At 72.5% G+C, this 56004-nt stretch carries 53 protein-coding genes and 1 tRNA gene (1 of these 54 only partly in view); 25 read left to right on the forward strand and 29 right to left on the reverse strand.

The window, feature by feature from the left end:
* Window positions 1–104: 104 nt before the first annotated feature.
* Window positions 105–3845, reverse strand: coding sequence for a S8 family serine peptidase (locus ABZ564_RS26090; protein ID WP_360861055.1), 3741 nt, complete (start codon window positions 3843–3845; stop codon window positions 105–107).
* A gap of 121 nt (window positions 3846–3966) precedes the next feature.
* Window positions 3967–4782, reverse strand: coding sequence for a serine hydrolase domain-containing protein (locus ABZ564_RS26095; protein ID WP_360861057.1), 816 nt, complete (start codon window positions 4780–4782; stop codon window positions 3967–3969).
* Window positions 4783–4873: 91 nt separating this feature from the next.
* On the opposite strand from ABZ564_RS26095, the gene ABZ564_RS26100 reads away from it, so the two are divergent.
* From ABZ564_RS26100 to ABZ564_RS26110, 3 genes are read left to right on the forward strand one after another with little or no spacing between them, the layout of a single operon-like run.
* Window positions 4874–5335 carry a MerR family transcriptional regulator gene (locus ABZ564_RS26100; RefSeq protein WP_360861059.1) on the forward strand — a complete coding sequence of 154 codons (462 nt, stop codon included), beginning with the start codon at window positions 4874–4876 and terminating at the stop codon, window positions 5333–5335.
* Entirely contained in the window at window positions 5335–6351 is a 1017-nt protein-coding gene (locus tag ABZ564_RS26105) for an aldo/keto reductase (protein WP_360861061.1), read from the forward strand. The genes ABZ564_RS26100 and ABZ564_RS26105 overlap by 1 nt, the downstream gene beginning before the upstream one ends.
* 45 nt (window positions 6352–6396) lie before the next feature.
* Entirely contained in the window at window positions 6397–6843 is a 447-nt protein-coding gene (locus tag ABZ564_RS26110) for a VOC family protein (protein WP_360861063.1), read from the forward strand.
* A 176-nt stretch (window positions 6844–7019) separates the two neighbouring features.
* On the opposite strand, the gene ABZ564_RS26115 is transcribed toward ABZ564_RS26110, so the two are convergent.
* The 5 genes from ABZ564_RS26115 to ABZ564_RS26135 form a co-directional block, all read right to left on the reverse strand.
* Window positions 7020–7703: a response regulator transcription factor gene (locus tag ABZ564_RS26115; protein ID WP_360861065.1), complete on the reverse strand. Its 684-nt coding sequence runs from the start codon at window positions 7701–7703 to the stop codon at window positions 7020–7022.
* A 13-nt stretch (window positions 7704–7716) separates the two neighbouring features.
* Entirely contained in the window at window positions 7717–8946 is a 1230-nt protein-coding gene (locus ABZ564_RS26120; protein WP_360861067.1) for a sensor histidine kinase, read from the reverse strand.
* 9 nt (window positions 8947–8955) lie between these two features.
* Window positions 8956–9909 carry a DUF4429 domain-containing protein gene (locus ABZ564_RS26125; protein ID WP_360861069.1) on the reverse strand — a complete coding sequence of 318 codons (954 nt, stop codon included), beginning with the start codon at window positions 9907–9909 and terminating at the stop codon, window positions 8956–8958.
* Window positions 9910–9996: 87 nt separating this feature from the next.
* Entirely contained in the window at window positions 9997–11208 is a 1212-nt protein-coding gene (locus ABZ564_RS26130; protein ID WP_360861071.1) for an alpha/beta hydrolase, read from the reverse strand.
* Between the two features lie 214 nt (window positions 11209–11422).
* Complete coding sequence (locus tag ABZ564_RS26135) at window positions 11423–12094, reverse strand: TetR family transcriptional regulator (RefSeq protein ID WP_360861073.1); 672 nt, start codon at window positions 12092–12094, stop codon at window positions 11423–11425.
* A 117-nt stretch (window positions 12095–12211) separates the two neighbouring features.
* On the opposite strand from ABZ564_RS26135, the gene ABZ564_RS26140 reads away from it, so the two are divergent.
* Together ABZ564_RS26140 and ABZ564_RS26145 are read left to right on the forward strand one after the other, a co-directional pair.
* The gene (locus ABZ564_RS26140; RefSeq protein WP_360861075.1) at window positions 12212–13822 is read left to right on the forward strand and encodes an MFS transporter; all 1611 of its coding nucleotides are present in this window, start codon (window positions 12212–12214) and stop codon (window positions 13820–13822) included.
* A 201-nt stretch (window positions 13823–14023) separates the two neighbouring features.
* On the forward strand, window positions 14024–14446 hold the full coding sequence (locus ABZ564_RS26145) for a peptidase inhibitor family I36 protein (RefSeq protein WP_360861077.1): 423 nt from the start codon (window positions 14024–14026) through the stop codon (window positions 14444–14446).
* A gap of 98 nt (window positions 14447–14544) precedes the next feature.
* Here the strand turns inward: ABZ564_RS26145 and aceE are convergent, their stop codons facing one another.
* Entirely contained in the window at window positions 14545–17277 is a 2733-nt protein-coding gene (gene aceE, locus ABZ564_RS26150) for a pyruvate dehydrogenase (acetyl-transferring), homodimeric type (protein ID WP_360861079.1), read from the reverse strand.
* A gap of 539 nt (window positions 17278–17816) precedes the next feature.
* Between aceE and ABZ564_RS26155 the strand changes: the two genes are divergently transcribed.
* From ABZ564_RS26155 to ABZ564_RS26180, 6 genes are all read left to right on the forward strand, one after another.
* Window positions 17817–18254 carry a DUF3052 domain-containing protein gene (locus tag ABZ564_RS26155; RefSeq protein WP_360861081.1) on the forward strand — a complete coding sequence of 146 codons (438 nt, stop codon included), beginning with the start codon at window positions 17817–17819 and terminating at the stop codon, window positions 18252–18254.
* 198 nt (window positions 18255–18452) lie between these two features.
* The gene (locus tag ABZ564_RS26160; protein WP_360861083.1) at window positions 18453–18911 is read left to right on the forward strand and encodes a peroxiredoxin; all 459 of its coding nucleotides are present in this window, start codon (window positions 18453–18455) and stop codon (window positions 18909–18911) included.
* A gap of 149 nt (window positions 18912–19060) precedes the next feature.
* Complete coding sequence (locus tag ABZ564_RS26165) at window positions 19061–19636, forward strand: TerD family protein (RefSeq protein ID WP_360861085.1); 576 nt, start codon at window positions 19061–19063, stop codon at window positions 19634–19636.
* A gap of 158 nt (window positions 19637–19794) precedes the next feature.
* A complete protein-coding gene (locus tag ABZ564_RS26170) occupies window positions 19795–20370 on the forward strand; it encodes a TerD family protein (protein WP_360861086.1) in 576 nt (191 codons plus the stop codon).
* 70 nt (window positions 20371–20440) lie between these two features.
* Window positions 20441–21568 carry a DUF475 domain-containing protein gene (locus ABZ564_RS26175; protein WP_360861088.1) on the forward strand — a complete coding sequence of 376 codons (1128 nt, stop codon included), beginning with the start codon at window positions 20441–20443 and terminating at the stop codon, window positions 21566–21568.
* Between the two features lie 153 nt (window positions 21569–21721).
* Window positions 21722–22456, forward strand: a complete 735-nt coding sequence (locus tag ABZ564_RS26180; protein ID WP_360861090.1) for a Tellurium resistance — start codon at window positions 21722–21724, stop codon at window positions 22454–22456.
* Here ABZ564_RS26180 and ABZ564_RS26185 read toward each other — a convergent pair.
* Entirely contained in the window at window positions 22453–23304 is an 852-nt protein-coding gene (locus ABZ564_RS26185; protein WP_360861092.1) for a TerD family protein, read from the reverse strand. The genes ABZ564_RS26180 and ABZ564_RS26185 overlap by 4 nt on opposite strands.
* Before the next feature lie 221 nt (window positions 23305–23525).
* Between ABZ564_RS26185 and ABZ564_RS26190 the strand changes: the two genes are divergently transcribed.
* The 4 genes from ABZ564_RS26190 to ABZ564_RS26205 all read left to right on the forward strand — a co-directional run bounded on the left by ABZ564_RS26190 (window position 23526) and on the right by ABZ564_RS26205 (window position 28835).
* Window positions 23526–24689 (forward strand): HpcH/HpaI aldolase/citrate lyase family protein, encoded by a 1164-nt coding sequence (locus ABZ564_RS26190; RefSeq protein ID WP_360861094.1) that lies wholly within the window; start codon window positions 23526–23528, stop codon window positions 24687–24689.
* A gap of 105 nt (window positions 24690–24794) precedes the next feature.
* Window positions 24795–27242 carry a phosphoribosyltransferase gene (locus tag ABZ564_RS26195; RefSeq protein ID WP_360861096.1) on the forward strand — a complete coding sequence of 816 codons (2448 nt, stop codon included), beginning with the start codon at window positions 24795–24797 and terminating at the stop codon, window positions 27240–27242.
* Window positions 27239–28063: an HAD family hydrolase gene (locus ABZ564_RS26200; protein WP_360861098.1), complete on the forward strand. Its 825-nt coding sequence runs from the start codon at window positions 27239–27241 to the stop codon at window positions 28061–28063. The genes ABZ564_RS26195 and ABZ564_RS26200 overlap by 4 nt, the downstream gene beginning before the upstream one ends.
* A 112-nt stretch (window positions 28064–28175) precedes the next feature.
* Window positions 28176–28835 (forward strand): class I SAM-dependent methyltransferase, encoded by a 660-nt coding sequence (locus tag ABZ564_RS26205; protein ID WP_360861100.1) that lies wholly within the window; start codon window positions 28176–28178, stop codon window positions 28833–28835.
* An 87-nt stretch (window positions 28836–28922) separates the two neighbouring features.
* Here ABZ564_RS26205 and ABZ564_RS26210 read toward each other — a convergent pair whose 3' ends face one another.
* The 3 genes from ABZ564_RS26210 to ABZ564_RS26220 form a co-directional block, all read right to left on the reverse strand.
* Window positions 28923–29144, reverse strand: coding sequence for a zinc ribbon domain-containing protein (locus tag ABZ564_RS26210; protein WP_360861102.1), 222 nt, complete (start codon window positions 29142–29144; stop codon window positions 28923–28925).
* A gap of 50 nt (window positions 29145–29194) precedes the next feature.
* Complete coding sequence (locus tag ABZ564_RS26215; protein WP_360861104.1) at window positions 29195–30592, reverse strand: hypothetical protein; 1398 nt, start codon at window positions 30590–30592, stop codon at window positions 29195–29197.
* Between the two features lie 126 nt (window positions 30593–30718).
* A complete protein-coding gene (locus ABZ564_RS26220) occupies window positions 30719–31486 on the reverse strand; it encodes a DUF4097 family beta strand repeat-containing protein (protein ID WP_360861106.1) in 768 nt (255 codons plus the stop codon).
* 186 nt (window positions 31487–31672) lie between these two features.
* On the opposite strand from ABZ564_RS26220, the gene ABZ564_RS26225 reads away from it, so the two are divergent.
* A tRNA-Val gene (locus ABZ564_RS26225) sits at window positions 31673–31744 on the forward strand.
* 297 nt (window positions 31745–32041) lie between these two features.
* Here the strand turns inward: ABZ564_RS26225 and ABZ564_RS26230 are convergent.
* A complete protein-coding gene (locus ABZ564_RS26230) occupies window positions 32042–32386 on the reverse strand; it encodes a MerR family transcriptional regulator (RefSeq protein ID WP_360861108.1) in 345 nt (114 codons plus the stop codon).
* 75 nt (window positions 32387–32461) lie between these two features.
* On the opposite strand from ABZ564_RS26230, the gene ABZ564_RS26235 reads away from it, so the two are divergent.
* The 4 genes from ABZ564_RS26235 to ABZ564_RS26250 all read left to right on the forward strand — a co-directional run bounded on the left by ABZ564_RS26235 (window position 32462) and on the right by ABZ564_RS26250 (window position 35270).
* Window positions 32462–32821 (forward strand): putative quinol monooxygenase, encoded by a 360-nt coding sequence (locus ABZ564_RS26235; protein ID WP_360861110.1) that lies wholly within the window; start codon window positions 32462–32464, stop codon window positions 32819–32821.
* Window positions 32818–33003 (forward strand): hypothetical protein, encoded by a 186-nt coding sequence (locus ABZ564_RS26240; RefSeq protein WP_360861112.1) that lies wholly within the window; start codon window positions 32818–32820, stop codon window positions 33001–33003. Before ABZ564_RS26235 ends, ABZ564_RS26240 begins: the two co-directional genes overlap by 4 nt.
* Window positions 33004–33096: 93 nt before the next feature.
* Window positions 33097–34338, forward strand: coding sequence for an MFS transporter (locus ABZ564_RS26245; protein ID WP_360861153.1), 1242 nt, complete (start codon window positions 33097–33099; stop codon window positions 34336–34338).
* 158 nt (window positions 34339–34496) lie between these two features.
* On the forward strand, window positions 34497–35270 hold the full coding sequence (locus tag ABZ564_RS26250) for a class I SAM-dependent methyltransferase (RefSeq protein ID WP_360861114.1): 774 nt from the start codon (window positions 34497–34499) through the stop codon (window positions 35268–35270).
* Window positions 35271–35357: 87 nt separating this feature from the next.
* On the opposite strand, the gene ABZ564_RS26255 is transcribed toward ABZ564_RS26250, so the two are convergent.
* The 3 genes from ABZ564_RS26255 to ABZ564_RS26265 all read right to left on the reverse strand — a co-directional run bounded on the left by ABZ564_RS26255 (window position 35358) and on the right by ABZ564_RS26265 (window position 37391).
* Window positions 35358–35696 (reverse strand): PadR family transcriptional regulator, encoded by a 339-nt coding sequence (locus ABZ564_RS26255; RefSeq protein ID WP_360861116.1) that lies wholly within the window; start codon window positions 35694–35696, stop codon window positions 35358–35360.
* Window positions 35697–35721: 25 nt separating this feature from the next.
* Complete coding sequence (locus ABZ564_RS26260; protein ID WP_360861118.1) at window positions 35722–37023, reverse strand: MFS transporter; 1302 nt, start codon at window positions 37021–37023, stop codon at window positions 35722–35724.
* Between the two features lie 191 nt (window positions 37024–37214).
* Window positions 37215–37391, reverse strand: a complete 177-nt coding sequence (locus ABZ564_RS26265; RefSeq protein ID WP_360861120.1) for a hypothetical protein — start codon at window positions 37389–37391, stop codon at window positions 37215–37217.
* 42 nt (window positions 37392–37433) lie between these two features.
* On the opposite strand from ABZ564_RS26265, the gene ABZ564_RS26270 reads away from it, so the two are divergent.
* On the forward strand, window positions 37434–37886 hold the full coding sequence (locus ABZ564_RS26270; protein WP_360861122.1) for a hypothetical protein: 453 nt from the start codon (window positions 37434–37436) through the stop codon (window positions 37884–37886).
* Window positions 37887–37943: 57 nt separating this feature from the next.
* Window positions 37944–38168: a DUF2277 domain-containing protein gene (locus ABZ564_RS26275; RefSeq protein ID WP_360861124.1), complete on the forward strand. Its 225-nt coding sequence runs from the start codon at window positions 37944–37946 to the stop codon at window positions 38166–38168.
* An 8-nt stretch (window positions 38169–38176) separates the two neighbouring features.
* Here the strand turns inward: ABZ564_RS26275 and ABZ564_RS26280 are convergent, their stop codons facing one another.
* The 5 genes from ABZ564_RS26280 to ABZ564_RS26300 all read right to left on the reverse strand — a co-directional run bounded on the left by ABZ564_RS26280 (window position 38177) and on the right by ABZ564_RS26300 (window position 43122).
* Window positions 38177–38839 carry a VTT domain-containing protein gene (locus ABZ564_RS26280; protein WP_360861126.1) on the reverse strand — a complete coding sequence of 221 codons (663 nt, stop codon included), beginning with the start codon at window positions 38837–38839 and terminating at the stop codon, window positions 38177–38179.
* A gap of 237 nt (window positions 38840–39076) precedes the next feature.
* Window positions 39077–39535, reverse strand: a complete 459-nt coding sequence (locus tag ABZ564_RS26285) for a DoxX family protein (protein ID WP_360861128.1) — start codon at window positions 39533–39535, stop codon at window positions 39077–39079.
* A gap of 471 nt (window positions 39536–40006) precedes the next feature.
* Window positions 40007–40651 carry an HNH endonuclease family protein gene (locus ABZ564_RS26290; RefSeq protein WP_360861130.1) on the reverse strand — a complete coding sequence of 215 codons (645 nt, stop codon included), beginning with the start codon at window positions 40649–40651 and terminating at the stop codon, window positions 40007–40009.
* 399 nt (window positions 40652–41050) lie between these two features.
* A complete protein-coding gene (locus ABZ564_RS26295) occupies window positions 41051–41713 on the reverse strand; it encodes an HAD-IA family hydrolase (RefSeq protein WP_360861131.1) in 663 nt (220 codons plus the stop codon).
* A gap of 332 nt (window positions 41714–42045) precedes the next feature.
* Entirely contained in the window at window positions 42046–43122 is a 1077-nt protein-coding gene (locus ABZ564_RS26300; RefSeq protein WP_360861133.1) for a peptidoglycan-binding domain-containing protein, read from the reverse strand.
* Between the two features lie 138 nt (window positions 43123–43260).
* On the opposite strand from ABZ564_RS26300, the gene ABZ564_RS26305 reads away from it, so the two are divergent.
* Window positions 43261–45324: an MDR family MFS transporter gene (locus ABZ564_RS26305; RefSeq protein ID WP_360861135.1), complete on the forward strand. Its 2064-nt coding sequence runs from the start codon at window positions 43261–43263 to the stop codon at window positions 45322–45324.
* 8 nt (window positions 45325–45332) lie between these two features.
* Here ABZ564_RS26305 and ABZ564_RS26310 read toward each other — a convergent pair whose 3' ends face one another.
* Complete coding sequence (locus ABZ564_RS26310) at window positions 45333–45818, reverse strand: GNAT family N-acetyltransferase (protein WP_360861137.1); 486 nt, start codon at window positions 45816–45818, stop codon at window positions 45333–45335.
* Between the two features lie 28 nt (window positions 45819–45846).
* Here ABZ564_RS26310 and ABZ564_RS26315 point away from each other — a divergent pair, with 28 nt between their 5' ends.
* On the forward strand, window positions 45847–46974 hold the full coding sequence (locus tag ABZ564_RS26315) for a serpin family protein (RefSeq protein WP_360861139.1): 1128 nt from the start codon (window positions 45847–45849) through the stop codon (window positions 46972–46974).
* A 23-nt stretch (window positions 46975–46997) separates the two neighbouring features.
* Here ABZ564_RS26315 and ABZ564_RS26320 read toward each other — a convergent pair whose 3' ends face one another.
* Window positions 46998–48086 carry a DUF2330 domain-containing protein gene (locus ABZ564_RS26320; protein WP_360861155.1) on the reverse strand — a complete coding sequence of 363 codons (1089 nt, stop codon included), beginning with the start codon at window positions 48084–48086 and terminating at the stop codon, window positions 46998–47000.
* 366 nt (window positions 48087–48452) lie between these two features.
* Between ABZ564_RS26320 and ABZ564_RS26325 the strand changes: the two genes are divergently transcribed.
* Complete coding sequence (locus tag ABZ564_RS26325; RefSeq protein WP_360861157.1) at window positions 48453–50423, forward strand: bifunctional glycosyltransferase 87/phosphatase PAP2 family protein; 1971 nt, start codon at window positions 48453–48455, stop codon at window positions 50421–50423.
* Window positions 50424–50629: 206 nt separating this feature from the next.
* Here the strand turns inward: ABZ564_RS26325 and ABZ564_RS26330 are convergent, their stop codons facing one another.
* The 6 genes from ABZ564_RS26330 to ABZ564_RS26355 form a co-directional block, all read right to left on the reverse strand.
* The gene (locus tag ABZ564_RS26330) at window positions 50630–51067 is read right to left on the reverse strand and encodes a transglycosylase SLT domain-containing protein (RefSeq protein WP_360861141.1); all 438 of its coding nucleotides are present in this window, start codon (window positions 51065–51067) and stop codon (window positions 50630–50632) included.
* A 302-nt stretch (window positions 51068–51369) separates the two neighbouring features.
* Complete coding sequence (locus tag ABZ564_RS26335; RefSeq protein WP_360861143.1) at window positions 51370–52197, reverse strand: ECF transporter S component; 828 nt, start codon at window positions 52195–52197, stop codon at window positions 51370–51372.
* Complete coding sequence (locus ABZ564_RS26340) at window positions 52194–53930, reverse strand: ATP-binding cassette domain-containing protein (RefSeq protein WP_360861145.1); 1737 nt, start codon at window positions 53928–53930, stop codon at window positions 52194–52196. Before ABZ564_RS26340 ends, ABZ564_RS26335 begins: the two co-directional genes overlap by 4 nt.
* Window positions 53927–55087 carry an energy-coupling factor transporter transmembrane protein EcfT gene (locus tag ABZ564_RS26345; protein ID WP_360861147.1) on the reverse strand — a complete coding sequence of 387 codons (1161 nt, stop codon included), beginning with the start codon at window positions 55085–55087 and terminating at the stop codon, window positions 53927–53929. Before ABZ564_RS26345 ends, ABZ564_RS26340 begins: the two co-directional genes overlap by 4 nt.
* A complete protein-coding gene (locus ABZ564_RS26350; protein ID WP_360861149.1) occupies window positions 55084–55806 on the reverse strand; it encodes an SCO2322 family protein in 723 nt (240 codons plus the stop codon). Before ABZ564_RS26350 ends, ABZ564_RS26345 begins: the two co-directional genes overlap by 4 nt.
* A gap of 128 nt (window positions 55807–55934) precedes the next feature.
* A protein-coding gene (locus ABZ564_RS26355; RefSeq protein WP_360861151.1) for a prenyltransferase/squalene oxidase repeat-containing protein crosses the window boundary here: on the reverse strand, window positions 55935–56004 show its final stretch. It continues 1190 nt past the right edge of the window; the window shows 70 of its 1260 coding nt (coding positions 1191–1260); its start codon lies beyond the right edge, outside the window; its stop codon occupies window positions 55935–55937.

Genomic DNA, 56004 nt, shown 5'->3' on the forward strand with positions numbered 1-56004 from the left:
GCCTGGGGAGTACGGCCGCAAGGCTAAAACTCAAAGGAATTGACGGGGGCCCGCACAAGCAGCGGAGCATGTGGCTTAATTCGACGCAACGCGAAACGACGCGGCTACTTCAGGCCGAACGCCCGGATGACGTCCTGGGTGACCGTCAGGCCGTCCGGGCCCTCGGCGGTGGCCCGCAACGACACCCAGCCGCCCCGGTGGCGCGGGGTGGAGAGGGTCGTGCTCCACTTCCCGTCGCCCGACCGCTTCAGCGTGGCCGGCTGCCACGACTTGCCGTCGTCGTACGACACCTGGAGCGTGGCCCCGGTCGCGGTGACGCCGCTGGTGTAGCTGGACGAGCTGAGCCCCAGCGGCACCCGGCTGCCCGCGCGGACCTGTCCGCGCAGGTCGGTGTCGACGTCGTAGCCGAGGTCGAGGAGCGGGATCTCCTGCTTCGGCGTACCCCGCGGCGGCGCCCCCGAGCGGAACGTCCAGGTGGTGTCCGTGGCCGTGGACCCGGCCCAGGTGCCGTTGTCACGGTCCGCCTTCAGCGTGAGCGTGTACTCCTGCTCGGCGGTCGGCAGCGCGCTGGAGTAGCCCGCGTAGGCGCCGGTGCCCAACGACTTCTCGCCGCTGCGCAGTTCGGAGGCCGCGCTGCCGCCGGGCGACCGCGCGATGTGGCCGTCGGAGCCGCCGGACCAGGCGGGCACGCTCCAGGAGATCCCGTTGCTGGTGCGGCTGGGCCGCCACAGGCCCTCGCCGAACCGGGGCGCGTTCACGGGCTTGAACCAGTCGGACGGGTAGCGCTTGCCGGCCGTGTACGTCTGCCCCGGCGCGACCTCCAGGACGGAGTCGGCGCCGAGGGAACTCAGGGTGAACCGGTGATCCTCGTCCCACTTTCCGAGCCCGGCGGGCGCCGGAGTGACGTAGTCGGTACGGATGGCCGGGTAGCCCTCCTTCTGCGTACCGCCGACGCCCTCCCCCCAGGTGGGCGTGAAGAGACGGTGGCCGGTCCCCTCCCGCGTGCCCGCCTCCTTGCGGAGCGCGTAGAACGAGGTGTCCAGGCGCGCCAGCCGGTCGTGGCCGGGGGAGTAGACCAGGTCGTGGTCCGGGATGGAACCCTTCTGGTACTGGAGGAGGTCGTACTGGTAGTCCGGGTAGCGGTGTTCGGTGAGGTTCAGGATGCCGAAGCCGGTCCTCGCCTCCTTGATCAGGCGCGCTCCGTCCGCGCTGCCCGTACTGGCCAGCGACAGACCGTGGTTGTCACCGAACGTCTCGTACAGCCGGCCCGGCTGGTCGCCGACGGTGATCAGCATGGCGGCGCCGGCGTCCGCGGCGGCCTGCGCGCGCCCGGCGGGGCTCGACGTGCCGCGGTCGACGACGACCGCCTTGCCCTTCGCGTTCAGACGGGCGTAGTCGGCCGGGGTGCCGGCGCCCGCGTAGACGGTCCGGAGGATCCGGTGACCGTCGTGGTACGCGGTGCCGTTCTGCCCGGTGAGTTCGACGGTGCGGCCGGTGCCGGTGGCCGCGTCGAGGAACTTCTGCCTCAGCTGCCAGTGCACCAGGAGGTCCTGGACGCCGTCCTCGGTCTGCGGGGTGGGCGATACGTACAGCTCCGTGTACGCCTTGTCCAGGACGAACGCCGAGCCGAGGGCGCCACCGCCGGCGAGGCTGCGCCGGTACTGGACGACCGTCTGGGCGGTCTCCGTCTCACGCGGTGTGGTGACGCGCACCCGGCTGGCCTCGGTGGCGTCGAGGCGGGCCGTCGCTTTCTCGTGACCGGGGCCCACGGCGATGTCCGGTGCGACGAGCATGGCCATGCCGAGGTCGCCCGGGTCGTCCCCGTTCACGTCCAGGAAGCCGAACGCGGTGTAGCTGCGCGGGGGCAGGCGCAGCGTGGTGCTCCCGTACACCGCGACGAAGCCGGGCGCCGCGTTACCGGGATAGGTCAGGGCGACCGTGCCGGTGGCGGGCTTCCCGTCCCGGTCGGTCAGTTCGATCGTGTAGTCGTACGCCTCCGGCTCCTTGAACAGGGCGTAGGCGGTGTGGGCCGCGGTCTTTCCGGTCGCCCGGTCCGTCGCGGTGACCTGGCCGGACAGCGCGGTCGCCGCCGTGGACGGGGGCAGGCCCGTCGGGTCGAGCCGCACCGTCACCTGCGCGCTGCCGCCCGCCGGGACGGTCACCGAGGCGTCGGAGAGCGACACCGTCGAGCCGGTGGTGTCGGTGCTCAGGTCCAGGGTGACGTCGGCGCTGCCGGTGTTGCGGTACGTGAGGGTGCGGTCGACCGGCCCCGCGTCCGCGTTGGGCCACTTGAAGGCCGCGGCCGGCACGGAGCCGGGGGCCTCGATGGTGGACTCCAGCGCCGCCGTCACGTCCATGCGCCCGGCACCCTGCTGATACGGCGTCAGCCTGCTGAGCTTCTTCGACGACGTCATCAGCGCGTTCTTGATCCGGTCCGCGTCCCAGTCCGGATGCGCCTGGTGCAGGATCGCGGCCCCGCCCGCCACGTGCGGGGTGGCCATCGACGTACCGCTCATCGACTGGTACATCGGGGCGCCGTCCGCCGGGTGGGCGGCCGCCGCGCGGATGGAGACGCCCGGCGCGGAGATGTCCGGCTTGAGGGCGTAGGAGTGCGCGACGGGTCCCTGGCTGGAGAAGGCCGCCCGGGAATCGCGCTGGTCGACCGCCCCCACCGTCAGCGCGGAGGCCGCGGCGCCGGGCGAACCGATCGAGCCCGGCGTGTAGTTGTTGCCGGCGGCGACCACGAACAGCGGGCCGCCGTCGGCCGAGAGCCGGTCGACGGCCAGCGAGAGCGGGTCGGTGCCGTCGGACGAGGCGCTGCTGCCCAGGCTCATCGACACCACGTCGACGCCCTGCTCCCGGGCCCACTCCATCCCCGCGAGGATGCCCGACTGGGAACCGTCGCCCGTGTCGGACAGCACCTTGCCGATGTAGAGCTTCGCGCCCGGCGCGACCCCCTTCTCCTTGCCGTCGGACGCCGCACCCGACCCCGCGATCGTGGAGGCCACATGCGTGCCGTGCCCGTGCCGGTCGTCGGCGGTCTCGCCCGGTACGAAACTCTTCTCGGCGACGACCGCGTCCTTCAGGTCCGGGTGGGTGGCGTCGACCCCCGTGTCGAGGACGGCCACCTTGCTGCCGGTCCCGTCGAGCCCCTTCGCCCACGCCTCGGGCGCGCGCACCTGCGCGACCGAGTCGCTGAGCGCCACCTCCACCTTGCCGTCGAGCCACAGCTTGCCGATGCCGCTGTCCGCGGCGAACCCGCGCGTCTTCGCCCCGGCCGCCGGAGCGATGTCCTTCCAGAACGCGCGGGCGTGCCCGGCGTCGGCCTTCATCGCCGTGGCGTCGGCCCTGTCGAACTTCCGCACCCGCGAGGCCCCTGCCGGGGCGGCGGGCGCCTCGGCACTACGCCCGTTCGGCGCGCCGGCGATCACGGGTATGCCGCCGGAGCGGGCGTCGTCGTAGCCCATGGCCACCAGACCGGTGACGTTGAACAGTTCGGCGTCCAGCTTCCCCGAGGCGATGAGCCCCATCGCCTCGGTGGGGATCACATAGGTGTGGTGGCCGTAGCTCTGTACGCTCACCCCGCCGTGGGCGCCCGGAGCACGGTCGACGGTGACGTCGTCCTGATCGCCGGGCCGGTCCGTGTAATGGACCACGTCACCGGTGATGAGCGTGATGTCGTGGGCCGCCTGTCCGGCCGGAGCGGGGGCCGCCGCCGCGCCCGTCACCGTGCCGGACGTGCTGTCCGCGGCGGCCGGCGGCGTGACCAGCAGCGCACCGCCGAGCGCCAGCGCGGTGGCGGTCGCCGCGGGGAGATACCGAAGTCTGGGTCTTGATCGTGTCATGGAGGGGGTCTGCGCCCCCGCGAGCCCCGCCAACCGCGGTCCCGGTGGCGGGACTGCGTCATGACGTGAGCTCGTCAGCGGTGCGGAGGGAGGGGGCCGGGCACCGGCCCCCTCCCTCCGGTCAGCCCGCCAGTTCCGCCAGCACCGCGTCCGTGAACGGCGGCCACGCCTCGATGGCCCACGGGCCGAAGGCCCGGTCGGCGAGGGCGACGCAGGCCGCGCCCGCCGCCGGGTCGATCCACAGGAAGGTGCCCGACTGACCGAAGTGGCCGAACGTCGCGGGGGAGGACGAGGCGCCGGTCCAGTGCGGGGACTTGGCGTCGCGGATCTCGAAGCCGAGGCCCCAGTCGTTGGGGTTCTGGTGGCCGTAACCGGGCAGGACGCCCTTCAGGCCGGGGTGGACGACGCTCTGCGCGGCGAGGACCGTGCGCGGGTCGAGGAGGCGGGGGGCCTGCACCTCGGCGGCGAAGCGCACGAGGTCGTCGACCGTCGAGACGCCGTCCTTGGCGGGGGAGCCGTCCAGGGTGGTGGCGGTCATCCCGAGGGGTTCCAGGACCGCCTGCCGGACGTATTCCGGGAACGGGATGTCGGTGGCCTTGGCGATGTGGTCGCCCAGGACCTCGAAGCCGGCGTTGGAGTAGAGGCGCCGGCTGCCGGCCGGGGCCGTCACCCGGTGCTCGTCGAAGGCGAGGCCGCTGGTGTGGGCGAGGAGGTGGCGCACGGTCGAACCCTCCGGCCCCGCCGGTTCGTCCAGTTCGACCGCCCCTTCCTCGTACGCCACCAGCGCCGCGTAGGCGGCGAGCGGTTTGGTGACGGAAGCGAGGGGGAAGCGGTGCGCGGTCGGGCCGTGCGTACCGGCGACCGTGCCGTCCGCTCGTACGACGGCCGCCGCCGCGGTGGGGACGGGCCAGTTCTCGATCATCGCCAGGCTCTGCATGCGTACGAGAGTAGGTTCCGGGTGCCGTCCGCCGAAACCCGCACCCCGCCCTGCTTGCTTCGAGTGCACTCCAACGTCATAGCGTGGAGGCATGACGGTGACGGAGACCAGTTCGACCCGGACCGATATCTGCGCGGCCGCCCCCTCGGCGCATCCGCGCCCCGAGGGGCAGGACCGGTACACGATCAGCGAGGTGGCCGCGTTCACCGGCCTGAGCGCCCACACGCTGCGCTGGTACGAGCGGATCGGCCTCATGCCGCACGTGGACCGCTCGCACACCGGTCAGCGCCGCTTCAGCAACCGGGACCTGGACTGGCTCGCCTTCGTCACCAAGCTGCGGCTGACCGGGATGCCGGTCGCCCACATGGTCCGGTACGCGGAACTCGTACGTGAGGGCGACCACACCTTCGAGGAACGGCAGGAACTGCTGGAGGCGACCCGCCGCGACGTGAGGGCGCGGATAGCGGAGCTCCAGGACACCCTGGCCGTGCTGGACTACAAGATCGACTTCTATGCGGGCGCCCGAGAGGCGCCGGAAGGGCCCAGTGCCTGATGACTGACAACAAGATCGCCACGGTGGAGCTCGGCAGGGGCGGACCGCAGGTCGGGGTCCAGGGCCTCGGGTGCATGGGCATCAGCGAGTTCTACGGAGACACCGACGAGGTTTCGGCCCGCGAGACGCTGGAAACGGCGCTCACGGCGGGCGTCACCCTCTTCGACACCGCCGACATCTACGGCAGCGGCGCCAACGAGACGTTCCTCGCGCCGTTCGTCGGGGCGCACCGCGACGAGATCATCCTCGCCACCAAGTTCGGCATCGAGCGGCGCGACGAGGACCCGGACTACCGGGGCGTGAACAACCGCCCCGAGTACATCCGCAAGGCCGTCGAGGCGAGCCTGCGCCGGCTGGGAACCGACGTGATCGACCTCTACTACATGCACCGCCACGACCCCGCCGTCCCGTTCGCCGATTCCGTCGGAGCCATGGCCGAGCTGGTGAAGGAGGGCAAGGTCAAGCAGCTCGGGCTCAGCGAGGTCACCGGCGCCGAACTGCGCCAGGCGCACGCCGTGCACCCGATCGCCGCCCTCCAGTCCGAGTGGTCCCTCTTCAGCCGGGACGTCGAGCACAGCGCGGTGGCCGCCGCGGCCGAGCTGGGCGTGGCGCTCGTGCCGTACTCCCCGCTGGGCCGCGGCTTCCTCACCGGGTCCTTCGCGGACGCCGGCAAGGACCTGGCCCCGGGCGACTTCCGCGCCTCGCAGCCCCGCATGACCGGCGAGAACGCGAAGACCAACGCGGCTCTCCTGGAGCCCGTCCACAAGATCGCTGCCGCGCACGGGGCGAGCGCCGGGCAGGTCGCGCTCGCCTGGGTGCAGCAGCGCGCCCGGGTCCACGGCCTCACCGTCGTCCCGATCCCGGGCACCCGCAAGAGCCACCGCCTCCTGGAGAACACGGGCGCGACCCGCCTCACGCTCACCGACGAGGAGCTGGCCCTGCTCGAACCGATCGCCGGCCGGGTCGCGGGCGACCGCTACCAGGACATGAGCCTGACCTCCCTCGCGCGCGAGTAGCGGCGGGTAGCGTCCGCACGAGGAAGCGACAGAGGAGGAACCGGCATGGCGATCCAGCGGATGGACAACGTCGGCATCGTCGTCGAGGACCTGGACGCCGCCGTCGCGTTCTTCGCGGAACTCGGGATGGAGCTGGAGGGCAGGGGTGAGGTCCAGGGCCCCTTCGCCGACCAGTGCACCGGCCTCGACGGCGTCCACTGCGAGATCGCCATGCTCCGGACCCCGGACGGGCACAGCCGCCTGGAGCTGGCGAAGTACCGCAGCCCCGCCCTGATCGACGCCCCGCGCGACCGGCCGCACAACGTGCTGGGCACGCACCGCGTCATGTTCGCCGTCGACGACATCGAGGACACCGTCGCCCGGCTGCGCCCCCTCGGCGGCGAACTCGTCGGCTCCATCGCCCGGTTCGAGGACAGCTACCTCCTCTGCTATCTGCGCGGCCCGGACGGCGTCATCGTCGGTTTGGCGGAGCGGCTGGGCGGGAACGGCTAGGACGCGTACGGGCCCTCGGCGTCACCGCCGGGCGCCGAAATCCGGCGCCGCGGGGGGCGGCGCCGTGGCCGAGCCCGGCGAACTCGAGGCGCGGGACCCCGCCGATCCGGGCACACCCAGGAGCCGGCTGCCGGGTGATGCCCGGCTGGCGGGTGGGCCGGGGGATCAGGCTCCGGTCACGCGCTGCCGGGCACGACGAGCCCCGCCTCGTACGCGAAGATCACCGCCTGCGCCCGGTCCCGCAGGGAGAGCTTCGCCAGGACGCGCCCGATGTGTGTCTTCACCGTCTGCTCGGCGAGCACCAGGCGCCCGGCGATCTCCTGGTTCGACAGGCCGCGCGCGATCAGCTCCAGGACCTCCGTCTCGCGCGGGGTCAGCCCGTTCAGCCGCAGCGCGGCCCCGCCCCGGGCCGCCACGGCCGGCTGCTGCCTGGTGAAGTCGGCGATCAGACGGCGCGTCACGGACGGCGCGAGCAGCGCGTCGCCCGCCGCCACCACCCGTACCGCCGCGATCAGGTCCGCCGGGGGCGCGTCCTTCAGCAGGAAGCCGGACGCCCCGGCCCGCAGCGCCTCGTACACGTAGTCGTCCACGTCGAACGTGGTCAGCATCAGCACCCTGGGCACATGGACCACGCCCGGCGAGGGGGCGAGGAGTTCGCGGGCCGCCGCCAGGCCGTCCATCTCCGGCATCCGGACGTCCATCAGGACCACGTCCGGATGGACGCGGCGGCTGACGTCGACGCCCTGGCGCCCGTCCGGCGCCTCACCGACCACGTCGATGTCCGCCTGCGCCGCCAGCAGGGCCGCGAAACCCGCCCGCACCATGGCCTGGTCGTCGACGATGATCACACGGATGGTCACGGTTCCTCCGGACTCAGGGGGCGTCGGCGGGCCCGGGCGGGGACAGCGGCAGCCGCGCGGCGACCCGGAATCCCCCGTCCGGCAGCGGCCCGGTGTCCAGCGAGCCGCCGGTCAACCGTACGCGCTCACGCATCCCGACCAGACCGTGCCCCGTTCCCGCCGTCTCCAGCGGCGAAACCGGCTGCCCCGGTGGGTCGTTGACGACCAGCACCGTCACATGCGCCCCGTCCGATGCGACCGAGACCCGGGTCCGGGCGCCGGGCGCGTGCCGGACCGCATTGGCCAGTGCCTCCTGCACGATCCGGTACGCCGACAGGTCCACGGCCGGAGGCACGCCGTCCAGACCGGCGGCCAGAGACAGTTCGGCCGGCAGCCCCGCCCGTACCGTCGTCTCCACCAGCTGCTGCAAGCGGCCGATCCCCGGCTGGGGGGACCGCTCACCCTCCGTGCCGTCACCGCGCAGCACCACGAGCAGCCGCCGCATCTCGGCCAGCGACTCCCGCGCGCTCGCGGCGATCGTCCCGAACTCCTCACGGGCCTCGTCCGACAACTCCGGGAGCCGGTAGGGCGCGGAGTCCGCCTGGACGGTGATCACGGACATGTGGTGGGCGACCACGTCGTGCAGCTCGCGGGCGATCCTGGCCCGCTCCTCCAGCAGCGTCCGCCGGGTGCGTTCCGCCGCGCTGACGGTCTCCTGCTCGGCGAGCCGGCGCTGCGCGACGCGCCGCTCCCGTACCGCAGCGCCGATCACCAGCACCACGGCCCCGGCCAGGGGAAGGAGCAGCACGCCGCCGTTGCCGCGGTCGGGGCGGACCAGATGGAGGACGAGGCTCGCCGCACCGGTCGCCAGCCAGACGGTGACGAGGGTGCGGCGGGGCTCGCGCAGGGCCAGCGCGAGGAGCAGGAAGAGGCAGGCGATGAGTGCTGACGGCTGCCACGGCCATGCGGCGTCCTGGCGGGCCGGCTCCCCCAGGAGCACCAGCGCGCCCGCGATGTCGGCGGGGAAGGCGATCCCCCAGGCCCACAGCGGCCGGCGCGCCAGCATCAGCAGGGGCCCGGCCTGCGCGACGGCGAGGGCGGTGGCGACCGCGCCGCCAAGACCGTACCGACCGAGGAGATCGGCCAGGGTGACGGGGAGGAGGAGGGCGGTCGAGGTGAGGGCGGCGGCGTACGGCAGGAACCTCGTCCACCGCCGTGAACCGGGGGTGTGCGCGGAGACGGGAGCGGGTATCGGCTCGGTCATCGCGGGCGGCTACAGCTCGGCGAGGAGCTGCGTCTTCTTGGCGCTGAACTCCTCGTCGGTCACCAGACCCGCCCGGTGCAGCTCCCCGAGGTGGTGGATGCGTTCCGCGATGTCCGCCGGATCGCGCCGGGCGGCGGCCGTGAGGGGAGGGGCGGCCGGGGCCGCGGACTGCTTCCTGCGTACGGATTCCAGGACGGCGGCCGCGAAGGGCAGCGACTCGTGGACCGGGCCGTAGCCGAGCCCGAAGATCACCGCCGCGGGGTCCTGGTCGGCCCGGGCGGGCCGGGGTGTCACCGGCTGGACGCCCGTGGCCGTCCCGGTCCGCGGCCCCGCGCCGGCCGCGGGGGCGGCGAGCACGTCCGATGCCGGGACCACGGTTTCCGACCCCTTGGGCAGCAGCCGCAGATAGCCCTCCAGGCCCTCCGGCGAACGCCATTCGACCCCGCACAGGTCCGTGACCGGGAACGTCTGGTCGCCCGCCTTCCACTTCTCCGATGAGGCGCCCGTCCAGAACCAGCGGAAGGAGATCCGTTCGCCGTCGAAGCCGGCCCGGCCGTCGTACGCCTTGAACTGCATCGGCGCCCGGGGGGCGGCCACCAGGAAACGGTCGGCGGGCTCGCCCGCGTCCGCCCCGAGACAGGCCCGCAGCTCGTCCGCGTAGTACTCGGCGAGGGTCTCGCGGGCGGCGGGGAGCACCAGGCGGTACGGGTCGCAGGCATCCTTCAGCTGCCCGGCGGCGGCCTCCAGGAGCGGGTCGGCACCGGGGCGCGGGACCGCGCGCAGCACCACCGTGCCCCGCTTGCCCGGGGTCAGCGTCACCGATGACAGCGCCGCGTGCGGGACGCGGCGCTCGCGGAGGCTCTGGAGGAGTCTCGGCGTGCGGATACCCCGTCCGTAGCGGATGAGCACGGAGTCGGCGTCGAACTCCCAGGTGGCATGAATACCGGCCAGCACATCACCCATGTGCCTCATCGTATGCGGCACTTGCCCGCCCCGTCCCCTCTCGGAGCCCACCGCGTCCCAGGACCGGGCGCGGTGCCTCTACGCGCGTCAGGCTGACGCGTTGGCATACACCCCGCCGTTGCAGGTGCTGTCGGTCCGGGCGCAGGTCACCGAGGCGTAAGCGCCCACGCCGATCGCGGCGAAGTTGTCGAGGCTCTCGGTGCCCGGCTCGAAATAGCCGCTGTGGCCGACCGCGCCCTCCGCCGAGACGATCCGGGCGCCGAAGTCGTGGTCCACCGGATCGGCGCCGTGGCCCAGGCCCCCGAACTCCAGGTTCGGCACGTCCTCGATCCAGTCGCCGCTGTCCCGCATCGCCCACACATGCGCCCTGGTGCGCAGCTGACCGGCGTTGTCGGCCCGCATGCCGGGGCTGCCGGCCACCGCGATGTCCTCCACCCGGCCGGGCAGCCTGCTCGCGGCGACCCCGCACAGCACGGAGCCGTAGCTGTGGCAGAACAGCGAGACGGGCGCGGGGCCCGGGAGCGCCCGGACGAGCGCGTCGAGCCGGACCGCCCCGCGCTCGGCGAGGTTGCCCAGGGCGGCGTCCATCCCGATCCCGGCGGGTGTGGTGTAGTCGGCCCAGGCGATCACGGCGGTGCGCACCGAGGGGCGCGCGGCGCGCTCGGCGGCGTACAGCGACTTGGCCATGCCGACGGGCGCGGCGTTGGTCTTGGCGCCGGTGCGTTCCAGCGTCAGGAGATTCGTGTCGACGCCGGGCACCACGAGCGAGATGCGCCGGGCCCGGTCGAGATCGCCGAACACCTCGGCGGCCAGCCCGCGCCCCGACGGGTCGAACGCCAGGAAGTGCCGGTCCTTCGCGAGCATCGAGCGGAAGCGGTCCAGGCGGTGCTGCGCCTCGGCGCGGCCGGTGGCGGAGAGCCTGGTGTCGTGGACGCGCTTGCGTTCGACCGCGCTCGCCTGCCCGATCGCCCGTCGGTTCGCCCGGTAACGGGCGGTGACCGGGGCGCCGTTGAGGTTGCCCACGACGAGCGGGTGCCTGTCGGCGAGCTGCGCGCGCTGCGCCGCGGTCAGCGTGGCGAAGAAACGCGCCACCTTGTACGGCGGGGAGTCGGCGTCCGGCAGCGGCTGTCCCGCTATCGATCCCTTCGCCCAGGAGGCGAGCGCGAGCGCGCGGGAGTCGGTGGAACGCTGGTGGCGCACGGCGGTCCAGCCGGTGGTCGCGAGCATCACGAAGACGACCGCCAGGGCGAGCAGGGCGCGCCAGGCGGTGAGCGTGGGGGAGGAATCGAAGGAAGTCACTCCGGACCACCCTAGGAGACACGGGTGGCCGGTTTACGGCCAGGGTGACGCACATCACCCGACTGTGCGGAAGGACACGGCGGTTGTCTCACGCTGGGTGCGGCCGTGCGACACGCTCCGCGCGCCCCCGCCCGCCGCGCTCACGCGCTGCTCACGGCGGGTGTCCCTTCGTCGATCGCGGTCGTGCCGCTTGCGGCGTGTGTCTCGACGCCGATCACGGCTGTACCGCTTGCGGCGTGTGCCAGGTTTCGGAGAGGGCCGGGGTGAGCGCGTCGAGGTACGTCTCGGTCAGGGACCGGAGCGATTCCATGCCGGTGTCCCTTCCCTGGCCCCACAGTTGGCCGGCCGCCCGCATCACCCCGGAGAACGCGGCGACGGCGACCCGGGGTCGCGGGTCACGGGCCATGTCCAGGCCCTCGCGCCCGGCGATCAGTGCGGCGATCTGGTTCTCCAGATCGATGCTGCGGCGCAGGTGGGCGGCGAGCAGTGACGGTGTCGATTCGATCATCCGGTAGGCCCGCATGTGGAGTTCGACCGGGATGATCGCCTCGACGGTCTCTCCGATACTGTTCCAGGCGCACAGCACGGCGCGGCGCATCGCCTCGAACGGGGCCTCGCCCGCGGGTCGTTGGCGCAGTTCGGAGAGGAAGTGCGACTCCACCATGTCCTGCACGGCGAAGACGACCGCCTCCTTGCCCGCGAAGTAGCGGAAGAAGGTGCGCTGGGAGACCTCGACCGCGTCGGTGATCTCGTCGACGGTGGTCTCCTCGTACCCGTGGGTGGTGAAGAGCTCGAGGGCGGCGACGAGCAGCGCGTCGCGGGTGCGCCGCTTCTTGCGCTCGCGCAGCCCGGTCGGGAGAGCCGCGGACGGCTGCCCTTCGGTCACTGAACTGGTCCTCTTTTCCCTGCTTTGTCCAGCTCAGCTTACCTGTGAGCTACGTGACAGTTACCGACTAGTGAAATGGTTTGTCAACTGTCAGTGGCTGACACTAATCTCACGCGTATGACTAGTCAGACCACCGTCGAAAAGGCTCCGCGGAACCCTCGGGACCCGGTCGGTCCCGCACCTGCCAAGGGGCTGCGCGGCCACCCCTGGCTGACGCTGTTCTCCGTGGCCATCGGCGTGATGATGGTCGCGCTCGACGGCACGATCGTCGCGATCGCCAACCCCGCCATCCAGCAGGACCTCGGCGCCTCGCTCGCCGACGTCCAGTGGATCACCAACGGCTACATGCTCGCCCTCGCGGTCTCCCTGATCACCGCGGGCAAGCTCGGTGACCGCTTCGGTCACCGCCAGACCTTCCTCATCGGTGTCGTCGGCTTCGCGGCCGCGTCCGGGGCCATCGGCCTCTCCGACAGCGTCGCCCTCGTGATCACCTTCCGGGTGCTCCAGGGCCTCTTCGGCGCGCTGCTCATGCCGGCCGCGCTCGGGCTGCTGCGCGCCACCTTCCCGGCCGAGAAGCTGAACATGGCGATCGGTATCTGGGGCATGGTGATCGGCGCCTCGACCGCGGGCGGCCCGATCCTCGGCGGTGTGCTCGTCGAGCACGTCAGCTGGCAGTCCGTCTTCTTCATCAACGTGCCGGTCGGCATCCTCGCCCTGGTGCTCGGCGTGCTGATCCTCAAGGACCACCGCGCCGAGAACGCCCCGCGCTCCTTCGACGTCGCCGGCATCGTGCTGCTGTCCGGGGCGATGTTCTGCCTGATCTGGGCGCTCATCAAGGGCTCCGAGTGGGGCTGGGGCGACATCCAGACGATCGGCTTCCTGGTCGGCGCGGTCGTCCTGTTCCTGGCCTTCGCGCTGGTCGAGCAGCGCGTGAAGGAACCGCTGGTCCCGCTGGCGATGTTCCGCTCCGTTCCGCTCTCCGCGGGCACGGTCCTGATGGTGCTGATGGCCTTCGCGTTCATGGGCGGCCTCTTCTTCGTCACCTTCTACCTGCAGAACGTGCACGGCATGAAGGCCGTCGACGCGGGCCTGCACCTGCTGCCGCTGACCGCGATGATGATCGTCGCCTCGCCGCTGGCGGGCGCCCTCATCACCAAGTTCGGCCCGCGTGTCCCGCTGGTGGGCGGCATGGTCTGCACCGCCGTCGCGTGCTTCGGCATGTCCCAGCTGGCCGTCGGCACGAGCACGCTCACCATGTCGGTCTGGTTCGCCCTGCTCGGCCTCGGCCTCGCCCCCGTCATGGTCGGCGCCACCGAGGTCATCGTCGGCAACGCCCCGATGGAGCTCTCCGGTGTCGCCGGTGGCCTCCAGCAGGCCGCCATGCAGGTCGGCGGCAGCCTCGGTACGGCGGTGCTCGGCGCGATCATGGCCTCGCGCGTCGACTCCGAGCTGCCCGGCAACTGGAAGGACGCCCAGCTGCCGCCGCTCACGCCCGAGCAGCTCGACCAGGCGTCCTCCGCCATCAAGGTCGGCATGCCGCCCGTCCCCAAGGACGCCCCGCCGGAGATCGCGGGCAAGATCGTGGGCGTCGCGCACGACACGTTCGTCTCCGGCATGAGCACCGCGTTCATGGTCGCCGGCATCGTCGCGGTGATCGCCGCCCTGGTCGCCACGCTGACCAAGCGCGGCGAGAACGCCGAGGCGGGCATGGGCGGCGGCCACATCTGACGGCCCCGTCACGCCGTTCGCGTCAACACGGCGCGTCCCACAGCCCCGCCGGAGCGATCCGGCGGGGCTGTCACCTGTCAGGGTGAACCCGGCCCCGAACACTTCCGGTTACGCTGCGTAACGGATCAGGGTGGTGGTGGAAGATCCACATCGGTGGACGCTCCACGTCAGCAGTTCCATCACCACGGGGGTTGATCTCGCATGCGCACGACCGTTGTCGCGGCCGCCCTGGCCGCCACCCTTCTGGCCGTCACGGCCCTGTTCTCGTCCCCGCCCGCCCGCGCCACCGCCGCGCCCGACCGGGTCGCCGCGTCCGTCGCCCGGACCGCCGCGCCCGACCGGCTCGGGGACTGCGGGAGCGGGCAGCTCTGCCTCTGGGCGAAGCCCGAGTTCACCGGGGCCCGGCAGACCCATGAGCTGTCCACCATCGACATCGAGAGCTGCGTGCCGCTGAAGACCGGCACCACTGCCCAGGCCCTCGCCAACCGCACCGGCCGGCCCGTCACCACCTACCAGTCCGCCGAATGCCAGGAGACCGGCGAGTTCGAGACATACCCGGGCGGCGGTACCTGGCTGCCACGCTCCCCGTACCAGGTACGCGCCTTCAAGGTCTGGGAGAACTGACCGGCCGGGACCCCAGGCCGGGACCGCCGGCCGGCGCCGGACACGCCGCGGGGCGGCGGCACCCTCCCGGGCCCCGCCGCCCCGCACCGGTCGCAGCGTTACGCGTCGCCGCCCGCGGCCCCCGGATCGGCCGAGGCCACGTCCAGCAGCTCGTAGCGGTCGACCGCCGTCTTCAGCGCCGACCGGTCGATCTTCCCGTCCTTCGCCAGCTCGGTGAGCACCGCGAGCACGATCGACGGCGCGTCGATGTGGAAGTACCGCCGCGCCGCGCCCCGCGTGTCCGCGAACCCGAACCCGTCCGCACCCAGCGACTGGTACGCACCGGGCACCCAGCGGGCGATCTGGTCCGGCACGGACCGCATCCAGTCCGACACCGCCACGAACGGCCCCTGCGCCCCGGACAGCTTCCGCGTCACGTACGGGACGCGCTGCTCCTCCTCCGGGTGCAGCAGGTTGTACCGCTCCACGTCCACGGCCTCGCGCCGCAGCTCGTTCCAGGAGGTCGCCGACCAGACATCCGCCTTCACGTTCCACTCGTCGGCGAGGATGCGCTGCGCCTCGACCGCCCACGGCACCGCCACGCCGGACGCCAGGATCTGGGCCGGGATCTCGCCCTTCTCGCCGCGGCTGTAGCGGTAGACGCCCTTCAGGATGCCCTCGACGTCCACGTCGGCGGGCTCCGCGGGGTGCTGGATCGGCTCGTTGTAGACGGTGAGGTAGTAGAAGACGTCCTCGCTGTTCTCGCCGTACATCCGGCGCAGCCCGTCCTGGACGATGTGCGCGATCTCGTACCCGAACGCCGGGTCGTAGGCCACACAGCCCGGGTTGGTCGAGGCCAGCAGCTGGGAGTGCCCGTCGGCGTGCTGGAGGCCCTCGCCGGTCAGCGTCGTACGGCCGGCGGTCGCGCCCAGCACGAAGCCGCGCGCGAGCTGGTCGGCCATCTGCCAGAACTGGTCACCGGTGCGCTGGAAGCCGAACATCGAGTAGAAGACGTACACCGGGATCAGCGGCTCGCCGTGCGTCGCGTACGCCGAGCCCGCGGCGATCAGCGAGGCCGTGCAGCCCGCCTCCGAGATGCCGTCGTGCAGCATCTGCCCGGTCGGCGACTCCTTGTACGCGAGCAGCAGATCGCGGTCCACCGACTCGTACTGCTGCCCCAGCGGGTTGTAGATCTTCGCGCTCGGGAAGAACGCGTCCATGCCGAAGGTGCGGTACTCGTCGGGTGCGATCAGCACGAAGCGCTTGCCGATCTCCTTGTCCCGCATGAGGTCCTTCAGGATGCGGACAAACGCCATGGTGGTGGCGATCGACTGCTGACCCGAACCCTTCTTCGCCGTCGCATACGTCTTGTCGGCGGGCAGCGGCAACGGCTTCGCGCGCACCACGCGGGTCGGGACGTAACCGCCCAGGCCCTTGCGGCGGTCGTGCATGTACTGGATCTCCTCCGAGTCGTGGCCCGGGTGGTAGTACGGCGGGTTGCCGTCCTCCAGCCGGGAGTCCGCGATCGGGATGTGCAGCCGGTCCCGGAACCGCTTCAGGTCCTCGGCGGTGAGCTTCTTCATCTGGTGGGTCGCGTTGCGCCCCTCGAAGTTCGGCCCGAGGGTCCAGCCCTTGACCGTCTGCGCCAGGATCACCGTCGGCTGGCCCTTGTGGGCCTTGGCCGCCGCGTACGCCGCGTACACCTTGCGGTGGTCGTGACCGCCGCGCCCCAGGTGCAGGATCTGCTGGTCGGTCATGTCCTTGACCATCTCGCGCAGCCGGGGGTCGTCCCCGAAGAAGTGCTCCCGGATGTACGCGCCGGTCTCCGTCGCGTACGTCTGGAACTGCCCGTCCGGCGTCGTGTTCAGCTTGTTGACCAGGATGCCCGTGCGGTCCTGCGCCAGCAGCGGGTCCCAGGAGCGGTCCCAGACCAGCTTGATGACGTTCCACCCGGCACCCCGGAACTGGGACTCCAGCTCCTGGATGACCTTGCCGTTGCCGCGCACCGGCCCGTCGAGGCGCTGGAGGTTGCAGTTGACGACGAAGGTCAGGTTGTCCAGGCCCTCGCGGGCGGCGATCGACAGCTGCCCCAGCGACTCCGGCTCGTCCATCTCGCCGTCGCCGAGGTAAGCCCACACATGAGAGTTCGACGTGTCGGCGATGCCGCGCGCCTCCATGTAGCGGTTCATCCGCGCCTGGTAGATCGCGCCGAGCGGGCCGAGGCCCATCGAGACCGTCGGGAACTCCCAGAAGTCCGGCATCAGCCGCGGGTGCGGGTAGCTGGACAGCCCGTGCGGCGCCTTCGACCTCTCCTGGCGGAACGCGTCGAGCTGCGCCTCGCTCAGCCGGTCCAGCAGGAACGCGCGGGCGTAGATGCCGGGGGACGCGTGCCCCTGGAAGAAGATCTGGTCACCGCCCAGACCGTCGTCCTTGCCCCGGAAGAAGTGGTTGAACCCGACGTCGTACAACGAGGCGGAGGAAGCGAACGTGGCGATGTGCCCGCCCACGCCGATCCCCGGACGCTGGGCGCGCGAAACCATCACGGCCGCATTCCAGCGGGTCGCGTTGAGGATCTTGCGTTCGATTTCCTCGTCGCCGGGGAAGAACGGCTCGTCCTTCGTGGCGATCGTGTTCACGTAGTCCGTGCTGCGCATCTCCGGCACCGCGACACGCTTCTCGCGCGCTCGCTCGATGAGCCGGAGCATGAGATAGCGGGCCCGCTCACGGCCTCGCTCGTCGACGGCGGCGTCGAGGGAGTCGAGCCATTCCTGGGTCTCTTCGGGATCGAAATCCGGGACCTGACTCGGAAGGCCGCCAATGATGATCGGGTTGCGATCGGATCCGGAAGCCACGCTGTTCCTTCGCTGTTCGGTGCTGCGCTTCGGGGCCTGTTTACGGGAGTCATGCCCCCGGACATGAGGATGTGTACGCCATCCCCATCGTGTACCGCTGGAACGCGTACGTCATCTCTACCGAGAGGTAACCGCGAACTCGTCGCGGACCCGGTTCCGCCGGGGCGGATGGACGGCTGCCGAGTGGGTATCGGTGCAGGCAGGAGGTGTCGGACAGGACGGGGCATGCGGGACGGCAGGGGACGGACCGCCACCATACGCCCAAGGCGTCCAAGTGTTCCCAAACCCTGCTCGACTCCGGATGCCGGACCGAAACGGCATAAGCTGTCCAAGGACGTAGGACCTCAGGGGGGTGGAGGAGGACGCGGGCCCTCGCAGGGGGCCGCCGGCAGTACGGCGACGTGACAGGAAACGTCACCGTTTAGGCGGTCTCGTACGCTGGGTACTTGCGCGATCCGCCGCTCCCGTGTGGACTACGGCCAACGCCCCGCGCACGCGCGTGGCTGAAGCATTTTCCGAACATGATCAGGAGGCAACCCGTGAGCGCGACCGCGGACCACGCGGAGGAGCGGACCAACCCGGCGACACGCCTGGGGTTCGAGCCCGGACAGGTGGTCCAGGAGATCGGCTACGACGAAGACGTCGAGCTGGAGCTCCGTGAGGGCATTGAGGCCATTACCGGCCAGGACCTCGTCGACGAGGAGTACGACGACATCGCTGACGTCGTCCTGCTCTGGTTCCGTGACGAGGACGGCGACCTTACGGACGCGCTGGTGGATGCCATTGGTCTGCTCGAGGACGGCGGTGTGGTCTGGCTGATGACGCCGAAGACCGGCCGCGACGGATACGTCGAGCCGAGCGACATCAACGAGGCCTCCCAGACCGCCGGGCTCGCCCAGACCAAGAGCGTCAGCGCGGGCAAGGACTGGTCGGGAAGCCGTCTTGTCACGCCCAAAGCGGCCAAGGCCAAGCGCTGACCCCACCAACCCCTGAAGGCCCCCGACAGGCATCGCGCCGGCCGGGGGCCTTCGTACATGCGTCCTCGCCGATCACTGGCTTGATGCGCCCGTACGCGGGAAGCCTTCCCGGGTGCCGCACGGCCGCCCGGGGGCTCTGCGTAGGGTGGGGGTCACCCGGACAGCCCAGCCCGGTGACGTAGCGAAGGGACGCGTTTCATGGCGATCGAAGTCGGCACCCAGGCCCCGGATTTCGAGCTGAAGGACAACCACGGCCGGACCGTGAAGCTCTCCGACTTCCGCGGCGAGAAGAACGTGGTGCTGCTGTTCTACCCGTTCGCCTTCACCGGCGTCTGCACGGGCGAGCTGTGCGCGCTCCGCGACGAGCTGCCCACGTTCGAGAACGACGACACGCAGCTGCTGGCCGTCTCCAACGACTCCATCCACACCCTGCGCGTCTTCGCCGAGCAGGAGGGCCTGGAGTACCCGCTGCTGTCCGACTTCTGGCCGCACGGCGAGACCTCGCGGGCCTACGGCGTCTTCGACGAGGAGAAGGGCTGCGCGGTGCGCGGCACCTTCATCATCGACAAGGAGGGTGTGGTGCGCTGGACGGTCGTCAACGGGCTGCCCGACGCACGCGACCTCAACGACTACATCAAGGCGCTCGGCGCCCTCTGATCCGGCTTCGGACGGATTGCGGGCCGACCTGGGCCCGAAAGCCTGTTTCGGGCGGGAACCGGTCACTAGGATCCACTCGTTGATCCGATGTCAACACGACGTGGAGGCGCCGGCACCGGCCGGCCCCCAAGAAACCAATGGGAGGACTCGTGGGAGTCAGCCTCAGCAAGGGCGGCAACGTCTCGCTGACCAAGGCCGCGCCCAACCTGACCGCGGTCATCGTGGGTCTCGGCTGGGACGCCCGTACCACCACCGGTGGGGACTTCGACCTCGACGCCAGTGCTCTGCTGACGAACGCCGAGGGCAAGGTCGCCAACGACGGCAACTTCGTCTTCTTCAACAACCTCAAGAGCCCCGAGGGCTCCGTCGAGCACACCGGTGACAACCTCACCGGTGAGGGCGAGGGCGACGACGAGGTCATCAAGGTCAACCTGGCCACGGTTCCGGCGGACGTCGACAAGATCGTCTTCCCGGTCTCGATCTACGAGGCCGAGTCCCGCCAGCAGAGCTTCGGCCAGGTCCGCAACGCGTACATCCGCGTCGTCAACCAGGCCGACAACAGCGAGCTCGCGCGCTACGACCTGTCCGAGGACGCCTCGACCGAGACCGCCATGGTCTTCGGTGAGCTGTACCGCAACGGCGCGGAGTGGAAGTTCCGCGCCATCGGCCAGGGGTACGCCTCCGGTCTGCGCGGCATCGCGCAGGACTTCGGCGTCAACGTCTGACCTGCCCGGGGCCGGGCCCCGGCATCAGCGTCTCCGTCCGGCGCCGCACCACGTGCGGCGCCGGACGTGCTCAATGGACGGTGTCGCGGGCCGTACGGGTTCGGCCGGCGGCCCCGTCCCGTACAGAAGACGGTTCATAGACTCGGGGAGGACACACCATGGGCGTCACACTCGCCAAGGGAGGCAACGTCTCCCTCTCCAAGGCCGCACCCAATCTCACCCAGGTGCTGGTCGGGCTCGGCTGGGACGCACGATCCACGACGGGGGCCGACTTCGACCTCGACGCCAGCGCGCTGCTGTGCCAGTCGGGACGGGTGCTCGGCGACGAGTGGTTCGTGTTCTACAACAACCTCACGAGCCCCGACGGTTCCGTGGAGCACACCGGTGACAACCTCACGGGTGAAGGCGACGGCGACGACGAGTCGGTCATCGTGAACCTCACGCAGGTGCCGGCCCACTGCGACAAGATCGTCTTTCCGGTCTCGATTCACGAGGCCGACAACCGCGGTCAGACATTCGGTCAGGTCAGCAATGCGTTCATCCGCGTCGTCAATCAGGCGGACGGTCAGGAACTCGCGCGTTACGACCTCAGCGAGGACGCCTCCACGGAGACCGCGATGATCTTCGGCGAGCTCTACCGCTACAACGGCGAGTGGAAGTTCCGTGCGGTTGGTCAGGGGTACGCGTCGGGACTGCGAGGCATCGCTCTAGACTTCGGGGTCAACGTTTCGTAAAGCCGCGCACGGCGCGGGGGAGCCCCGTGCACATCGGGGGAGACCCGTTACATACATGATGGGGTAGCCAGTGCTTCTGAAAACCTTCGGGTGGTCGTTCGCGATCACCGTGATCGGTCTCGTGGCCGCGTTCTTCTACGGGGGGTGGGAAGCCTTCGGCGTGGTGGCGATCCTTTCCGTCCTGGAGATCTCGCTGTCGTTCGACAACGCGGTGGTCAACGCCGGAATCCTGAAGAAGATGTCCGCCTTCTGGCAGAAGATCTTCCTCACGATCGGCGTGCTGATCGCGGTCTTCGGTATGCGGCTGGTCTTCCCCGTCGTGATCGTGGCCGTCACCGCCAAGCTCGGTCCGATCGAGGCCATCGACCTCTCCTTCAACGACCCGGACCGCTACAAGGAACTGGTCACGGACGCCCACCCGGCGATCGCCTCCTTCGGTGGCATGTTCCTGCTCATGATCTTCCTCGACTTCATCTTCGAGGACCGTGACATCCAGTGGCTGCGCTGGATCGAGCGCCCGCTCGCGAAGCTCGGCAAGGTCGACATGCTGTCGGTCTGCATCGCGCTCATCGTCCTGCTGATCTCCGCCATGACCGTCGCCACCCACGCGCACCAGCACGGCGGCGGACACGTGGACAAGGCGGAGACCGTCATGCTCTCCGGCATCGCGGGTCTGATCACGTACCTCATCGTCGGCGGGCTCTCCGGCTTCTTCGAGGACAAGCTCGAAGAGGAGGAGGAGCGCGAACACGAGGCGGAGGAAGAGGCCAAGCGGAGCGGCAAGAAGATCTCCGCGGTCGCCCTCAGCGGCAAGGCCGCGTTCTTCATGTTCCTCTACCTGGAAGTGCTCGACGCCTCCTTCTCGTTCGACGGCGTGATCGGCGCCTTCGCCATCACCAACGAGATCGTGCTCATGGCGCTCGGCCTCGGCATCGGCGCCATGTACGTCCGTTCGCTCACGGTCTACCTGGTCCGCCAGGGCACCCTGGACGACTACGTCTACCTGGAGCACGGCGCCCACTACGCGATCGGCGCGCTGGCGGTCCTCCTGCTCGTCACGATCCAGTACGAGATCAACGAGATCATCACCGGTCTGATCGGTGTCGTCCTGATCGCCTGGTCCTTCTGGTCCTCGGTCCGCCGCAACAAGGCGCTGGCGGCGGAGGAAGGCAAGGGCGAAGTGACTGCCGGGGTGTGACCCGGTAGGAATTGAGGGAACGCTCCCTGCGGGGCGGCTCGTACGGCAACGTCTCCGGACTCACCCGGAGGCGGCCCGGAGCCGCCCCGCAGTGGTGTGTGCGTCGTATGCGCCGCATGCGACGGGTGAGGGACCGAGAGGGCGGGGTCGGGGATGGCGTTCTGGAACAGCCTGTGGCCGGGGCGGGAGACACAGTTCGAGTCGGGCAGCGCGGCCACCAACTCCATCGTGCTGACCCGGCGGCACCCCACGGTCTCGCTGACCAAGCAGGGCGCGCTCAGCGGCAACGTCCGGGTCAACCTCTCCTGGCGCATGCGCACCTCGGACATCGAGGGCCGCTCCCGCGGGAGCGGCCGGCTGCGGCGTCCGCTCAGGTTCTTCCAGCCGGAGGCCGTCCAGGCGCACACCCAGGGCGTGGTCGACGTCGACCTGGACCTCGGCTGCATGTACGAACTGGCGGACGGCACCAAGGGTGTGGTGCAGCCGCTGGGCAACCTGCTCGGCGATCTGAACGGGCCGCCCTACATCAGGCTCAGTGGCGACGACCGCTTCGGAGCCCCCTCCGGCGAGACGCTCTACGTCAACCTCGACCAGCGCGAGCACCTCAAGCGGCTGCTGTTCTTCGTCTACATCTACGACCAGACCCCGGCCTTCGACCGTACGCACGCCAAGGTGACGCTCTATCCGGGCAACGGACCGCGCATCGAGATCGAGCTGGACGAGCGCGCCCCGCAGGCCCGCTCCTGCGCGGTGTTCACGATGGAGAACATCAAGGACGAACTGATCGTGCGGCGCGAGGTGAAGTTCGTCTACGGCTTCCAGTCCGAGCTGGACCGGATGTACGGCTTCGGCATGCAGTGGGGCCGCGGCTACAAAACGCGTGCTTAGGGGCGTATGAACTGTGGTCCCTGCGGGGGCAGCACGAAATTCGGGTCGGGAGCGGGCGCGGCCGCCGGCGCGGGCTGCGGATAGCCGTACGCGGGCTGCGCGGAGGCCGGCTGGGGGTATCCGTACGCGGGCCGCGGCGCCGGGGTGACGGGGGGCTGGGGGTAGCCGTACGCGGGCTGCTGGTGCAGGACGGTCGCCTGCGAGTCGGGGGCGGGGGCCGGCGGGAACGCGGGCGCGGGCGGCACCGCGTCGGGCCGGTGCTGCGGCTCCGGCTCTGCCGGGGCGGGCGCCTGGGGCTCGGGCTCCGCCTCGTCGACCGAGATGCCGAACGCGGTCGCGAGACCGATGAGACCGGTCGGGTAGCCCTGCCCGACCGCCCGGAACTTCCAGCCGTCGCCGCGCCGGTACAGCTCACCGCAGATGATCGCGGTCTCCTCGCCGGTCTCCGCGCGCACGTCGAACACGGCGAGCGGTTCGCCGTCGGCCGCCGCCGCGTCGTGGATCAGGATGCGCAGATCGCGTACCTGCCCGAAGGCGGCCCCGTCCGAGGACGCGGCGATGACCACCTGGTCGACCGACGGATCGAGCGCGTTCAGATCGGCCTCGATGGTGTCCGTCAGACCCTCGGGGAGGCTGCGCTTGGGCAGCCTGCGCACCAGGCCGGAGGGGTGGCGCGGCTGGTTGTAGAAGACGAAGTCCTCGTCCGAGCGCACGCGCCCGCCGGCGCCGAGCAGCAGGGCCGAGGCGTCCACATCGGGCACCCCGGCGCCAGGTGTCCAGCGCAGCACGGCCCGTACGGCCATGGCGTCGAGAGGGACGTTCGAGCCTTTCACCATCGCGTGCGTCATGCCGGTCATCCTGCCTGCTGGCCGCCCGTGCGGACAACGCGGGGGGCGCGGTCCGTGTCCCGCGGATGGACCGGTTTCACCCGCTCCGCTCTTTTGGAGACACGTGCGAAACGGGCAAGCCATCCGCAATTCACCTGGAGAGGGAACTGCCGACACCCGTTCGTACGTACTATTACCGGCCACACGTTGTCCGGTCGGTCAGAGAGTACGGGGGGAATTGCATGCGTCATTTCGGGCATATTGCAGCTGCTGCGAAGGACGGGCTCTTCTTCCAGGAACCCTGTGCGTTCGATGCCGACTCGTCGGCCCCGCTCCTCTCCGCCGCCCTGGGCGCCACGCTCTACAGCCCCGCCACCCGGACCCGGCTCGCCGACGACATCGTCAAGCTGGCCGGACGCGGAGTCGTCTCGATGGTGCTGTGCCTGGAGGACTCGATCGACGACTCCGAGGTGGCCGGAGCCGAGGAGAACCTGGTCAGGCAGTTCGCGGACCTCGACGCCCGGCCCACCGAGCTGCCGCTGCTGTTCATCCGGGTCCGCGAACCCGCGCAGATCACCGACCTGGTGCGCCGCCTCGGCGCGTCGGTCCGGCTGCTGTCCGGGTTCGTACTTCCCAAGTTCACCCGCGAACGCGGTGGACCGTTCATGGAGGCGCTGACCAAGGCCGAGGCCGCCACCGGCCGGCGGCTCTTCGCCATGCCCGTGCTCGAATCGCCCGAACTCCTGCACCTGGAGACCCGCCGTGCCACCCTCCGGGGCATCGCCGAGACCATCGCCGCGCACCGCGACCGGGTGCTCGCGCTGCGGCTCGGCGTCACCGACTTCTGCTCGGCGTACGGACTGCGGCGCGCCCCCGACATGACGGCGTACGACGTCGGAATCGTCGCCCACGTCATCGCGGACGTCGTCAACATGCTCGGCCGGGCCGACGGCACGGGCTTCACGGTCACCGGACCCGTGTGGGAGTACTTCCCCCGCCAGGAGCGCATGTTCAAGCCGCAGTTGCGGAACAGCCCCTTCCAGGAGAACCGGGCCGAGGAGCTGCGCACCGAGCTCATCGCCCACGACCTGGACGGACTGCTGCGCGAGATCGAGCTGGACCGGGCCAACGGCCTGCTCGGCAAGACCTGCATCCACCCCTCGCACGTCGCCCCCGTGCACGCGCTGTCCGTGGTCAGCCACGAGGAGTTCAGCGACGCCCGGGACATCCTGCGCCCCGAGAGCAACGGCGGCGGCGTGCTGCGCTCCGCGTACACGAACAAGATGAACGAGGTGAAACCCCACCGGGCCTGGGCCGAACGCACGCTGCTGCGCGCCGAGGTCTTCGGCGTGGCCCGGGAGGACGTCGGCTTCGTGGATCTGCTGGAGGCCTGCCTCGCGGAGTGACCGGGACCGGCGGGAGGATCGAGTAAGGACGGCCGGTGCCGCAGCGGCACCGGACCCGGCAGTCGAGTGGAAAGAGACGCGAACGTGGTGTGGTCGGGTAGCTGGGTGGCAGAGCGACTGGGCGTCGGGCTGGTGGGCGACGGGGAGCTGCGCGAGCTGCTGGGCCTCGCCCTGCGGCGCAACCCCAAGCGGGCGCACCTGCTCGTGTCGAACGTGCTCGGCAAACACGTCCCGCAGCGCCCGTCCGTCGTGTACGCCACCGGCTACGAGCTGGGCCGCCGGGTGCGCGCGCTGCTCGGCGAGGACGGGGCGCGGCGCGCGGTCGTCCTCGGCTACGCGGAGACGGCCACGGGCCTGGGCCACTCGGTCGCCGACGGCCTCGGCGACGCCCCCTACATCCACTCGACCCGCAGGCCCGTCCCCGGCGTGGCCCGGGCGGGCGGCTTCGAGGAGGCCCACTCGCACGCCACCTCGCACCTGCTGCTGCCGGAGGACCCGGAGCTGCTGGCGGCGGACGGACGCGGCGGGGACGGCTCGGCGCTGGTGCTCGTGGACGACGAGTTCTCCACCGGCAACACCGTCCTCAACACGATCCGCGCCCTGCACGAGCGCTACCCCCGCGACCGGTACGTCATCGTGGCCCTGGTCGACATGCGCTCACCGGCCGACCGGGGCCGGCTGGCGGAGTTCGCGGCGGAGACCGGTGCCCGCGTCGACCTGCTGGCCCGCAACACCGGCACCGTCACGCTCCCGGACGGCGTCCTGGAGAAGGGGCAGGCGCTGGTCGCGGAGCAGGAAGCCGGGGGCGGGGACGGCCTTCAGGGGGAGACCCCGCAGACGCGTCCCCACACCCGTGTCGACCTCCGCTGGCCCGCCGGTGTGCCCGACGGCGGGCGCCACGGCTTCACGCAGGCCCACCGCGCCCTCCTGGAGGCCGCACTGCCCGCCATGGCCGACCGCGTCGCGCGGGCGCTCGGCGACGGGCCCCGCCGCGTCCTCGTCCTCGGCTTCGAGGAGCTGATGTACGCGCCACTGCGCCTGGCCACCGCCCTGGAGGAGCGCACCGACGCCGAGGTCCGCTACTCCACGACCACCCGCTCCCCGGTCCTCGCCGTGGACGACCCCGGCTACGCGATACGCACCCGGATCGTCTTCCCCGCCCACGACGACCCGGCCGACGGCCCCGGCGAGCGCTACGCGTACAACGTGGCCGGCGCCGGCTTCGACGCCGTGGTCCTCGTCGTCGACTCGGCCGCCGACACCCCGGCGCTCCACGCCCCCGGGGGCCTGCTCGACCGGCTCGCGCCCCACACCGCCCGGCTCCTGCTCGCGGTGATCCCCTCGTACGTACCGAAGGCGACCGCCTCCCCACACCAGGAAGAAGCCCCCATGCAGCTGCCCGAGCCCCTCCGGGGCCCCGCGTTCTCCTCGTACGCGCCGGACGAGGTCGGCTGGCTGCTCCAGGACCTCTCGGACACCCCCCTCGAAGCGCCCACGGAGGAGCGCGAGGAGGCGATACAGAGCGGGGGCGCGCACTACGCGGAGTCGCTTCCCGTCGAATACCAGCCGTCCGCCGAGTACCAGGAGCTGTTCAAGAGCGCCCTCGCGCTGTCGGCCGCCCGGATCGCCCGCGCCGTGGGCACGGTCACCGAGACCGTCCTCGCCGAGCGCGGCCCGCGCCCGGTCCTCGTGTCGCTCGCACGGGCCGGTACGCCGGTCGGCGTGCTGATGCGCCGCTGGGCCCAGGCGCGGCGCGGCATCGAACTGCCCCACTACGCCGTCTCCATCGTGCGCGGACGCGGTATCGACGCCAACGCGCTGCGCTGGCTGGCCGGCCAACACGACCCGGCCGACGTCGTGTTCGTCGACGGCTGGACCGGCAAGGGCGCGATCACCCGCGAACTGGCCGCAGCCATAGCCGAGTTCGAGAAGGGTGGGGGAGCGCAGGGCTTCAACCCGGAGATCGCGGTGCTGGCCGACCCGGGCGGCTGCGTGCGGACGTACGGCACCCGTGAGGACTTCCTCATCCCCTCCGCCTGCCTCAACTCCACGGTGTCCGGGCTCATTTCCCGTACGGTCCTGCGCGCCGACCTGGTCGGGCCGTACGACTTCCACGGCGCGAAGTTCTACCGCGAACTCGCCGGCTCCGACGTCTCCGGCCTCTTCCTCGACACCGTCGCCGAGCGCTTCGGCGAGGTCGCGGACGCCGTGGACGCCGAGGTGAAGGAGCTGCTCACCGCCGACCGGGCCCCTACCTGGGAGGGCTGGACGGCCGTGGAACGCATCAGCGAGGAGTACGGCATCCACGACGTCAACCTCGTGAAGCCGGGCGTCGGCGAGACCACCCGGGTCCTGCTGCGCCGCGTCCCGTGGAAGATCCTCGCCCGGCGCGGCGCCGGCCCGGACCTGGAGCACATCAGGCTGCTGGCCGAGCAGCGCGGCGTACCGGTCGAGGAGGTCGACGCGCTCCCGTACACCTGCGTCGGCCTCATCCACCCCAAGTACACCCGCGGGGCGACCGGCGCCGACGGCAAGGCGGTGGAGACCGCGTGACGGACTCTCCGCTCACCCTCGTCGCCAGCGACCTCGACCGCACCCTGATCTACTCCTCGGCCGCGCTCCAGCTCACCATGGACGACGAACGCGCACCCCGGTTGCTCTGCGTCGAGATGTACGGTCACAGGCCCCTCTCGTACGTCACCGAGACCGCCGCCGGGCTGCTCGCCGACCTGACCGCCGCCGCGTCCACGGTCTTCGTCCCCACCACCACGCGCACCCGCGAGCAGTACCACCGCATCCGCCTCCCCGGCGCCCCCGCCGAGTTCGCGATCTGCGCCAACGGCGGCCACATCCTGGTGAACGGCGAGTCCGACCGGGACTGGCAGCGGACCGTCGCCCGCCGGCTGACCGACGAGTGCGCCCCGCTCGCCGAGGTCCGCGCCCACCTCGTCGCCACCGCCGACCCCGCGTGGCTGCTGAAGGAACGCGTGGCCGAGGACCTGTTCGCCTACCTCGTCGTGGACCGCGCCGAACTCCCCTCGGAGTGGACGAAGGAGCTCTCCGCCTGGGCGGAGCCGCGCGGCTGGACCGTATCCCTCCAGGGCCGCAAGATCTACGCCGTACCGCGCCCGCTCACCAAGAGCGCCGCCATGCGCGAGGTCGCCCGCCGCGCCGGCACGACGCGCACCCTCGCCGCCGGCGACTCCCTCCTGGACGCCGACCTCCTGCTCGCCGCCGACCGGGGCTGGCGCCCCGGCCACGGCGAACTCGCCGACGCCGGCTGGAGCGCCGCGCACGTCGAGGCCACCGCCGAGCGGGGCGTGGCCGCGGGCGAGGAGATCCTGCGTCGCTTCCTGCGGGCCTCGGGCCTCTGAGGGGACCCGGCGCGCCGGGAAACGCACCCACGCGGGCAGGGGCGGGCGGCTAGAGTCGCGCCGTTCCCGCCCGCCGGGGGAATCATGCGGCCGACGACCGGAGAGTTGCGCGATGACCAAGGGAAACTCCACCAAGATCACCGATGAGCTGTACGCGTACATGCTGGCGCACAACCCGCCGCTGGACGCCGTGCAGCGTGAACTCGTCGAGACCACCTACGCGAAGCTCCCGGACCACGCGGGCATGCAGTCCGCCGAGGAACAAGGCCCGTTGCTGGCCTTCCTCGTGCGGCTGACCGGCGCCCGGCACATCGTGGAGGTCGGCACCTTCACGGGCTTCTCCGCCCTGGCGATGGCCCAGGCCCTGCCCGAGGACGGGCGGCTGATCGCCTGCGACGTCTCGGAGGAGTGGACGGCGTACGGCCGCGAGGCGTGGGAGAGGGCGGGCGTCGCCGACCGCGTCGACCTGCGCATCGCCCCCGCCCTGGACACCCTGCGCGCGATGCCCGAGGAACCCCACATCGACTTCGCCTACCTGGACGCGGACAAGGGCAACTACATCGCGTACTGGGAGGAACTGGTGCCCAGGATGCGGCAGGGCGGGGTCATCACCACGGACAACGTGCTGTTCCACGGCAGCGTGACCGACCCGGACGCGACGGGCGCGGCGAAGGCCATCCAGGACTTCAACGACCACGTCTCCGCGGACGCGCGGATGGACAGCGTGCTGCTGACGGTGTCGGACGGCCTGACCCTGTCGCGCAAGCGGTAGCCGCCCGGGGCGGCGGTTCCAAGGCGCGGCGGTCCGGGCCCCGGGGTGCCGTCCGCGGGTTCTGCCGGCCCCCGGGGCGCCGACGGGTCAGCCGCAGCAGCCGCCCCCGCAGCAGCCGCCCCCGCCCCCGCCCCCGGAGGAGGGTGCGGGCGCCGAACCGGCCGAGCCGCCGACAGCGACGGCGGAGAGCAGCTTCACGGTGTCCTCGTGCCCAACGGGGCAGGAGGCGGGGGCCGAGGACTCGGCCATGGGCCGGCTGAGCTCGAAGGTGTCTCCACAGGAGCGGCAGCGGTATTCGTAGCGAGGCATGACGTCAGGTTATCGGCCTCCGGCCCCGGGCTGTCCACGGCCGAGGGGCGTCAGTGGCTCCCGGCGCCGCGCTCCTCGCGGATGTCGGCGACGACATCGGCGGCGGTCTGCCGCAGGCCCTCCGTCACGGTGAGGAAGTGCCAGTAGTCGGGATGGCGGTTCTCCAGGCCCGTGATCGCCTGGTCGAGGCGGGCCACCGCGTCGTCCAGCGGACGGGCGTGGCGCGGCTCGGGGGTGTGACGCCCGGCCATGGCGAGCCGCTGGGCGTCGCGGATGGCGAACCGGGTGCGCTGGATCTCCTGCTGCGGGTCCTTGGCCACCTCGTCGAGCCGGCGCAGCCGGTCACCGGCGGCGGACACCGCCTCGTCCGTCGCGTTGAGCAGGGCGCGGACGGTGCTCAGCCGTGAGGTGGCGTCGGCCCAGCGCTGCTCGTCGCGGGCCAGGGCCGCCTCCTTGAGCTTCTCCTCGGCCTGCCGCACATTGACCGCCGCCTGCTCCGGCACCGGCTGGAGGTCCTGCCAGCAGGCCGCGGAGAACCGCCGCCGCAACTCGCTGAGCACCGGCTCGACGGACGCGGAGCGGGTGGTCAGGGCCTGGGCGCGGGTGCGCAGGGTCACCAGCCGACGGTCGATCTCGGCGGCGCGCTCCGGCAGCTTCTCCGCCTCGGCCCGTACGGCCTCGGCATCGCGCAGCACCCGGTCGGCGCGCTGCAGGGTCTCGGCCACACCGTGACGCCCGGCGCCCTGGTTCAGCTTGGTCAGCTCGGGGGCGAGGGCGGCGAGCCGGGCGGCGAGATCATCGGCCCGCAGCCCGGACGCCCGCACCGAATCGAGAGCGTTGCTCGCGGCGAGGAGCGCCTGCCGCGCCCGCTCCACGGCGGGGGCGAGCCGGGCGAGCTGCGTCTCGGCGCTCCCGAGCAGCGGCCCGAGCCCGGTGCCGAACCGGTCGAGCTCCCCCTTGACGCGTACCAGCTGCTCCCGGGCAGAGGTCAGCTCGGCCCGGGCCCGGGAGGCGACGGACGGTTCGAGATCGTCCCGGTCGAGGTCGTGGGCATCGACGGCCGTGATGTACGCGTGGCTCGCCTCGTCGATGCGCCGGCCGAGCGCGGCGAAGTCGTCGACGGCCTTGCGGGCGGCCGGCGAACTGTCGACGGCGGTAATGGTCTCGATGGAGATCTTGAGGTCGCGCTGGGCGGTGTCCAGCTCGTAGAACGCCTCGGCGGCCGCGTCCTTGGCCGCCTGCGCCTCGGCCCGCTGGCCCTCACCACGCCCCCCGAACCACCGCCGCGTACCGCCGCCGACGGCGAGGGGGAGGGCGGCGAGGAGGGGAAGGGGCGCGAGGACGAGGAAGCACACGTCACGCAGCCCCCGCCCGGCCGTGCGACGCCGACTCCGCTCCCGGACCGCCCCGACGACTCCCGCCTGCGGCTGCGCGTGTGTCGCCGTCACATGCCTCTCCCGTGCCGTTTCGCCCTGCCCGATACATTCTCCCACCAGGTAAGGACGAACACACGGGCCGGTTAGTTCACGGCCGGGGCGGTGACTGCGTCGCGTTTCCTCTCCATGCTCCGATTCTCAGCTCGCGTACCGGACGGTGACCCCGCCGTTGTCGCTGCGGGCCTTCACCACGTGCCGGCTGCTGTCGCTGCGCGGGACGTCGACGGAGACGTCGCCGTTGTCGGCTGACGCGGTCACCGCGTACGAGGTCCTGCCGGCGGGGAGGCCGATGCTGATGCGTCCGTTGTCGCTCACGGCGTCCACGAGATCCGGGACCCGGGTGAGATCGAGTTCCACGGACCCGTTGTCCGACCGGGCCACCACGGACCGCGCGGAGACCCGCTCGGCCCGGACGGACCCGTTGTCGCTCTTGAGGTCCAGGGGCCCGCTGACGTCCCGGACGACGACCCCGCCGTTGTCGGAGGAGAGCTTGAGCGGCGTACTGAACTCGGACGCGGTGATCCTCCCGTTGTCCGCGTCCACGGTCAGCGCGAGCCCGCGGGGCACCTTCACCTGGTGCTGCGCCTCGCAGTCGCTGATCATCGCTTCGCACTTCACCCGGAGCGTGAGGGTTCCCCCCTCCAGCTTCCATACGGGGTCCGGCCCGTTCCCGAGGACCACCCACCCGTCGACCCGCCGGGTCACCTCGATCTCCTCCACATCGGCGGGGACGACCTCCACGACGGAGTTCTCCGCTTCGATGGTGAGCGCCTTCCCCTCGTACGCGAACGACTTGTGCTCGACGGGCGCGTCCTCCACGTCCGTGCTCCCGCACCCACTGAGCGCCGCGACGAGCAGGACGGTGCCCCCGAAAGCCATGAGAGCGCTGCGATTACGGATGGTCATGGTGATCAGGTCCCCCTGGGCCGGCGCCGCGATGTGCCCTTACGGTAGGCAGTACCGCCCCACCCGGACGATCCGGGCGGCTACCGTCTCGGGGGTGGGGCTAGCCCCCGTACGAGCCGGTCGGGCCCTCTGGGTAACCGATTGTCGACATGTGCCGTGGGGCATGTAACCTGTTCCTTCATCCACGGGTGCGTAGCTCAGGGGTAGAGCGCTGCTCTTACAAAGCAGATGTCGGCGGTTCGAAACCGTCCGCGCCCACCGTAGGCAACCGCAGGTGCAAGCCTGCCTCGGCCCCTCGACCGGATTCGGTCGGGGGGTTTTCCCGTGCTCAGGGGGCACAAGGAGCCCACACCGTCACGGAATCTGCTCCTGAGTCGCGGCCGGGTGGGCCCCCGGGGCCTTCTCGGGGTGTGATTCGGTCCGCATGGGCCGAGGGATCCGACAGGAAGAGGTGGGGCGGTGCCCGCCTCCTTCGGCTCGGACACGGCGCTGGTGAGGCGCGCGGCCTCCTGCGTTCTCTTGAAGCTCGCCGGCACACCTCAGGGCCCCTCGGCATCACGCGGCCCGGGCGGCCCTGACCAGACCCGCCAGGGACGAACGGGCCTCCGAGAGCGCGGAGATGCGGTCGTCCAGGCCCAGGAGGTGCTCTTCCAGGGTCTCCAGCTTGCACATGGCCACCGTGCCGTCCTCCCGTACGCACGGAAGCAGGTCGCGGATGATCCGGGTCGGCAGACCCGCGTCCAGCAGCGAGCGGATGCGGCGGACCACGGCGGGGGCGTCGGCGTCGTAACGGCGGTGGCCGCCGGGGAGGCGGTGGGAGGCGAGGAGGCCCTGCTCCTCGTAATACCGCAGCAGCCGGACGGAGGTGTTCGTCGCCGTGGCCAGAGCGCCGATCTTCATGTGGTGCACCTCACAGGGGCCGAGTCGGGCGGTCGCTTGAACCTCACATCGGTGTCAGATCCTAGCGTGGGGGACATGACGAACCACATCGGCAACTCCCCGGCTCCCCTTGCCCTTTACGGCTTCCTGCGGCCGCGGCCGGAACGCGTCGACGAAGTCCGGCGCACGCTGTCCTCGCTCGTCGAGCCCACCCGGAGGGAACCCGGCAACCTGCAGTACCACCTCCACGAGCAGGAGGACGGCCGGTTCTTCCTCTACGAGGTCTGGCGCTCGCAGGAGGATGTGGACCGGCACAACGCCACGCCCGCCCTGCGTGCCTTCCTGGACAACCTGCCGGCCTTCCTGGAGTCCACGCCTGAGGGTTACTTCGACACCATGATCAGTCCGTACGCGGACTCCTCCGAGGGCGCCGCGCTCGGTACAGTCCGCGTGTGACCAGTAAGTTCGAGCCGACGATTCCGGAGATCACCCGCACCGACTGCGCGCGGTGCGGCACCGAGGTGCACGGCCTGGCCGGGCGGTACGCCTGTGCGCTCTGCGGCTGGGTCAACCACTACTCGGAGGGGCACGAGGAGTTGCCCGGCCTGGACGAGGACCCCGATCACGGGCAGCGGTAGCCCCTGCCGGGGCGGCGCCCCCGACGCCCGGGTGCCGGGGTGGTCGCGCTTCCCTCTAACCTGACCGCCATGGGTGAGGGGCGCGACAAGCTGATGACTCTCGGCGACCGGGGCGGGTCCCCTCCTTCCGCTGCCGGATCCCCGTTGCAACTGCCCGCCTTCCGGCGGTTCCTGCTCGCCCACCTGGTCTCCGCGGCCGGGTCGGCGATGGCGCCCGTGGCGCTGGCGTTCGCCGTGATCGGGCAGGGCGGGGGAGCGTGGTCACTCGGGATCGTGCTCACCGCCAACACCGTTCCGGCCCTGGTCTTCCTCCTCGTCGGCGGGGTGCTGGCGGACCGGGTGTCCCGGAGCCGGATCCTTTTCCTCGGGAACCTCGGTGCCGGTGTCGCGCAGGCGGCCGTCGCCGTGCTCGTCGCGACCGGGACGGCGACCACCGCCGCGATCAGCGTGTGCGCCTGCGCGTCGGGGGTGGCGTCCGCGTTCACCGCACCGGCGGTTCAGGGGGTGGCGTCCCGGCTCGTGCCGCCGGAGCAGCTCCAGCAGGCGAACGCGCTGGTCCGGGCGCCCAGGAACGCCGTCAAGGTGGTCGGGCCGGTCGTCGGCGGGTTCGTCGTCACGCTGACCGGGCCCGCCTGGGCGCTCGGGTGGGACGCCCTCACCTTCGTCGTCGCCGCGTTCCTGCTGGCCGGGCTGCGGCTGGCGGGCGCCGTGTCCCCCGGGGGCTCCGGCGGCGGGCTCGTGGCCGATCTGCGCGTCGGGTGGGCCGGGTTCAGATCCCGCGCCTGGCTGTGGAGCTACACGCTGTCGGGTACGGCGGTCGTGGCCGCCTGGCTGGCCGGGTACCAGCTGCTCGGGCCGATCGTGGCGGACCGCAGTTACTCGGGCGCCGGTTCCTGGGGGCTGGTGCAGGGGGCCTTCGCCGCGGGGCTGCTGGCCGGGACGGTCGTCTGTCTGCTGTGGAAGCCGCAGCGCCTGGTGCTGGTCTGCGTCGTGACCAGCTCGGGGCTCATGCTGCCGCTGGCCGCCCTGGGGCTCGAGCTGCCGCTGCCCTGGGTGCTGGCGGCCGCCGCGATCGCCGGGGTGGGGATGGACGTGGCCATCGTCGCCTGGTCCACGGCCATGCAGCAGCAGGTGCCCGACGAGGAGCTGGGGCGCCTCAGCTCCTTCAACTCGGTGGGGGAGCGCGTCGCCATTCCGCTCGGGTACCTCCTGGTCGCGGCCACGTCCGCGTACTGGACCAGCGGGCGCGTCCTGCTGGTGTGCTCCGCCGTCATCCTCGTCGCCGGCGTGGCCAACGCCTGCGTGCCCGATGTCCGCCGGATCAGGCGGGCGTGAGGAGGGCGGGGCGTCGAAAAGGGGGCGGCACACGCGAGTCGTTGGTTTGTATATGCCGTTCGACGACCTATGGTGACGGCGTCACGTCCCGCCCCCGGGTCCGCTTCACGCCGCGGCTTTCCAGGGGGGCCGCCCCGCAGTGGAGAAGGTGGAGCAGCATGGCCTCCGAGAGGAACCTCGTCGCCAACCGTAAGTCCCTCGCCCACATGGTCCGTTACGCCGCGCGCCGTCCGGACCGCATCGTGCCCCATCTGAAGCGGGCGGCCCGGGACCGGTGGCTGGCGTTCAAGCACCCGGACCACGTGAACTACTACCGGGCCGTGATGGCCTCGGACGCCCGGCGCAACCCCGAGGCCGCCGTCGGCAGCCGGACGCACGAGCGGTGGCTGGCCCTGGGGCGGATGCAGTTCGACTACCTCGTCGAGCACGGGCTCGCCCCCGGGGCCCGGATGCTCGACATCGGGTGCGGCAACCTGCGCGCCGGCTGGCGGTTCATCGACTATCTGGAGGCCGGGCACTACTACGGCATCGACATCTCGCCCGACATCCTGATCGCCGCCAAGCGGACCCTGGCCGCACAGGGGCTTCAGGCCAAGGTGCCGCACCTGACCCTCACCAAGGACCTGACGTTCGACTTCCTGCCGGAGGCGTACTTCGACGTCGTCCACGCCCACAGTGTGTTCTCGCACTCGCCGCTGGAGGTCATCGAGGAGTGCCTGGCCCATGTGGGGCGCGTCCTGGCGCCCGGCGGATACTTCGACTTCACCTTCGACCGCACCACCGGCACCGAACACCAGGTGCTGCGCGAGGACTTCTACTACCGGACCGAGACCCTGGTCGACCTCGCCGCCCGGCACGGGCTGCGGGCGCGGTTCATGGAGGACTGGGAGAAGTTGGGGCACGGGCAGTCGAAGATCCGCGTGAGTGTGTGACCCGCCGGTTCCTCGGCCGCCTCGCGGTACGCCTCGGTGATGCCGTCCCCGGACGCGCGGCGGTATCCGGCCGCAGCGGTGGAGGGCTCACGCGGTGGCCGGCTTCCCGCCGACCCCCAGGCGCCGGGTGGCCTCGCGTGCGGTGGCGGCGATCCGCCGTGCCTCGGCGGCCAGAGTCTCCCGGCCGGTGTCGGTGAGCGTGTAGCTGCGGCGCAGTCTGCTGTCCACGACCTCCTCCGCGTGCACCTCGATCAGGCCCTCCTTCAGCAGGCGTTCCAGCGCCCCGTAGAGCGTGCCGGTCCGCAGCCCGACCCGGCCGTCCGAGATCTTCTCGACCTCGCGCGCGATGGCGTAACCGTGCCGGGGCTCGTCCGCCAGGGCGGTCAGGAGGAGGAGGGTCGGTTCCTGCATCGCGCGTTCGCTCATGCCCGTATCGTACGGCAGGCATGAGTCACTCACCGGCATATGACGGGTTGCTCTGACCAGCGATCGGGAGGCGTTTTCCCAGGCGGGACAAGGGGGAGAGCGCCATGAACAGCGGAGAGAGGGCGAGCGCGACCGCGGTGATCAGCAGGCTCGTGCGCAGGCCCCACGCCTCCGCCAGGAAGCCGCCGAGGAGGGACCCGAACGGTGTGAGGCCCATCCCCGCGAAGTTGATCGTCGCCACCACCCGCGCCTGGATGCGCACCGGGGTGACCGCCTGCCGTACGGACATCACCGTGACGTTGACCAGCTGGCCGAACGTACCGAAGAGGAAGTTGACGGCCATCAGCGCCGGCAGGACCAGGGGGCCGGGGCCGTGCAGCGCCGGTACGCCGAGCATCACGCCGTCCGCCAGGACCGCCGACCCCACCAGGACGACGCCGTACCCCAGCCGCTCCGGCAGCCTCGCCGCCAGCAGCGACCCCAGCACCGCCCCCGGGCCCGTCGCCGCGAGCGCCAGCCCCACCTCCGCGCCGGACAGGCCCAGTTCGCGGGGGAGGAAGAGCAGATAGACCGTCATCAGCGCGGCGAGCGAGAACTGGAACAGGGCCGACGCCAGTCCCACCGCACGCAGCGCCGGGTGCCGGGCCACGAAGCGGAGGCCCTCGTGAATCCGCCGCAGAACCGGCGCCGGGGCCCCGGCGGGCACGGGTACGCGTTCGCGGCGGCGGATGCGGCCGATCGATACGGACGACAGCACGAAGAAGCACGCCCCGGTGACGACCGCGGGCAGGGGCGAGAACACCGACATCAGCGCCCCGCCGAGCGCCGGACCGCCGATCCGCGCCGCCGACCTGCTGCCCTCCAGCGCGCTGTTGCCCCGCATCAGCAGATCGCGGTCCACCAACCGCACCAGCGACGCCTGGTACGCCACGTCGAAGAAGACGCTCCCCACGCCGAGCAGGGCGGCGACCACGAGCAGGACGGGCAGTCCGAGCACGCCCAGCAGGTACGCCAACGGGACCGCCGCCAGGGCCAGCGCCCGGCCGAGGTCCGCCGCCACCATCACCGTACGGGTGCGGCGGCGGTCGGCCCACGCGCCGGCGAACAGCGACAGCAGCAGGATCGGCGCCTGTTCCACCGCCCGCAGGAGGCCGAGGGCGCCGGCGTCGGCGTGGAGGGAGACGACGGCGACGAGCGGCAGGACGACCAGGAGGGCCTGCTCGCCGAACTGGGATGCGGTCTGGCCGGCCCACAGGCGCAGGAAGTCGGCGTCCCGTCGGAGGGAGGGGACGGCGGAGTGGTCGGTGGTGCGGGAGACGGGATGCACGGGGCCCCTTGAGCTGCGGAGGACAACGCTCCGCCGTCACCGGGCACACAGGTGTGCGCCGGCGGTCCGGCGGGAAAGGCTCGCTGCGCCGCGCTCGAAGGCAGCACGCGATGACGGGTCGACCTGATACGTCAGCGCGTGCTCGGGCTACCGGGCATCTTCCCCTCCTCGATCCGTCGGGTGAGGGGAGGTTAGCCGCCCGGCCGGGTGGGGAACAGCGAATTTCCGTCGCCGCCCGCCGGGGCCTCCTCGCGGGCGGCCGCCGGAAGCAGCCGCGCGGCGGCGCCCGGCCGACGGGGCGAGGCGCCGCCGCAGAGCGCCACCCGTACGGGCGCCTCCATGTGGCCGCGCCGGGAAGGGTGGCGCAAGGTCGGTCTGACCTGCACGTTCCATCTGGCCCAGGAGCCCTCATGGCACAGACAGCGCCCCAGCCCGGCACCCCTTCCTCGCCGTCCTCGCCCACGGCCCCCCAGTCGGGGGGCGACAATCCCTGGGCCACCGGCGGGATCATGTTCGCCGGTGTGCTGCTGCTGGTCGACGGGGTGCTCGGGGCGATCAAGGGCATCGCCGGCATCGCGTCGGACGACGTCTACGCGCGGATCAACGACTACGTCTTCAAGTTCGACGTGACGACCTGGGGATGGATCCACCTCATCCTCGGCATCCTCATCGCGATCGTCGGCTGGGGCATCCTCAGGGGCTCCGGCTGGGCGCGCGGGGCCGGTGTGGGGCTCGCGGCGCTCAACATGATCGCCAACTTCATGTGGCTGCCCTACCAGCCGATCTGGGCCGTGGTCTCGCTCGCCATCGACACCTTCGTGATCTGGGCCCTGTGCACGGCGCGGAGCAAGTCGCTCGTCTGAGGCCGGCCGACCGCCCGGCCCCGGCGCCGTGTCAGTGGTACGGGTCACACTGGAGACATGTGCCGCAGTATCAAGACGCTCCGACCGCCCGCCCTCCCCGACGAGGCCACCGAGGAGGACATCCGCGCCGCCGCTCTCCAGTTCGTCCGCAAGGTGTCGGGCTTCCGCGCCCCGGCCGCGCACAACAGGGAAGTCTTCGACCGTGCCGTCGACGAGATCGCCGAGGCGACCGCCCGGCTGCTGGACGGCCTGGAGATACGGGGTGGTGCCAGGACGCCGTAGGGGCGGTGTCAGGACGCCGCGGAGACCGAGGCGGCGCGCGCCGCCTCGGCCGGGCGGCGCATGAGCAGCGCGGCGAAGGAGCCCGCGACGAACAGGGCGAGGACCGAGACGGCCGTGCCCAGCCAGCTCGCGCCCAGCCACTGCGCGCCGAAGTAGCCGAGGCCCACGCTGTAGCCGGCCCAGGCCAGGCCCGCGACGGCCGACCACGGCAGGAATTCCTTGACCTTGCGGTGCGAGGCGCCCGCGCCCAGCGAGACGACCGAGCGCCCGGCCGGGGCGAAGCGCGCGATGACGACGAGGATGCCGCCGCCCCGGCTCAGGGCGGCGCCCAGGCGTTCCTGCGCGGAGGTGAGGCGCCGGGAGCGGGCGATGGCGCGGTCCAGCCGCTCCCCGCCGTGCCGGGCCAGCCGGTACGCGGCCAGGTCGCCGAGCACCGACGCGGTGGCGGCGCACAGCAGGAGGGCCAGCAGTGAGGGGACCTCGGTCACCTGGCGGGCGGCGCCCGCCGCGTCGGCGGCCACGCCGGTGGTGCCCGCCGCGGCGGCCGTGGCGGCCGTGATCACCAGCACACCGCTGGGCAGAACGGGGAGGAAGACGTCCAGCAGCACGGAGAGGGCGACCACGGCGTAGATCCATGGGCTGCCGGTCAGCGCACCCACACTCTCGAGCACCTTCTACTCCCCGATCGGTAACAACGCCGCGACGTCGCAGGGGAGCGGCAGGAGCGGCAGGGTCAGCTGTACAGCGTACGCCTGCCGTTCACCCGGTGATCCATATATATGCGTGATGTTGGGCACCCGGCCGGGCGGGACGTGAGCGCGCACCGCCGGGGAGCGGGTCCCGGCGGTGCGCGAGAGGTGCGGGGGCCCGGTCGGTCCGCGGGCCCGGAGGGAGTGGGGAGGGAGGGGTCAGGCCGCGACCGGGGAGCTCTGTTCCGGCGCGTGGTCCTGGTCCCGCCGGCCCGGTGCGCGGGGGGTGAACAGTCCGTCCAGGGCGAGGGCCCCGGGGCCGGTGAAGACGAGCAGCAGGAACACCCAGCAGTAGACGGCGGACGGTTCGCCGCCGTTCTGGAGGGGGAAGAGGGCGTGGGACTGGTGGACCGTGAAGTAGGCGTAGGCCATGGAGCCGGACGAGACCAGCGCGGCGAGGCGGGTGCCCAGGCCCAGGGCCACGAGGGCGCCGCCGACGAGCTGGATCACCGCCGCGTACCAGCCGGGCCAGGTGCCGGCGGGTATGGAGCCGCCGTCCCGGGCGCCGCCGAGCACCCCGAAGAGCGAGGCGGCGCCGTGGCACGCGAAGAGGAGGCCGACGACGATGCGGAAGAGCGCGAGGGCGTAGGGCTGGGCCCGGTGCAGGTATGGGGTCATGGAGGGGAGGGCTCCTTCGGTCTGATGGGGACGGGAACCGACTGGGCGCCAAAGATTAGGTAGACCTCACCAATACTTGCAAGTTCAACGTTCTGTTGGCTGGCTGAAAACTGACGGTCTGTTGTGAGCCGGTCGGTGTGGTGATACCGCCTCGAACTGGGCAGCTTCCTTCCTGTGCTTGGCCTGAACCAATGGCGGCGCAGTTTTCCGGCCATGGGATGGAGTTCCGGCGCTTGACGCTCCGACCACGGCGGCCCCCGCTTTCACTGGAGTCCCGCCGGAGTTCCGGGCCCCTCGCGCCCCGTTGGCGGACTGCCGGCCCGCCGGCCGGGCGGTGCGGCGTCCGATCGGTTGTCATGGGCATCCGCAGTAGGCCGAAAACACGTCGGTGGCCCCGCCCGGCCGGCCCGCCGTGCGGGCATCGGCCGGTGGGGCCGACGGGATGGGGGGTGTTGTGCGGCGTATCTCGGTTCAGCAGCCGCTGAGCGCGGACTGCAGGGCCGACTTCTCGGCCGAGTCGACGGACAGGTTGTAGTAGTGCTTCACGTGCACCCAGGCGCGCACGTAGGTGCACTTGTACGCGGCGCGCGACGGGAGCCAGGACGCCGGATCCTGGTCGCCCTTGGCCTGGTTGACGTTGTCCGTGACCGCGATCAGCTGCGGGCGGGTCAAGTCGTTGGCGAACGACTGCCGTTGGGCGGTGGTCCAGCTTGAGGCGCCCGAGCGCCAGGCCTCGGCGAGCGGGACCATGTGGTCGATGTCCAGGTCGGACGCGGCGGTCCAGGTGGCGCCGTCGTACTGCGAGTACCAACTGCCGCCGGTCGCCGCGCAGCTGGAGTCCTGCGAGACGTTCGTGCCGTCCCGCTTCAGGACGACCTCGCGGGTGTTGCAGGCTCCCGACTGGGTGATCCAGTGCGGGAACTTGTCCCTGCTGTACCCGCTGGACGACCCCTCCGCCTTCACGGTCAGCTCGCTCAGATAGGCGCGGGCGGTGGACCCGGAGACCGGGGTGGGCATGGCGGCCTGGGCGCTCGGGGCGTTGAGCAGGGCGGTGGTGACGGCGAGGGCTGCGGAAGCGGCGAGGCCGGCTATGCGACGCGCGTAGACACCTGACATGCGAACTCCCTTGGTGTGGGGGGATGCGGACGGACTGTCATGAACGGCCCGGCCATCGTGGCGGCGCAGGGTTTCCGTGGGGTGGGCGCCAGGTAACAGAGTGGCGACATGGGCACGTCACATCAAGGGGTCCGGCACAGGGGTTCGTGGTACGGGGGGCGTACGGGCCCGTGCGCGCGGGCGCGGTGAAACCGGGGCGGTGCGGGGTGGCGGGGCGCCGGCGTTCACGGCCTGCGCGTAAGCGCATGCGTACGGCCCCCGCCCGGGGTGGGCGGGGGCCGTACGGAGGTTCGTGGCGCTGGTGTGCGACGGGGGCCGGGGCTCGGGGGCACGTGTCCGGCGGGGTGGGGGCGGCACCGGTGGGCGTGCTCGGCCGGGCGGGGCCGCCCCGGCGCGGGGCTACCGCGCGTCGAAGTGCAGCGTGATCGTGCCGTCCGCCGCCGCCTCGACGCGCAGCTGCGTCAGGTCGGCCACGTGGACGTCCGGGGCGTGGGCCCCCGCGCGCGGGCCGACGCCCACGACGCGCATGCCGGCCGCCCGGCCCGCCGCGATGCCCGCCTCGGAGTCCTCGAAGACCACGCAGTCCGCCGGGGCGAAGCCCAGCGCGGCCGCGCCCTTGAGGAAGCCCTCCGGGTCCGGCTTGCTGGCGCCGACGCTCTCGGCGGTGACGCGGTGTTCGGGCATCCGCAGTCCGGCCGCGTTCATCCGGGCCGTCGCGAGCGCCAGGTCCGCCGAGGTGACCAGGGCGTGCGGAAGGGCGGCGATGGAGTCCATGAAGGCGGGGGCCCCGCCGATCGGGACGACGCCGTCGGTGTCGGCGGTCTCCTCGGCGAGCATCACCCGGTTGTCCGCGTGGTTCTGCTCCATCGGGCGGTCCGGGAGCAGGACCGCCATCGTGGCGTAGCCCTGCCGGCCGTGGACCACCTTCAGGGCCTCTTCCGGGTCCAGTCCGTGCCGGAGTGCCCAGCGCCGCCAGCAGCGCTCCACGACGGCGTCGGAGTTCACCAGGGTGCCGTCCATGTCGAGCAGGAGTGCGTGGGCGGTGAGGGCGGTGGCCGGCATGGGCGGGCTCCAGGGCGGGGGAGGCGAACGCCGCGGGGGCGAGCGACGCGGGACATCAAGCGGCCCCCGCCCGCCGGTCAGGGTGTGCGCGCGGGGGCCACTTTGTTTCTTCACGATACAAAAACGAGGTCGCGAATGCGAATCCCTGTCCGGGAGGGCTGCGCGAAGGACCCGGCCCGGGGAGCTCGCGGCCCACGGCGTCGGGCCTGCCGGCGCGGGTGCCTCGTTCCGGCCTGTGCGGGCGCGCCCGCGGGCGGTGCGCCGCCAGCGCCTCGCGCAGGGGCTGGGCGTTCCCTGTGCGGGCACGCCCGCGGGCGATGCCGCGGCGCCGGTCAGTGGCGGCCGTTCCCCGTCGTCACCGCCTCCAGACGGCTCCGGGTGTTCGGGCCGTAGACCCCCTCCGGGTCGCCCTCGATGTTCCACCAGGTCTGGAGGTCGCTCACCGCCTGCTCCGTGCGGCCCGAGTAGTCGGAGTTGACGGGGCCGTTGTACACCCAGACCTCACGGAGCCGGTTCTGCAGCTCCGCCACCTCCGGCCCGTGGTCGCCGGGCCGCAGGGTCGCCGCGTCGTCCGGCGACGCGGCGGGCGGGGCCGCGCCCTGCGCCGGGCTGCTGCTCCCCGCCGTGGCCGCCGGGGGCGAGGGGGTGCCCGCCCCGGACGCCGAGGCGGTGGCCGTGGCGGAGCGGGAAGCGGTGGCGGAGGCCGAAGCGGACGCCGAGGCGGAGGCGGTGGCCGAGGGGGCCGCGGACGAGGAGGGGGAGGCCGGGCGGGAGGGGAGCGCGGAGGCGGAGGACGTCGTGGACGGCGAGGGCTCGCCGCTCTCCTCCGGGAGGCTGGCCACCGTGGAGGGCAGGGCGTGGTCCAGATCGGCCTTCCCGTCGTCGTCCCCGTCGAACAGCCCGCCGATGAAGGCCGCCGCGCCCACCACCGTGACCACGGCCGCCCCCGCGAGCACGGCGGCGAAGGGCTTGCGGCGGCGCGGCGGCACCGGCTCCGGGCCGGTGAGCAGGAGTGCGGTGCCGGACGGGTCGGCCGGGCCACCGGCCTCCGGTGCGGGGCCCGCCGGGTCCAGGAACAGCGGCATCGTCGTGGCCCCGTCGCCCTCGGTGCCGTAGAGGTGCGGGGCGCCCGGCGGGGGAGCCGCGGGCGCCGCCGCCGCGGTGTCGCCGCCCAGGGTCACGTACGGACGGATGCGCAGCGGGTCGAAGTCCTCCGCCGCGGCCATCTCCGCGAACCGGCCGGCATGGTGCTCATCCGCGACGCGCTGCTGTTCCGCGGCCCGCTCCGGGTCGGTGACGTGCCCCGGCCCGCCGGTGGCTCCGTACGCCGGGCGGCTCGCGCAGGCGCAGTCCGGCCCCGTGCCCGGTCTGCTCTCCGTACCGCACTCCGGGCATATATGTCCGGCCATGGTGGGTCCCCTCCCCTTGAACTGCCTGCGATTATGCAGCCCGTCGCCGAGAAGCCCAATCGGACGGCCCCCCGGCAGGCCATAACGGTGCATAACAGACAGGATGGGTGTGTAGCGGATCATCCAAGGAGATGTTTCATGGCCCAGCAGGCGAGCCCCACGGCCCCGGCCCCCGGCACCGAGCGCTCCACGCGGTCGGTGCTGGTGGCGATCGGCGCACTGCTTCTCGGCATGCTGCTGGCCTCACTCGACCAGACCATCGTCTCCACCGCGCTCCCCACCATCGTCAGCGACCTCGGCGGGCTCGAACACCTCTCGTGGGTGGTCACGGCCTATCTGCTGGCCTCGACCGCCGCGACCCCGCTCTGGGGGAAGCTCGGCGACCAGTACGGACGCAAGAAGCTGTTCCAGATGGCGATCGTCATCTTCCTGATCGGCTCCGCGCTCTGCGGCATCGCCCAGAACATGCCCCAGCTGATCGGCTTCCGCGCCCTCCAGGGGCTCGGCGGCGGCGGCCTGATGGTGCTGTCCATGGCGATCGTCGGTGACATCGTCCCGCCGCGCGAACGCGGCAAGTACCAGGGTCTCTTCGGCGCCGTGTTCGGCACGACGAGCGTCCTCGGCCCGCTGCTCGGCGGCTTCTTCACCCAGCACCTCAGCTGGCGCTGGGTCTTCTACATCAACCTGCCCATCGGGATCGTCGCCCTCGTCGTGATCGCCGCCGTGCTGCACATCCCGGTCCGCCGGACGAAGCACACCATCGACTACCTCGGCACCTTCCTCATCGCCTCGGTCGCCACCTGCCTGGTCCTCGTCGCCTCCCTCGGCGGCACCACCTGGCCCTGGGGCTCGGGGAAGATCATCGGCCTCGCGGTGCTCGCCGTCCTGCTCCTGATCGCCTTCGTGTTCGTGGAGCGGCGCGCCACCGAGCCCGTGCTCCCGCTGAAGCTGTTCCGGATCAGGACCTTCAGCCTCGTCGCCGTGATCAGTTTCGTCATCGGCTTCGCGATGTTCGGCGCGATGACCTACCTGCCGACCTTCCTCCAGGTGGTGCACGGCATCACGCCGACGATGTCCGGCGTCCACATGCTGCCCATGGTGTTCGGGCTGCTCCTCACCTCCACCGCCTCCGGGCAGATCGTCAGCCGGACGGGCCGCTGGAAGGTGTTCCCGATCGTCGGCACCGGCATCACCGCCATCGGCCTGCTGCTCCTGCACCGGCTGACGGTGTCCACCGGCACCTGGGAGATGAGCGTCTACTTCTTCGTCTTCGGCGCGGGCCTCGGCCTCGTGATGCAGGTCCTCGTCCTGGTCGTGCAGAACGCCGTCTCGTACAAGGACCTCGGTGTGGCGACCTCCGGGGCGACGTTCTTCCGGTCCATCGGTGCCTCGTTCGGCGTAGCGATCTTCGGCACCCTCTTCACCAACCGGCTCACCGACGAACTCGGTGCGGCGCTCGCCGGCCGGTCGCTGCCGCCCGGTGTCGACGCGGAGAGCCTGGCCGCCGACCCGCGCGCCATCGGCCAGTTGCCGGCCGCCCTGCGCGGGCCGGTGCTCCAGGCGTACTCGACGTCGATCACCGACGTCTTCCTGTACGCGGCACCCGTCGTCCTGGTCGCCTTCGTCTTCGCCTGGCTGCTCAAGGAGGACAAGCTGCGCGGATCGGTGACGGCACCCGATGCGAGCGAGACCCTGGCGTCCAACCCGGTCGAGCGGTCCTCGTACGACGAGTGCGCGCGGGCCCTGTCCGTGCTGGCCACCCGGGAGGGCCGCCGCGAGGTCTACGTCAAGATCACGGAGAGGGCGGGTCTCGACCTGCTGCCCGCCGCCAGCTGGATGCTGCTGCGCATCAAGCGCCACGGCACCGTGGAGCCCGCCCGGCTCGCCGAGGTGGCCCCCGTACCGCTGCGGGTGATCAACGACGCGGCCCGGCAGCTGGAGGGGCGCGGGCTCGTCCGGCGGGTGGGGTTGCAGATGATGCTCACCGAGCCGGGCGCGGAGGCGGTGGTGAAGCTCGCCCAGGCCCGCGAGGACTCACTCGCCGAGCTCCTCGGTGACTGGTGGGGGCCCGACCGGCCGACCGACCTGGTCGCCCTGGTCTCCGAGCTGACGGCGGAGACGAGCGGGTCGAGCAAGGAGCGCCCGCACAGCCCCGAACCCAAGCGCGACCACGCGGCGGGCCGCCCGCGCCGGGGGGAGTAGCGCAGCCCTTACGCCGCCCGCAGCTCCTTGGCGAACCAGTGGTCGGCGTAAGGGCTGCGGCCGAACGCCGGAACCTCCTGGTAGCCGTGCTTCGCGTACAGGCCGCGGGCCTCGACCAGGTCGTGGCGGGTGTCGAGCCGCAGCCGGGCGAGCCCCCACGCCCGTGCCCGGTCCTCCAGCGCCGCGAGCAGCAGCCCGCCGCCGCCCGTGCCCCGGAACTCCGGGCGGACGTAGACCCGGGTCAGTTCCGCGGTGTCCGCCTCCACGAGGACCAGGCCCGCGCAGGCCGCCGCCCTGGCCCCGTAGCGGCCGACGACGAAGTCACCGGTCGGCGCGGTGAGCCGGTCGGCGCCGTCCTCGGTGAGCCCTTCGTCGATCTCCTCGGCCGTCGCCGGACGGCCCCAGTAGCGGCTGGCGACCTCGTCGTAGTAGTCCCGCCGGAGCAGGGCGGCGTCGGCGGAGTCGAAGGGTTCGGGGGTCACGGTCCAGGTCATTGGGCCATTCTTGCTATCGCACACGTGTATGGACCAGCGATTTCGAGGGGGCGGCGCGGTGGCGCAGGAGAGCGGGGCCCACGTGGTCCAGCGGCTCGGCGAGCGGTGGATCGGGGAGCTGGCCGGGCCGGGCGGTGACTTCGTCTGCTCGCCCGCCGGGCTGTGGCTGGCCCTGACCGCGCTCGCGGCGGGGGCGCGCGGCGGTACCGCCGACGAGCTGCGGGCCGTGCTCGGGGTGGCCGGGCAGGAGGCGGCCGGGGCGGTGACGGCCACGGCCCGGGAGCTGGCGGCCGCCGACGGGCTCGGCGTCGCGACGCGGGTGTGCACCCGTACGCCGGTGCGCCGGAAGGTCCGGAAGGCGCTGCCGGACGTCCTCTTCGGGCCCATGGCCCCCGAGAAGGCCGACGCATGGGTCCGGGAGACGACCGGCGGGCTCGTCGAACGGCTGCCGGTGGTGGTCGACGACGCCATGCTGCTGGTGCTCGTCAACGCGCTCGCGCTCAAGGCGGACTGGGCGATCCCCTTCGAACGGGAGGCGACCGGGGACCGGCCCTTCACCGACGCGGCCGGCGTCACCCGCCAGGTGCCGACCATGTACGGCACGCCCCCGCCGTGGGACGTCTGGATGAGCGGGGGAACGTTCGTCCTCGATCTGCGCTGCGGAAGGCGCCGGGGCGGGCCGCCTCCGGTGAAGGTGCGGCTGGTGCTGGGCCGGCCGGGCGAGGGGGCGGCCGATGTGCTCCCGGCGGCCTGGGCACCGAAAGCGGCGCGGACCGCCCTCGGCGCGGACGCCCTGACCATCGCGGTCCCGCGCTTCACCCTCCGTACGCACATCCGGGCCGCCGGCCAGCTGTCGACGCTCGGGATCCGCCTCGCCACGACGCCCGCCGCCGACTTCTCCGGACTCTCACCCACCCCGCTCATGCTCTCCGAGGCGGTGCAGGAGGCCGTGCTGAAGGTGAACGAGGAAGGTGTGGCGGCGGCCGCCGTGACGGTTCTGCCCGCCCCGGCCGGCGCGGAGCCGGGACCGCTCCCGCGCCGCCTGCACCTCGCCTTCGACCGGCCCTTCGGCATCGTCGTCCTGGACCCGGGCGAGGAGGTCCCGCTCTTCGCCGGCTGGCAGGCGGACCACCCGGTCGACGAGCAGGAGCACTGACCCGTGAGGCCGGGGACGCGGCCTCACCGCAGCGGCGGCGGCGTGAAGACCGGCGGCGGGGGCGGCACCGGGCGCCGCCGCCGGCCCCGTACCACCAGCAGCAGAGCCACGACCACCGCCGCCGCGCCGCCGAGCAGCGTCAGCAGCCAGGCCGGCATACCGCCCCAGGTCAGCAGCGTGTCCCGGTGGACCACCCTCCGGTAGGGGGTGTCCTCGGCGGTCGCCCGCAGCTCGTGGTCGCCGTCGATCCGCTCCGGCGACGGGAAGTACTGGTCGATCGCCGTCACGAAGACCGGCCTGCCGCCCGTGACCGCCGCCAGCGCCTCGTACGGCTCCTTCGCGGGGTCCACACGGCCCGCGTACGCGACCTTCGGGGGCCGCCCGCCGATCGCGCCGCGCGGTTCCATGCGGTGCTCGGCCAGCACGTACAGGTCGAGGGACTGCGGGGTCGCGGCCAGCTCGGACAGGCGCATCGGATAGACCAGCCGGTCACTGGCGAACCGCAGCCGCAGCGGGTCGAGCGTCCCGTTCAGCGTGCCCCCCCGCTTCTCCGGCGCGAGGCGCACCGCCACGTACTCCCACTTCTGCTCGACGTACGGGGTCAGGGCCGTGGCGAGGCGGTCCGGCAGCTCGAAGCCGTTCTCCTCCAGCCAGCCCTCCAGCGCCTTCGGGTCGGTCGCCGCCAGCCGTGCCACGTCGAACGGCCCGAGCCGCTCCCGGCCGACCACCTCGACCGGTGCGGCCGCCGCGGGGGCCGCCGCGCCGTCGGCGGACGAGGTGCCGGAACCGCCGAACGGCCAGTCCTCCTCGCGCGGCCAGAAGTAGTGCCGCTCCTCGTGGACCGGCGCGGTGATCGCCCTGAGCTCGGAGAACAGCGCCGCGTCACCGAGCTCGACCGTGGCGCGGTGCGGCACCGGCATGATCCAGGCCGCGTCGGGCGCGTTCCCCCGGACACTCAGCTGCATCACGATCTGCTCGGTGCTGCCGTCCCAGCCGACCGCCGACGTCTCCCGGTCGACCGCCACCCGGCTGTTCCGGTCCACCACCATCGCCCCGCAGCCGCAGGCGTACGCCGGGGCGATCAGCGACCCCAGCTGCAACGACACCAGCATCAGGGCCAGGGAGAGCGCACGGGCCGCCCAGCCGCGCACCCCCTTCCCCGTTCCGCTTTCTCCCCGCGCGCGCCGCATCTTCCGTCCTCCCCGTCGTTGCTGATCACGGGCTCAGACGTGCGCGGGCCCACACCGGTTCCGGCCGCCCCGGTCCACCCGGCCGGGCGGTCTTCCGGCCGAAGCGGGATGACAGCCGGGCGAAGAGCGGGTTGATTGGGTCTGCCTCATGGCGCAATGCGAAGGTTCACACATGCCGGACAACTGACCGGCGACAGACCTTGGGAGGGTCGGCGCAGCGTGGCGAACGCGGAACACGGTGGGAGTGGAAGCGCGACGGCGGGAGCGGGAACCGGGGCGGCACGGGCGGTGCTCTGGCTGGTCGTGGCCGCGCTGGCCGTCCGGCAGATGACGGTGGTGCTGCGGCAGCCACCGGGCGAACGGCTCACCGACCTGGAGACCTGGATCGGTGAGAACGGTGTGCTCCACGTGACCGGCTCGCTGTACGACACCGACCGGTTCACCGGCACCCCCTTCGCCGGGCTCGTCCTCAAGCCGCTGACCCGTACCGCCGAACAGAGCCTCGGCGTCGCCTGGACCTTCGGCTCGCTCCTGCTCGTCGCCGCCCTCGGCGTGGTCGCGGCCCGCGCCCTGCCCGGCCCGGTCGGCCGGCGCACGGCCCTGCTCGCCGCCCCCGTCGCGATCAGCCTGCTCATGCTCTCGCTGCCGGTGCGCAACGCCCTCCACCTGGGCCAGGTCAGCATCCTGCCCGTCCTCCTGGTCCTCGTCAGCCTCTTCGCCGTCCGCGGGGAACGCAAGGCCGGGGTCCTCATCGGGGTGGCCGCAGCCCTCCAGCCGACCGTGCTCCTGTTCGCCCTCCTGCTGTGGCTCACCGGCAGACGCCGCTCCGCGCTCACCGCCGCCGCCGCGTTCGCCGCCTGCACGGCCCTGGCGTGGGCCGCGATGCCGCACGACTCGTGGACGTACTGGGTGCACCACGTCGCCGGGGCCGGTCTCGGCGACCAGGCGGACAGCCTCGCCAACCAGTCCCTGCACGGGGCGCTGCTGCGCCTCGGCCTCGCCGGACCGCTGGAGATCGCGCTGTTCCTGGTGCTGGCCGCCGCCGTCTGCGTCATCGGCCTGCGCCGCGCCGTGCGGTACGCGCGCGACGGGCAGCTCCTGCTCGCCGTGGCCGTGACCGGCTGCGTCGCCGTCGCCGTCTCACCGACCGCCTGGCAGCACCAGCTGCTGTGGGTGCTGCTCGCCGTGGTCGGCCGGGCGGGCAGGCGCGCCTCGGACCGGATGGTGTGGCCGGCCGTCGTGGTCCTGGTGACCACCCTCCCGGGCACGATGCTGCTGCCGAACATCGGGGCGGTGTTCCCGGTACGCGACAACGTGCTGCTGATCGCCGCACTCGGGACCGCCTGCGCCGCCCCGTTCCTGCCGCGCACCTCCCCGTACTGGCAGCGGCCCGTGCCCACCGCGTACGCGCGGCCCGTCCCGGCCCGCTGGAGCAGGGTGCCGCTGCTTCCGTTCTGGCGGCGGGTGTTCAGCCGGCCCAACCTGCTGCTCGAACTCCTGCTGATCCGGGTCGTCTACTCCGCGTACGCGCACGTCAGACTGGCCGCCACCGCGGGGCGGGACACCGCCGAGCGGCACGGGCGGCAGATCCACTCGGTCGAACGGTGGCTGCACATCGACATCGAGCACCGGGTCAACCACGCGGTCGCGGGCATCGGCGGGCTGCGGGACTTCTTCGACTACTACTACTCGACGTTCCACTTCCTCGTCCCGCTGGCCATCCTCGCCGTGCTGTACGTACGCCGCCCCGCCGACTACCGCTGGGCGCGCTCCACCCTCGGCCTCGCCACGCTGCTGGCACTGGCCGGCTTCTGGCTCTACCCGCTGGCCCCGCCGAGGCTGATGCCCGGGCTCGGCTTCATCGACACCGTCCACGGGGTCCAGGACTTCGCCGAGCCGGACTACGGGGCGCTGACGGCGATGACCAACCAGTACGCGGCGATGCCCTCGCTGCACTTCGGCTGGTCCCTGTGGTGCGGGGTGGTCATCGTGCTGCTCGCCCCGAAGGCGTGGATGAAGGCGCTCGGGGTGCTGCATCCGCTGTTCACGGTCTTCGCGATCGTCGCGACCGCCAACCACTGGGTGCTGGACGCGGTGGGCGGGGCGGTGGTCGTCGCACTCGGGTTCCTGATCGCCCACGTGCTCGCCGGCCCGCGCCGGCTGCGCGGGGCGCCCAGGGCTCCGGACGACGGGAGCCGGGAGCCGGAGAGGGCCGCGGTCCGGGTGGCGGACGGCGAGGCGGTGGCGGGCAGGCCGTAGCTCGTACGCGACCGAAGGGGTGCGAGGACGTGAAAACGTCCTCGCACCCCTTCGGTCTGTGGATCGTCGCCCCTCCAGCATCCGCCCGCCCCCCGCCTCCCGCCACTCGAACGGCTCAGGGCGACACGGGGGACGAACCGGCCGGGTACGCCGAAGCCCCGGCCGCGGTGCGGTCGGGGCTTCGGCGGTCACCGGGCCGGGCCGGCTCAGTACCAGTTGTGGGCCTGCCAGAAGTCCCAGGCGCCACAGGGGCTGCCGTAGCGGGAGTCCATGTAGTCCAGGCCCCACTTGATCTGCGTGGTGGGGTTGGTCTGCCAGTCGGAGCCGGCGGACGCCATCTTCGAACCGGGCAGCGCCTGGACCAGGCCGTAGGCGCCGGAGGAGGCGTTGGTCGCGCTCGGGTTCCAGCCGCTCTCGTGGCTGACGATGTTGCTGAAGCACTGGAACTGGGCGTCGTCACCGATCATCTGCCTCGCCGTGTCCTGGGCACTGCCGGCGGACGTCGGTGCGGCGGACGGGGCCGCCATGGCCGGGGAGACACCCAGGCCGACGCCGGTGGCTCCCAGCAGCACGGTGGCGCCGGCGACGGCGGCCTTGCGACGGGCGGTGCGGGGCGCGGAGATGAGGTTACGGGCGAACGACACAGGGAACCTAACGGTGGGGAACAGGGCAGTCGCGGGCTCGGTCCGAATCCTGCGTGGACCGGCGCTCGTTGACCGCGGTCCTGGTGGGGACCCCGCGGTGGTCGGCGACGAGATCCAGTCTTAGGGGCGCCGTTCGGCCGTGGCAACGACCCCCGGTACGACCCCGCCTCGCACCCCGGACCGAAGGTCCCGAGCCGCCCCGGAACGCGTCACGGCAGGTCGCCGGGGCCGTGGCGGGCCCTGCGGGCCGGGTGCGCGGCTCCTACCCCGCTTCGTACAGGACCATGGTCCTGTGGGTGCCCTCACTCGCCCCGGCCACCGAATGTGACCTGGGCCTCGAAGGAAGCGCGCCGGGTGGCCCGCCGCAGCGCCTTCAGCAGCGGCGCCCCCACCGTCAGCGTCAGGACGACCGTGAGCACGGCCCGGCCCAGGTCCCAGCCGAGCGACGTCGTGGCGCAGTACGCGAGGAAGCGCACCAGGTTCTCGCCCAGCGGGTCACCGGCCCGGAAGGAGATGCCCGAGGCGAGGCCGGGCACGATCGTCCACCCGTACAGATTCATGACCGTGCCGTACGCGAACGACGCGGCGGCCCCGTACGCCGCGAGCATCAGCAGCTCCCCGCGCCCGCGCAGCCGGTCCGGCCCCGGCAGCAGGCCCGCGCCCATCGCGAACCAGCTCATCGACAGCATCTGGAACGGCATCCACGGACCCACCCCGCCGGTCAGCAGGGCGGAGGCGAACATCGTCACCGAACCCAGCACGAAGCCGAAGCCCGGCCCCAGGACCCGTCCGCTCAGCACCATCAGGAAGAACATCGGCTCCAGGCCCGCCGTGCCCGCCCCCAGCGGGCGCAGCGCCGCCCCGACCGCGGCCAGCACCCCCAGCATCGCCACCGCCTTCGCGTCGAGCCCGGCGTCCGCGATCATCGCGACCACCACCCCGACCAGCAGCGGCAGCAGCGCGGCGAACAGCCACGGCGCGTCCTGCGCGTGCGCGAGCCCCGAGTCCCGGTCCGCGAGCAGCGGCCACCCGAAGGCGGCCACCCCGATGGCGCTGATCAGCACCAGCGCCACGATCGCCCGCGGGCCCAGCCGGACCGGGCCGCCGCCGCGCCTCCGCACGCCGCTCACGCGCCACCCCCCAGGGCCGCGCGCACCTGGGAGACGGTGAGCCATTCCTGCGGGGCGAGGATCTTGGAGGTCTGCGGGGCGAACGCGGGCGAGGACACCACGACCTCGGCGGTCGGCCCGTCCGCGACGACCTCCCCGTCGGCGAGGATCACCACCCGGTGCGCCAGCTCGGCGGCCAGCTCCACGTCATGGGTGGCGAGCACGATGGCGTGGCCCTCGGCGGCAAGGGCGCGCAGCACCCCGACCAGCCGGGCCTTCGCCGCGTAGTCCAGGCCCCGGGTCGGCTCGTCCAGGAGCAGCAGCGGCGGCCGGGCGGTGAGCACGAGGGCGAGCGCCAGCGCGAGGCGCTGCCCCTCGGACAGATCGCGGGGGTGCGTGTCGTCCGCCACCCCGGGCAGCAGCTCGGAGACCAGCGCCCGGCAGCTGCCCGGCTCGGCCCCGGCGTCGGCGTCGGCCGCCGCGCACTCGGCGGCGACCGTGTCCGCGTACAGCAGATCGCGCGGTTCCTGCGGTACGAGCCCCACACGGCGCACCATCTCGCGCGGCGGGGTGCGGTGCGGGGCCCGGCCACCGGTCAGGACGGTGCCCGAGGTGGGCTCGACCATGCCGACGAGGGCGCCCAGCAGCGTGGACTTGCCCGCGCCGTTGCGCCCCATCAGGGCCAGGGTCTCGCCGGCGCCGACGGTGAGAGACACCCGGCGCAGCGCCTCGACCCGGCCGCGCCGCACCCCCAGCCGCTCGACCCGGGCGGCCGCGGTCCCCTCGGGGACGGACTCCGGGACGGGGGCCTCCTGGGGGGCGCGGCCGAACAGCCGGGCGAGGGCGCCCCGGCGTGGGGCGGGGCGGGGCGGGGGGAGGGGGGTGTCCGGGGCGCTGGACCGGGGTGTGCCGCTTCCGCCCACCGGCCCCGGCGCCATGTCCGCCAGCCGGTCGCGCAGAGCGCCGGCGCGACGCCGGGCGTCCCGGACCGAGAGCGGCAGCGGGTCCCAGTCCGCGAGCCGCCCGAGCGCGACGACCGGCGGGTGCACCGGCGACACCGCCATGACGTCGGCGGGCGTCCCCATCACCGGGGCGGCGCCCGGCGACGGGAGCAGGACGACCTGGTCCGCGTACTGCACGACGCGCTCCAGCCGGTGCTCCGCCATCAGGACCGTGGTGCCCAGGTCGTGGACGAGCCGCTGGAGGACCGCGAGGACCTCCTCGGCCGCGGCCGGGTCCAGCGCGGACGTCGGCTCGTCGAGGACCAGGACCCGGGGGTGCGGGGTGAGGACCGAGCCGATCGCGACCCGCTGCTGCTGACCGCCGGACAGGGTGGCGATCGGGCGGTCACGCAGCCCGGCCAGGCCCAGCAGGTCGAGGGTCTCCTCGACCCGCCGCCGCATCACGGCCGGAGCCAGGCCCAGCGACTCCATGCCGTAGGCCAGCTCGTCCTCGACCGTGTCGGTCACGAAGTGGGCGAGGGGGTCCTGGCCCACCGTGCCGACCAGGTCCGCGAGCTCCCGGGGCTTGTGCGTACGGGTGTCGCGGCCGTCCACGGTGACCCGCCCGGTCAGCCGGCCGCCCGTGAAGTGCGGCACCAGACCCGAGACGGCACCCAGCAGCGTCGACTTGCCGACCCCGGAAGGGCCGACGAGCAGCACCAGCTCACCCTCCGGGACCGTCAGGTCGACCCCCGTCAGGGTGGGGCGCCCGGCCCCCTCGTACCGCACCGAAACATCGTCGAACCGGATCACACGTGCTCCTGGGAACCTGTGGGGGAGGGCGGGACGGGCGCGACCACCGCCGGAAGCAGCCCGAGCAGCACGGCGGCGGCCGGCCACAGCGGCAGCACGGGAGCGGTCAGCGGTACGACCCCGGGGTGCAGCGCCGCCGGATCGGCGCTCTGGGCCCAGATCATCGCCGCCGCGACCGCCGCACCGGACCCGGCGACCAGCCAGGCCCGCACCCCCCACCGGTCGGGCCGGTAGCGGGTCCGCACCGAACGCGCCCCGCCGAGCCGCAGCCCCGCCAGCGCGGCGGCGAGACCGGCGGCGAGCAGCGGCACCCCGTAGCCGGCGCCCTCCGCGGCCAGCAGTCCGTACGTACCGGCGCACACGCCGAGCAGCCCGCCGAGCGTGAGGACGTTCGTGGTGTGCCGGACGGCGGCCGGGACCCGGGCGGTGCGGCCGTAGCCGCGCGCGTCCATCGAGGCCGCCACCGCGACCGACCGTTCGAGGGCGCCCTCCAGGACCGGCAGTCCGATCTGGAGTACGGCCCGTACCCCGCCGGTCGGCCGGCCGCGCAGCCGGCGGGCGGTGCGCAGCCGCAGCACGTCGGCGACCATGTTCGGCGCGAACGTCATCGCCACGACGACGGCGACCCCGGCCTCGTACAGCGCGCCGGGCAGCGACTTCAGGAGCCGGGCCGGGTTCGCGAGGGAGTTCGCCGCGCCGACGCAGATCAGCAGGGCCGCCAGCTTCGCCCCGTCGTACAGCGCGAACAGCAGCTGCTCGGCGGTGACCCGGCCGCCGATCCGGACGCCCTTCGCCCAGTCGGGCAGCGGCATCTCGGGCAGCGTGAACAGGGTGTGCGTGCCGGGGACCGGGGAGCCGAGGAAGACGGAGAACAGCAGCCGGACCGCGATCACGAACAGGCCGATCCGGATGAACATCCCGTACGAGCGGGCCCACGGCGCGTCCGTGCGGCGGGCGGCCACCACGTAACCCGCGACCCCGACCAGCAGGCCGAGGAGCAGCGGGTTGGTGGTCCGGGACGCGGCGGTGGCCAGGCCCAGCGCCCACAGCCACCAGGCCCCGGCCGGCAGCGCGTTGCTCCGGGTGGCGGCGGGGGCGCGCCAGGCGGGGAGCCGGTCCGTCCCGGTGTCCGTACGGCCGGCCGTCGGGCCGGTCATCCGCGGCGGCGGCGGGCCTGCGCGACGGCGGCGATGCCGAGGAGCAGCACGGCGCCGATCCCGACGAGGACGCCGGCCGACGGACCGCCGTCGTCGCCGTGGCCGCCGGTGGAGGCTGCGGAGGCGGCCGGGGTGGGCGTCTTGCCGCCGTCGTCCGTGCCGCTGTCGCTGTCGCCGTTGCCGGAGACCTGCTCGCCGCAGCCGGTGGCCGGGTAGCCGGAGATCGCGCAGAGCATCGCGCTCGCGTCGTAGCGCAGCGGCTTGGCGACCGCCGCCAGGGCCTCCGCGCTGCTCGCGTCCTTCGCGACCCGCGCGCAGGCGGTGCGCGGCGGGGGCGGGGTCTCCCCGTCCGGCGCGTCGGCCGCGGTGCCCGGGTCGATGACGACCGCGACGCGCTTGCTGCCGTCCTTCGCCGGGGTGTCCGCGCAGACCTCTGCGAAGTCGGGGGCGCGGCGCGGCTCGGAGGCGTCCTGCGAGTCGGCGCTCACCGAGAACCGGAAGCCCTGCACCGAGCCGTCCTCGGGCCGGACGAGCGAGGGCCCTTGCGTGGCGTACGACCAGCCGCTCGCCGTGCCCTCCCAGAACGACCAGTAGCGGTAGCCCGCCGCCTGCGCCGTGCCCGCGCCGAGCACGGCCAGGACGGCACCGGCGACCAGGAGCGCGGCGGCCCGTGCGACGCGGCGGTGGGGCTGCCGGGTGGCCTCGGACCGGGCGGCCACGCCCCGGCACGCACGCTTCCGGTGTTGTCGTCGGTCAGCGACGCTCCGCGTCGACTCCCTCCTCCGCCTTGGAATCGCACGCACCGGACCGCGTCCGCTCGTCCGGCCCGAGGCCACCCGGCAGCCCCTCACAGCTGGTTCTTGCGGCGGCCGCTGATCAGGAAACCGGCGCCCGCGCCGACCGCGAGGCCGATGCCG

This window comes from Streptomyces sp. NPDC019224 (assembly GCF_040632605.1).
In the GTDB taxonomy this organism is placed as follows: Bacteria; Actinomycetota; Actinomycetes; order Streptomycetales; family Streptomycetaceae; genus Streptomyces.

What these genes read in the sequence shown, in the direction of transcription:
- ABZ564_RS26205 (WP_360861100.1), top strand. Translation starts at nt 28,176, where the DNA reads ATGACCAAGGGAAACTCCACCAAGATCACCGATGAGCTGTACGCGTAC.
- ABZ564_RS26250 (WP_360861114.1), top strand. Translation starts at nt 34,497, where the DNA reads ATGGCCTCCGAGAGGAACCTCGTCGCCAACCGTAAGTCCCTCGCCCAC.
- ABZ564_RS26345 (WP_360861147.1), bottom strand. Translation starts at nt 55,087, where the DNA reads ATGACCGGCCCGACGGCCGGCCGTACGGACACCGGGACGGACCGGCTC.
- ABZ564_RS26305 (WP_360861135.1), top strand. Translation starts at nt 43,261, where the DNA reads ATGGCCCAGCAGGCGAGCCCCACGGCCCCGGCCCCCGGCACCGAGCGC.
- ABZ564_RS26095 (WP_360861057.1), bottom strand. Translation starts at nt 4,782, where the DNA reads ATGCAGAGCCTGGCGATGATCGAGAACTGGCCCGTCCCCACCGCGGCG.
- ABZ564_RS26140 (WP_360861075.1), top strand. Translation starts at nt 12,212, where the DNA reads ATGACTAGTCAGACCACCGTCGAAAAGGCTCCGCGGAACCCTCGGGAC.
- ABZ564_RS26145 (WP_360861077.1), top strand. Translation starts at nt 14,024, where the DNA reads ATGCGCACGACCGTTGTCGCGGCCGCCCTGGCCGCCACCCTTCTGGCC.
- ABZ564_RS26100 (WP_360861059.1), top strand. Translation starts at nt 4,874, where the DNA reads ATGACGGTGACGGAGACCAGTTCGACCCGGACCGATATCTGCGCGGCC.
- ABZ564_RS26285 (WP_360861128.1), bottom strand. Translation starts at nt 39,535, where the DNA reads ATGACCCCATACCTGCACCGGGCCCAGCCCTACGCCCTCGCGCTCTTC.
- ABZ564_RS26120 (WP_360861067.1), bottom strand. Translation starts at nt 8,946, where the DNA reads ATGACCGAGCCGATACCCGCTCCCGTCTCCGCGCACACCCCCGGTTCA.
- ABZ564_RS26230 (WP_360861108.1), bottom strand. Translation starts at nt 32,386, where the DNA reads ATGAAGATCGGCGCTCTGGCCACGGCGACGAACACCTCCGTCCGGCTG.
- ABZ564_RS26300 (WP_360861133.1), bottom strand. Translation starts at nt 43,122, where the DNA reads ATGGCCGGACATATATGCCCGGAGTGCGGTACGGAGAGCAGACCGGGC.
- ABZ564_RS26315 (WP_360861139.1), top strand. Translation starts at nt 45,847, where the DNA reads ATGGACCAGCGATTTCGAGGGGGCGGCGCGGTGGCGCAGGAGAGCGGG.
- ABZ564_RS26310 (WP_360861137.1), bottom strand. Translation starts at nt 45,818, where the DNA reads ATGACCTGGACCGTGACCCCCGAACCCTTCGACTCCGCCGACGCCGCC.
- ABZ564_RS26185 (WP_360861092.1), bottom strand. Translation starts at nt 23,304, where the DNA reads ATGACGCACGCGATGGTGAAAGGCTCGAACGTCCCTCTCGACGCCATG.
- ABZ564_RS26320 (WP_360861155.1), bottom strand. Translation starts at nt 48,086, where the DNA reads ATGCTGGTGTCGTTGCAGCTGGGGTCGCTGATCGCCCCGGCGTACGCC.
- ABZ564_RS26235 (WP_360861110.1), top strand. Translation starts at nt 32,462, where the DNA reads ATGACGAACCACATCGGCAACTCCCCGGCTCCCCTTGCCCTTTACGGC.
- ABZ564_RS26255 (WP_360861116.1), bottom strand. Translation starts at nt 35,696, where the DNA reads ATGAGCGAACGCGCGATGCAGGAACCGACCCTCCTCCTCCTGACCGCC.
- ABZ564_RS26170 (WP_360861086.1), top strand. Translation starts at nt 19,795, where the DNA reads ATGGGCGTCACACTCGCCAAGGGAGGCAACGTCTCCCTCTCCAAGGCC.
- ABZ564_RS26220 (WP_360861106.1), bottom strand. Translation starts at nt 31,486, where the DNA reads ATGACCATCCGTAATCGCAGCGCTCTCATGGCTTTCGGGGGCACCGTC.
- ABZ564_RS26110 (WP_360861063.1), top strand. Translation starts at nt 6,397, where the DNA reads ATGGCGATCCAGCGGATGGACAACGTCGGCATCGTCGTCGAGGACCTG.
- ABZ564_RS26160 (WP_360861083.1), top strand. Translation starts at nt 18,453, where the DNA reads ATGGCGATCGAAGTCGGCACCCAGGCCCCGGATTTCGAGCTGAAGGAC.
- ABZ564_RS26270 (WP_360861122.1), top strand. Translation starts at nt 37,434, where the DNA reads ATGGCACAGACAGCGCCCCAGCCCGGCACCCCTTCCTCGCCGTCCTCG.
- ABZ564_RS26210 (WP_360861102.1), bottom strand. Translation starts at nt 29,144, where the DNA reads ATGCCTCGCTACGAATACCGCTGCCGCTCCTGTGGAGACACCTTCGAG.
- ABZ564_RS26105 (WP_360861061.1), top strand. Translation starts at nt 5,335, where the DNA reads ATGACTGACAACAAGATCGCCACGGTGGAGCTCGGCAGGGGCGGACCG.
- ABZ564_RS26290 (WP_360861130.1), bottom strand. Translation starts at nt 40,651, where the DNA reads ATGTCAGGTGTCTACGCGCGTCGCATAGCCGGCCTCGCCGCTTCCGCA.
- ABZ564_RS26245 (WP_360861153.1), top strand. Translation starts at nt 33,097, where the DNA reads ATGACTCTCGGCGACCGGGGCGGGTCCCCTCCTTCCGCTGCCGGATCC.
- ABZ564_RS26275 (WP_360861124.1), top strand. Translation starts at nt 37,944, where the DNA reads ATGTGCCGCAGTATCAAGACGCTCCGACCGCCCGCCCTCCCCGACGAG.
- ABZ564_RS26090 (WP_360861055.1), bottom strand. Translation starts at nt 3,845, where the DNA reads ATGACACGATCAAGACCCAGACTTCGGTATCTCCCCGCGGCGACCGCC.
- ABZ564_RS26190 (WP_360861094.1), top strand. Translation starts at nt 23,526, where the DNA reads ATGCGTCATTTCGGGCATATTGCAGCTGCTGCGAAGGACGGGCTCTTC.
- ABZ564_RS26125 (WP_360861069.1), bottom strand. Translation starts at nt 9,909, where the DNA reads ATGGGTGATGTGCTGGCCGGTATTCATGCCACCTGGGAGTTCGACGCC.
- ABZ564_RS26295 (WP_360861131.1), bottom strand. Translation starts at nt 41,713, where the DNA reads ATGCCGGCCACCGCCCTCACCGCCCACGCACTCCTGCTCGACATGGAC.
- ABZ564_RS26180 (WP_360861090.1), top strand. Translation starts at nt 21,722, where the DNA reads ATGGCGTTCTGGAACAGCCTGTGGCCGGGGCGGGAGACACAGTTCGAG.